Genomic DNA, 57,671 nt, shown 5'->3' on the forward strand with positions numbered 1-57,671 from the left:
GAGGTGGAAGTGCAGCAATGTACGGAGCTGACTGCTACTAATAGGTCGAGGGCTTGACCAGAATGGTCTGAAGGTTTGAGATTAGAGGTTTGGAAGAGAGCCGAACGGATGGAAAAAGATTTTTACAGTGTGTAGTTTTGAAGGTACATCATATAATATATATGAGTGACTAGAGATAGTCACTTATATTGTATATAAGTACTTTTACAAGTTGTTTGTTGACAAAACGGTTGGTATATGATATAAATATTCAGCAGGTAAATTTTGTTATAGGGGATTGGTCAAATGGTATGATAGGGGTCTCCAAAACCTTTGGTGGGGGTTCGATTCCCTCATCCCCTGGTTTGAAAAAACTTCATCGTAAGATGAAGTTTTTTTTGTTAGGCAATATTCAAAGAAATCACGTCAGTGTCCTTTTTAAGTGTGTCAGTTTATTTGGTGTCTGGAATCTTATCCATCTGGTTTTGAAATGTCTCAACAGAATCAGTCATTGCAGCTAGTTTCAGCCATCCTTTTAATGTTTTCAAATCTGTCTCTGTGCGAATGGTTATTTCTAATTTTTCTGGTACCATTCCCTGTATATTCAGTAATTCGAGAATTCCTTCTGCAATTCCCTCGGTCTTTCCAATAGCGATGCCTTCCGCGATTCCATCGGATTTACCGTCTTCATAGCGCTCCTGTCCAATATCGGCTAGGACACGCTCTTCATCATATTCTGTTAAGAGTGAATTCATCACTTCCGCCCTCCTTATCATCAGGAAATCCCGCAATACTCCGTTCGCAATGCACTCGTCGATCGCCCGCTTTACGGATTCCTCAAAGCTCATTTCTCTGCAATAGGTTTTTATCGCACCGACCAGGATCGCGTATTCCTTTAATGTGGGACATCGCTCCATCAATTGCTTATTATGCCCATAATTGATATTGAGCACCTGAACCTGCAATTCCATTTTTGACTGCTCGTTCCCATGGATAAAAGCATCGGAAAGTTTTAACCATTGTACTTCCCCGATCTCACGGTCTCCGTTGTAGAAAACGATGTATACCGGTGTTGGCAGCATAATCAGTTTGGTGCCGTAGAGATGCTTGCCTTGCAGGATTCCCCGGAACATATCGGAAAAATAAAGCAGACCACGCACCGGCAGATTTGGATTCACTGTACTCTGATGCTCATAAAGGGTGAGAATATCACGAACCAGATAGGCTACATCATTTTTCATCTTCATCCAAATGACATCTTCGAGAGTATGGATCTCCAGATCCTCCGTGTTATCGTAGGCTGTGTGGTTTAGGGCATTATACAGCTCCAGGCCATTCTTTTTGTCGGCAAACAGAAGACGGAACAGCCGGTCCTTATAGTTTCTGTTTGTACCGATGTTGTCAGTTGTGTTCATATGGTTTCCTCCTTGGAATTTTTCTCAAGGGAGAAACATGCTTCCACAGTATCGTAATTGCAAACGAAGTTTTCAAGGGATTCTATTTTTATAGATTCTATAAGAGTATTATAAGGGAAATAAAAGAATACTACAAGTAAAGATGCCCGTTTTATGATGTGGGCAGATAGCTATGCCATATGGCAGGGCTCACTGTACGATAATAAAAAATACTGATTGAAGCAGTTTCTTCCTAGGATGTTTTATTATTATGACATTCTGATTATAAATTGTCAAGATTTGAAAGTGTCCAGATCAAACGGCTGAGTCGAATAGAGTTAACGATAAAAATAACGTATGGGGACAGGCTTGGTAATCAGAGGGAGTAAAAACCGATGCTGCGAAGAGTGAAAAGGTACTCTTTCGCAGCATCGTCTTTTTAATAGGATGACGTTTTCAGCCGTGAATGGTTAGCATAAGTTCTATTTTATAATACCATATATTATTTCTTCGCAGTCAATGATACCTTTTTCATGAACCGGGCTCAAGAGGAAAGGATGGAACCGGTCTGCCGATATACATCAAGTGCGGACTATAGGGAAAATACTGGGGATTTTCACAAAGCCGGAGGGACAGGTCCAAATACAGATTCCGTACGTTTTCCGGAGCTTTTTCTAAAGCGGTTAAACGGGGACCGGCGATCCCCTCCTGGCCAAATAACGTTATTTTTTCAAATCCGAGTCTGTGGAAAAACGGAGTGATTTCCAGGTTATTGATAAAAGTGGCCTCTGTAAAAGCAGTGCCGCTCCAGGATTTGTCAATCTCCATATAATCAAACAGCTCCAGGGCAGGTTCATGTATCAGTTCATTGGGGCATACATCTAAATAATAGAGCAGTCCTGCTGCGATGGTTATAAAAGACGCAAATAGATGTCCGTCTTTTTTCAGATGTTTTCTTGCCTCTGCCACACATTTTTCCCGGTCTGTTTCCTGAAACAGATGATAGAGAGGGCCCATCAGCAAAATATTGTCATATTCTCCCAGGTTTAATCCGGAAAGATCCCTGGCGTCACAGGAATAAGCTTTTATATTTACGCCAAATTCCCGGGCTTTCTTTTTTGCCAGCTCGATATTTCCATCGCTCAGATCCAGCAGCGTGACATCATATCCAAGGGAAGCTAAATAGATGCTGTATCTGCCTGGGCCGCCGCCGATATCCAACACGCTTCCTTTTTTCAGATGCCGGAGAAGCATCTGTCTCGTAATTTCGAATTCAAAATGAAAGCCGTTAAGGCGTTCCCATTCCAATTCCGGATTTCCGTCGTAATAGTTTTTTACGATGGCGTTCTCATCGATCTTATTTCCCATCTCTGCATTTCCACCTCCACTAGAATTTTAGTAATTAGTATAGCACAGACACAGGAGAGTTTTCAATACGCTGTAACTTTCGATAAAAACCTAGATAAAAACGTTTACGATATATTCCCTCCGGAGTAAGACAAGGAAGGCGCGTTGAAAGCCGCTCTTATTGCCCGATCCCTATCCTCAGGGAAATGATCTCCCAGCCCTTAGCGGACAATTCAACCTGGTTGTCACAGATATCTAATTCCGATATGGGATCTTCTTTCAGATCGCATAGCTGCACCCTTGTAACCGGGAATCCGAACCGGACCGTCCCAACCTCTGTATCTTCACTGCAGTTATAGAACCGTACGATCAGATCATCATCGCTTAACTCCGCAAGCTTAACAGCCGACAGAAGGAAACGTTCCTGGTCAATCTGGATGAGGGAACATTCTTCACGTGCAGGCCGGCATTGAGCGGGCAGCTGGTGGAACTTAAGGGGATTCGAGTATTCCTGGGCCATCCTGGGAACATGATTTTTAAGAGCTGTTCCGGTGTGGGAGGTGAAGGCGAATTCGAATTCGTGTATGCCGGGGCACTGGGCCATCGGGGTTTCTACATTCCATCCGGCATCCCCCGTTCGGGTCGGCATCTTCGCCTTTGAGAGATATGCCACGCACCGCAGTAAAGTCAGGGCCAGTGCGCTGCCGCTGCCGGTCTGGACTAATTCATATTCCGGTAATCCTTTATTGAAGATGGATATCCCGGTATGCCCATCGTCGATACTGACGAATTCTTTTTGACAATCCGTGTAGAAAATCTCGGTTCCATGCATATCTGACAGCCTTCGTATCATATGCCGGTCGACGCTGAATGCGTTTTGTGCCCAGGAGTGATCCGTATAAAACATTGTGGGAAACAGGACTCGCAGGCGGTGGTCTTCGGCCTGATTATCAAAAGTAACATTAAAATCTATCCGTTTGGCCAATGACTGCAGCATCACTTTCATGGTAAATGCACAGGCAATGGTCTCAAGCCTTCTGTCATTCTCATCCTCCGTAAGGCCTTTCGGCAGATTCATGACTCCGGATATGGTCAGGCAGTTTTTGTGATTGGCAGGACCATCCGTACTGATTTTCACGGAGGCAGGTTCGATTCGTATTTCGTGGTCATTCTCAATGTAGGAGTAAGTATATTCATCTCCCGCATCTGCGCTGTCGACCAGACGCGCGCAGTCTTCGTAGCTTTGGCGAAGCTCCTTGTCGTAAATATTCAATTTTCCATCCTGGAATTCTACCCGATAGTACGTATTTTCGATGAACCGGCCCATATCATCGGAATCCACTTCAGGCACTGCCTGCGCAGACGGCACGTCATACCGGGGGATAACCCGATAGGCTTTGAAACCAAAGGCCGGAACCTGATCCGCGGTAAACGTGATTTCATAACAGTGGCATTTGTATTCTTTGGGCTGCTCTTCGGTACTCAGCCAAAGTCCCTGCCCTATGTAGGCGCGGTTCAGTATGGCCTCACAGCGGTTTCCATGGGAATCTTCCAGAATGACGGAGACAGGAAAGCCAGCGTTTTCCTTTTCGTAGGGGTAATACTCCCGCTGATTCATATGCTGATAATTCAGATGATTGTGAAGCTGGGGATAAAATTCCACCGTGCATGTTATAAGGGCGCTTCTGCTGTAGGCCAGTGGGTTGAATACGGCAATCCAGGCTTCATCGTTCCCATCTGTTACCTGAGAGCCGGTGACTGCGTGAAGACTCCGGCTGCACAGTTCCCTTCCGATCTGCCGTGCCTTTAGAAACCGCACTTCCATCTCCTGGTGCACTTCATCAATGCTGCATCCGCAGATACTGTCATGGGGATGGTTTTGGAGGATATATTTCCAGCCCTGGCGGATCAGATCTCTGGGATAGTTTCGGTGGCCCAGTAGCCGGTCAGCCGCTGTAAACGGTTCTACCCATCTTTCATAGAGACGTGTTACTTCTTCATTATGCTGTTTCAGATAAATTCTCGTGGACAATGTCCCGCCTAATAGCAGTGTCCGGTCGCTTGAGCGCATTTCGCCTTTGTAGTGCTGCAGCTTTTCCGGCTCCAGCTGCTCGCGGAGTTGGCGTACAAATTCAGGGAGGGTGGAGTGGATGATCTCATATTCTTCACTCTGATCCTTCAGGGCGGCGAGCATATCGGTTATGCATTCCTGAGCCTCCAGATGGTCCCTTCCATTCATAATGGGTATCACGCCGCTCCATGATTTGCCCTCATAGGCATCGGCTACTGCCCGGATACGCCGCAGGAAAGCCTCCTTTTCGTTGGGAAGGTGAGGACAATTGCCGTAACCATATGGAAGATTTATCGCCAGCAGGCTTTCCCCGTCCGGCGCTTCCCACACAAATTCATTTTTCTGGATGGAATCAGGCATTCCTCTCCAGAATACGATCTCGTTTAGTCCCAGCTTTTTCAGAATCTGGGGCATTTGGGACGGATGCCCGAAAGCATCCGGAAGGTAGCCGATATTCATGCTTCCGCTCATTTCTCGGCAGATAGAAGCTCCCATCAGAAAATTTCGGATATGAGACTCGCCGGAGATCAGAACTTCGTCCGGCAGTATGTACCATGGACCGATCAGAATCCGTTGTTCCCGGATATATTTTTTCAAAAGCTCTTTTTTATAAGGCCGGATCTCCAGATAATCCAAAACCAGAGCGGTGTGCCCGTCCAGCATGAAAGCGTGGTACGTCTGATCACGCTCCAGATAGTTAAGAAGCCGGTCTATCATATCCACTAACCGGATACGGAAGTCCTCGTAAGAAAGGTACCATTCCCGATCCCAGTGTGTGTGTGAAATCACATGCAATATTTTTTTCATTTAAACAGTCTGTTATCCTTTCACGGCTCCCGCAGTCATAGCGGAAACGATATATTTTTGCAGTATGAGAAAAATTAGTGTAGTGGGCAGAATCCCCAGTATACAGGCGGCGGCCAGGTAATGTGTGGTGATGGCCTCCGAGGAACTCTGCAGGTTAATAAGGCCCACGGATACCGGGAACTTTACGGCATCGTTCAGCAGTATAAACGGCACCACGAATTGTCCCCACAAGGATACCATAATCATCAATGAGACGGAGATGATTCCTGATATAGAGGTAGGAATGTGGATTTTCGTCAGAATCTGCCAGTGGCTGCAGCCGTCGATAATGGCCGCCTCGTCGATTTCTTTCGGTATGGTATCCAGGTAACTTTTGATATTGAGCACCGCCATGGGAATGCTGATAGCGATGTATATCAGGATCAGAACGGCGTGATTATTAACCAGATTTATCCTGCTTAAATAATTGTATAGCGGTATGGCGATGACAATAGGCGAAATCATCTGGAAGATCAGGATAAAAAATTGGAGCTGGCGGCTTAACCGGAACCGGAATCTGGAGAACAGGTAGGATGCGGGTAAGGCAAGTACCAGGGTCCCCAGCATGGTGAGGACTACGATATAAAATGAGTTCCAGATGTTTTTGACTATATAGGTGTTTTGAATTACGTATCTGTAATTGTCCAGCTGCAGAGACTGGGGTAAAAACTTCGGCGGTACGGAGAATAATTCCGGGACCGTCTTAAAGGAATAGGAGAGTACCCACAGTACGGGATATAGAAAGAAAATGCTGATGACGATATAAACCAGATATAGCCCTATTTTTGTTCCTGTCCTGCTTTTCTTTTTTATCACTGTACTTCCCCCCTTTGCTGGATTCTAAAATAGATAAATGCCATAATCATATTCAGCACAATCAGTATGACGGCGACGGCGCTTCCTTTGCCCATGTTCAGCTGCCCGAAGATCTGGTTGTAGACGCTTAGGGCCAGCACCTCGGTACTTCTGCCGGGACCGCCCCCGGTCAGGGACATCACCATATCAAAAGTATTGAAGGTCCCGATCAGGTTCAGGATGATATTGACCGCCAGTACATTGCGCATGGATGGCAGAGTAATGTGGATCAGCCGCTTCCAGGCGCTGGCTCCGTCTACCATGGCTGCCTCCAGAATATCGGCGGAGACTGTTTTGATTCCGCAGTACAGCAGGATCATACTTTGGGCAGTACCTCTCCAGACATTGGCGACCGTTGCCGATACCAGGGCCACGTTTGGACTGGTCAGGAAGGGTACCGGGCCAAAGCCCAGCTTCTGTATCATATAATTCAGAAGACCGGAATTGGATTCATCGAACATCATTTTCCATATAATACCGATGACGACACCGGGAATGACCATGGAGATTAGGGATATGGTGCGGACACAGACGGTGCCGCGCAGTCCCAGTTTTTCTCCTTTATCTACAGAAACCGCAATCGCCAGACCCAGCAGGGTCTGAAATACCACACTGAAAAACACGAAGATCACAGTGGTGCGAAGCATATAATAAAAATTCCGGTCTGTCAAAATACTTTTATAGGAAGCAATCGTATAGTTGTAATCCAGGCTTCCGATCTTTGTATTCGTAAAACTCAGCCTGATCACATCAAGCAGCGGATAGATGAAGATCAGGAGCAATACTACGGCCAGAGGCACAAGCCACAGGAGCGGCGGTTTACCCGCCCCTGCCGCTTTTGTTTTAGAGTGTTTTCTGTTCATGGACCATATTCCCCTATTCCTTTCGTGCATTTTCAAATGCGTTGTCAACAGCTTCCTCCGGGGTAGAAGTACCGGTCAGAACATCACTGAGCATGATCTGAAGGGATTCCGAGATTTTGGTGTAGGAATCGACAGACGGCCGCACCTCGGCGTATTTTAATTCTTCCCGGCAGGCCTGCATCACTTCGTCTGTGTTAAAATAGTCATCGGTATCGTATACGGATTCCCGGGTCGGAAGATAGCCTCCGGCTTTGCACCAGCCTGCCATACCCTCGTCGTCCACATACATGCTGATCAGAAAGTCCGCACACAGTTTCCTTTTTTCTTCATCCTTGGTAAATACGGCGGAAACCCATCCGCCGGACGCGGTGACACGGCTGCCCTCATCCTTCATGGGGATCTGGGCGACTCCCCACATTTTGCTGAATTCATCCTCACCGATTACGGAGCTGAGCTGCCCGGACATGTAGTTGCCTGCCACAAACATGCCGACCTGTCCGGCGGCAACATCGGGTATGTAATCAGGATCGGTGCCAAAACCCACCACTCTGGACGGTGTGATCCCATCGTCGATGCATTTTTTCTGGAAAGTCAGCTGATCGATCAGATATTGCCGATTGTCTCCCTCACCGAAGACAGGCAGACCCTGATCATTCACAAGGGTTCCGCCCTGTCCCCAGAAGTAGGGCAGTACGGAGCTCATGACGGTCGCTTCGTCTCTGGCTGCGGTATAAATAAAGGCGTCCATACCTTTGGCTTTCAGGTCATTGCCGATCTTTTCCACTTCCGCCCAGGTCTTTGGAGCTTCCGGTATCAGATCTTTTCTGTAGAACAGTACCCGCACATCGGTTGTGTACCAAAGCCCCAGCGTCTCGTCCTGGGGCTTCATGACTCCTTTGGCAAAGTCATAGAAATCATCAATCTGAATGCCCTTTTCCTGCATCACGTCATCGATCGGCTGCACATAGTCATAGAACTGGGGGAAAATAAAGGAATCGATAGCGCCCATATCAGGGGCCTGTCCGGAAGACGCCTGTACCAACGTTTTCGCCATGGATTCTGTGATCGCAGTGGTCGTATCCATAATCTTGATCTTGACATCCGGGTGAGCCTGCGCCCATTCAGTGGCCTTAGCCGTCAGATATTCGAGTTTTTTCGGATTGGAATCGGAGAGGGAGTGCGGCGGATTCGGCTGCCAAACCAGTTCTATGGAGGCGTTTTCATTTCCGATCATCTGGGGCGACACAGTTATCTTTACTTCGCTCTCTTCTTTTTTTGACCCGGTTTGTGGCGAAGAGCTGTCTTCCCCGGTCTGTTTGCCGGAACATCCGCCGGTCACCGTTAATATCATTATTAGAAAAAAAGAACACAGCATGTTAAGTCTCGTTTTCATAATTTACTCCATTTCCCCGCCTAAGCGGATTGTATGTATCATCATCTCAATCAGTTTTGGTATTATGTAATTTCAGCAGTATAAGTTTGCAGTATAAGATTGTGTGGCTAAGAGTTGTGATTATTCGAACTTTGTGCTAAAATACTGACAAGTAGAATTGAGCATTCATTTGGATCGGGCTTTCTGACTCTTTGCTGAATTGGTGAGAAAGTGATTCGCGGGAATGATTTTCTACATACGGTATCAAAGATAGTAGTGACAAGAGAAGTATAAGTTTTACAGCCAGTGGAGTGGTTTGTAAAATTTATACTTTTCTGTTTATTTGTCTTTCATTCCTTCTATAGGCCGATGCCATATGCTCCATTTATAAACTTCCTGTTAAAATTCACCGCAAGACTGCCGGATAACCAGCTTTGGTTTTAGAATAATTTTCGTGTTGCATTTACTTTTTTTGTCGCGGATTTTCTTCAGCAGCAGCTCGGCTGCGCGTTCGCCAAGCTCGTATTTCGGCTGGCCGACCGTAGTCAGCGGAACCGTCAGATAGGGGCAGAAATCATCGTTGTTGTAACCGATGAGGGCGATATCCTTTCCGATCCGGTAACCATGCTCGATCAAGGCCCGGGAAGCGCCCAGGGCCACGCTGTCCGACATTGCCATAACCGCGGTTGCCTCGTTGCTTTTCAGCATATCCATGGATTCCAACATCGCCGCATAGGAAAATTCTTTGGAATTCCTTGCTTTGCTCTTACCCATGATTGTGAAATAATGCATCTGCTCTTTTTCAAAGACCTGTACTGCGCCTCTTAGTCGGTCCGTTACAGACATGGTTTCCGCATCAGCTCCCATGCAGACGGCTATATTCCGATGTCCCAGTTGTTTCAAATAGTCCGCCGCCAGCTTACCGCCCAGCAGATTATCCGTGCCTACATAGTCATGTTCATAATCGGCAGAACAGCGGTCGATAAAGACAACGGGGATTTTGCTATTTTCCAGAATCTCGATGGCCTCTGGGGTCATGTGATTGGTAGGGGTCATGATCAATCCGTCTACCTGTCTGGCCTGGAAGGACTCAATCAGTTCCGTTTCTTTTTCCACACTACCATCTGAGCAGCCCAGAATCAGATTGTAGTTTTGACCGGACGTGTATTCCTCGATTCCCCTGAATATTTCGGAATAAAAATGTCCTGCAAACAGATTGGAAAAGATTACTCCGATCACAAAGGATTGTTTTACCCGCAGCGACTGCGCCAGGCGGTTGGGTTGATAGTTGAGTGATTTTGCCGCTTCAAGAACTCTTTTGCGGGTTTCTTCATCGATGCGCCCTTCGTTGTTCATCGCACGGCAGGCGGTAGTTCGGGATACTTTGGCAAGTTCGGCCACATCCAGCAAAGTGGGTTTCATAGTTCCTCCTTTCCGCGGAATCGATTCCGCAAGTTGTATAATATTAATAAATATATAGGTTTCAATCAACCTCCTCACATTAGTAAACTGGCTTTATTATATGATGACTATGCATAATAGTCAATACGTGTTCGGATAATTGAAAAAAATTGTGTATATGTTATGAAAATGATGAGCAAAATTTGTGGATTTATACGGTATGAGAAGTTGTGTTGGATGTAGAGTAATAATACAGTAAAATTTTTCAATCGGTGACTGGCTAGCTATTTTCGGAGTAGGGAATGGATTGGATAGCAAAAGTAAAGTATGGATAAGCGGTGTTATAGCAGCCTCGTTTTTATGGTGGAAATGATTATTATAATGTAGTTAAAAATATCTAAAACAAAGCGGATATAATCCGTGCATATTAGAAATAAAGCTCAACTTTGTGCGAGAAAAAATGTTGTCCGTAGTACATATATGCTGAAACTGTAAGGTAAAATGTATTCTGTCCAGAAAAAATTTACAATATTTTATGCTGATCTATAATAAAACCATAACCCGATACAAAACAGTGATTCAAAAAATATGGGGGGTGGTTGCTGTGAGAAGCAGTGTAGAATCTTTTTAGCGCCAGATAACAGGATTATGGAAATATCTGGAAGTTATGGATGACGTTGGATTTATGTATTCCGGAGGATTATAATGAAACGTAATAGAAAAATGATAAATGGGAAAAAGACGTCACAATATGTATTTCTTCTACCGGGGCTTCTTATGTTTTCGTTTTCCGTACTGATTCCACTTTTCAACGGAATACATATTGCCTTTACGGATTGGAATGGAATCACGACGGACTACAATTATGTAGGATTTAAAAATTTTATCAGTGTATTCCGTGACCAGAGGCTGATCGATCCGATGATCAACTCCATAAAATTTGCGGTCCTGGGGACAATCGGGAATAATGTAATCGCACTGGGGACTGCGCTTCTGGTGAATCAAAAAACAGGAAAACTTAGTAATATTGTCCGCGTGATATTTTTTATGCCGGTATGCTTTAGCTCAATCCTTACGGCGTTTATCTGGAATTTTATATATAAAGAGGTATTTTCACAGCTTTTCCAGATTAAGAGCTTACTGGGGAACCCGGAGTGGGTAATTCCGGCTATCGTAATCATGGGCCTTTGGAATACTTGCGGGATCAATATGCTGATCTATTTATCCGGGATTAAAAACATTCCGGTAGAACTGGTAGAAGCAGCCAAGATCGATGGTGCTACTGTATTCCAGCGGTTCCGGAAAGTGACGCTGCCGTTGTTAGCACCCGCCTTTTCTGTGTGTGTAACATTATCGATGACTTCCTGGCTGCGGGAGTTCGCAATGACGCTGTCGGCCACTAGAGGGGGACCGGGAGGAGCGTCCAAGACTATGTCTATCTACATATTTGAAAATCTGTATACATACAACAAAGCTGGTTACGGGCAGGCAATCGCTTTGCTGTTCGCTGTATTCTTGATTCTGATCGGAAATCTTGTTGCATCGTTCTTCAGAAGAAAGGAGGTAGAGCTTTGATACGTTACCGAAGATATTCAAAAAGGCAGCTTAGAAAATTGCCTGTCGTGATTGGCCTGTTATTGGTTACCGCAGTTTTTTTGTTTCCTATATATCTGGCTGTCATTACTTCCTTTAAGACCCCCCTTGAAATCGCGGATTCGATTATGGCTCTGCCAAAGACACTGAATATCGGGAACTATGTAGAAGGCATGAAGAAAAGTAATTTCGCCAGATCGTTACTCAACAGCGTGATTGTAACATTTCCATCGGTGGCCATGATTGTCCTTTTTTCCGCCATGGGAGGTTATACAATCGCAAGGAACGGTAAAAATAACCGATTTTTAAAATTCATGGATAAAGTGTATTTATCCTCCCTTATGATTCCGTTTCAGATCATTATGATAGCGGTGTATAAAATATTCAAAGAATTAAATCTTCTGAATTCGTTGGCAGGAATGATCATCATGCTGACCGGATATAGTATCGCCTATGCGACCTTCCTGTTTGTCGGTTTCGTCAAATCGGTTCCTGTAGATATGGAAGAAGCGGCGCTGATTGATGGATGCGGGCCTTACCGGGCGTTTTTTATCATTGTATTTCCGCTGCTGAAACCCATAGCGGCAACCGTGGCAGCCTTGCATGTCATGTGGCTTTGGAATGATTTTAATATTGCAGTTATTTTATTGCAGAAAGATGAGATCAGAACGCTGACCGTCAAACAGTATTATTTCTTTGGAGAACATGTGTCTGATTATGGTATGGCTTTTGCCGCTTCCATTATCTGCATGATACCGGTTTTAATATTTTTTGTCGCTATGCAGCGGTACCTGGTGGAAGGGATCTCTTCCGGGGCGGTGAAAACCTGATCGGATCCCTCCAAGTAATTTAGAAGCAAAACTGTAAAATAAAGGAATAAAAAAGGAGAAAAGTATGATTAGAAAAAGATTATGTGGGTTATTTGTCTTAACAGCTATGATCGTGATGGCGCTTCCATTGAGCGGTTGCCAGAGCAAAGGGGCGGACGAGCCGGCCGTCCAGGAAAATACGAAAGAGGCGGTACCGGCTGCTGATGTTAAGAGTGGGGAAGCGGCTGCCGTTGCGGGCAGTGAGAGCCAAATTACCGATAAGGAAATCTCTTTTACCTGGCTCCATCATCTGCGTGAGGAGGGAAAACAGGCCTGGGTACAATACCTTGTCGATACTTACCAGCAGGAACATCCGAATGTAAAAATTAATGTGGAGCTGCAGACGACAGATAACTATATGACCGTATTGAAAACAAAAGTGGCCTCCGGAGACGCGCCCATGATCTTTGACTTGGAACCGGTATACCTGACCGAATTCCAGATGGCCGGCCATCTGGCGGACGTAAGTGATGTGGACGGACTTCAGAATTTTGATGAGAATCTGCTGGTAGAAGGACAGCGGGAGGGCAAACAGGTAGGTGTACCTCTGGATGCAAATGGATTCTGTGCTTTCTATAATAAAGAGGTTTTCCAAAAATATGATCTAAAGGTACCGGCCACAATATCAGAATTTAAAGAAGTATGTGAAACATTAAAGGATAGCGGCGTAACACCTATCGCAGTAGGATTTTCAGAAGTATGGTGCATGAGAAGATATAGTGATATCTACACAGATGTGGCTTGTGTGGCGAAGGATAAGGACTGGTTTACCAATAAAATGAACCTAAGCAGCAAATTTGAAGATGATCAGGCGTTTAAGGATGCCATAAATATGTTTATGAGTTACCAGGACTACTGGGGCAGCGATCCCTATGGAACTAAATGGAACGACGCTATGAGTGAAGTGGCCACCGGGGAAGCGGCCATCGCTATCTGCGGTTCCTGGACTATCGATGGTGTATTGGGGATCAATCCGGAAGCACAGCTCGGCGCATTTGCGCTGCCTACGTCTGAAGAACCTTCCGGAGCAATTATGGAACTGAAGCCCGGAAACAGCTTCTGTGTCTATAACTCTCAGGATGCAGATATGCTGGCTGTGGCGAAAGACTTTTTCCAATTTATGTGCTCCCAGGAATCAGCAGAATATTATGCAGTGAATGCCCACGGCATTACCGGGTGCAATATAGATATTGAAACGCTGGACGCACTGAATGATATTACCGCATACGAGGGGGATCAGTTATATGTTATGTCGGGCGTGAACGGATTTACTTCCGAATATCAGGATATCGTGTTCGAAACGCTGCAGAGCCATGCCATAAACGGAAGCTTTGATGTGGATGCTTACTGCGCAGATCTGGATAAACAATTTGCTTCTCTAAATTAATCAAATCATCAAGAGGTGGACGCATATGGGCAGAAAGACGGCTAATTACCTGGAAACTTTAATCGCTGCCGTTGCATCGGCGCTGTTGATTATATTCATCGTACTGTGCCAGACCAAACGGTTTCATGAGACACTCTATATTTACTCGAATTTCTTGTCCACGCAGCATATTTTTCTGGTTACGATTAAACGGGTAATCATGGCTGTCTCCCTGTATGCGTTTGGATTATCATGCATATTTTTGTTTTTCATATCCTATGAGGAGGCTGATTTCTTAAGCTATTCGAAAATTTTCTGGTATGCGGCAGGTCTGGTGATCAGTATCTGGGACTACGAACTGGTATTCTATGTATCGACTGCCCATGCGGTGATCTGGAGAGTAAGCCAGGGACTGTGTCTGCTGCTGCTGTTAAATTCGCTTAATCAGGCACTGCTGAATCAGTTTTGGTTCCGCCGCTTCAAACGATTCAGGATTATCAATGAAGCGGCTGGCGCGGGTTATCTTCTGCTCCTGCTTCCGTTCAATTTTCTATATCCCGGTACACGATTAACAGGCATGCTCTGCATTCTGGAAATCGTATTTATGATCATAGCAGCCTTGCTTTATATGATAAAAAAAGAAACAAAAACTGATTTTGTAAACTATATTTTACTGAACTTTTATATAATCCCCAGTATTCTTCTCGTGGTCTGTTCCCGTTATAAATATTTGACACTTTCAGCTGGCTATGATATCTACACAGAAATACTTCCGGCTGCCGTTTTGATCTATGTGGTCTGCCAGTTCCTGTGTTTTTTCCAATATCACAGAACGGGATATCTGGCAGGAGGAGAGGTGAACCGGAAGCTGATGGAGATAACGAAGCATAAGGATAATATGACGCAGTTAATCATAAATAATTGCCTGAATCCGGTCAATAATCTGTCCTGCTATCAGCAGACGCTGGCCCAAGAAGTTTGGCCGGCTGCCTCAGAAAAGGAGAAATTTATACTGGAACGGATGTTGAGAGAGATCAATAAAATGCAGGATTATCTGTATAACCTAAGGAATTACCATTACCTTTCCGCACAAGTACCTTATGCTAATAAAATAAACGCAAACCTGATATCGGTTTTTCACGCTGCTATATCTCTGGTTCAAAAACAGTCCGGTGCCCGAAACATAAAAACGGACTGGGGAGATATTACAGAAAACGATTATGTGACCGGGGATCCGTATCTGCTGATCCAGGCAAACCAAACCTTTTTGCTGGCATTCTGCGGGATACTGGAAACAGAAAAGATCGAGGTTATATTTAGAAAGTCTAAAAAGGGTGATATCTTCATTGAACTGTCCGGCGATCTGGACCAGAGTAATAAAAAAGCGGCAAAAAAAATGAAGAGGATACTGGCCTCGCCGCGTGACACGCAGCTGCTGATGAATGACGAAGAAATCGGGCTGATTCTTGCAAAAAACCATATTCGTAGTCATACGAATTCTTTTACGGCTCATATTCGCCCAAACGGGTCGTCTGTCCGTTTTGCCATTCATTATAAACTAGAAGGCTGCGGTAATCCGATGATTGAGAGAGAAGCGGAGAATCAGACCGGGTCAGAGGACACGGATAACAGAAAGAAGATTATTCTGATCAGCACCGACGTGGAGCAGATCGAGAGGATCCGGTCATATCTGATGTTTGAAGATTATGTACTGAAATGTTTTTATACGGAGAAGGAAGCGCTGAACTGTATTAAGAATTCCGGAAATATAGGTGTTGTGATCATCGGCACCATATTCATCAGCGCCCATGTCAACCAGTTCTGTGAAGCCATCCGAGAGAAGTACTCGTTGGAACAGCTGCCAATTCTGATTATCTGCCGAGATAAATACAAATATGTGGATCAGGAATTACTGTGCAGTGTCAATGATATCATGACGGAACCGTTTGTTCAGGCGGACCTGCTGCAAAAAATACAGTCCCTGATTTTATTGCATACCTCCATACAGGAAAAGACGAGAGCAAAGCTTGATTTTCTCCAGGCACAGATGGATCCGCATTTTATTTTCAATACCTTGAGCACGATTATGCCTTTGTGCCTGCGGCAGCCGCTTCAGGCATATGAAATGCTGAGTAATTTCAGTGAATATCTGCGGGGCAGACTGTACACGGAAGACCTTCAAAACGGCATACCGCTCTACAAAGAAATCGATCTGGTCGAAGCTTATCTGGCTATTGAGAAAGTAAGATTTGCCGATATGATACAATATGCAATCGATATGGAAGCGAATGAAAACAATCTGATTCTGCCGCTTTTGATCGAACCGATTGTGGAAAATTGTGTAAAGCATGGAATCACAGGAATAAAAAAACTGAATATAGAAATCAGAATCCGGGAAACAGACAGATATCTCTCGGTCTGTATTAAGGATGACGGGAAGGGGATGGATGAGGAGCGTCTGGAAGAAATACTGCATTCCGAAAAACAGACCGGTTCGTCTATCGGGATCAGCAATGTAAAAAAGCGGCTGTCCATATATTATAATCAGCAGCTGATCATTACAAGCTCACCGAATAACGGTACAGAAGTACAATTTGCCATACCAAAAGGGGGCCATCCGATATGAATAAGCTAAAAGTGATCCTGATTGATGACGAACAGTTGATCTTGGATAATCTGACTTATATACTGAACCAATTCGAGAATATCGACATTATATATAAATCCACAGATCCAATGCGCGTACTGAATTATGTGGAAGATAATACGGACGTGGATGTCATGTTCGTCGATATCTCAATGCCTATTTTAAGCGGGCTAGAAGTCGCCGGCCGTGTATTTAATATCGATCCTAATATAAAAATCGTCTTCGTGACGGCATATGACAAATACGTAATGAATTCCTTCAGTGTCAACACGGTGGACTATATTTTGAAGCCGGTCACTCACGCAAGGGTTGCCCGTACGCTTGCCAAGCTGGAAAAACTGGTCCGGGAGGAAGAAAAATACAGAGAATCTCTTCCGGAATTAGAGATCGACGCATCGATCGCGAAGCTTACAGGAATGAAAGATAAGAAGTATTACGTCATAGATGCAGATGACGCCTATTATATTATGGCACTGGACCGGGAGGTCTTCCTGTATACGAAGGAGGAAGAGTTCAAATTAAAAAATAATCTGAATTACTGGGAAGGGAAGCTAAAGGGAGCGGGCTGGATTAGATGCCATCGCAGTTTCCTGATTAATACGAATCATATAAAAAGTATAGCGCCGATGTTTAATTCAACCTTTAATATTACGCTGATGGACCGGCAGGAAGAGATTCCGGTCAGCCGTTCTTATATCAATAAATTCAAAAAGGCGCTTAATATGTAGCTGGGAGGGATGGTATTGGAATACTATCTGGGCATCGATATGGGAACTACAAATATAAAGGCCGCTTTATTTACAGAGGATGGAAGTATGGCCGCGTTTTCGAGTGAGCCTACGCCGGTTATTCACCCGAAAGAGGGATGGAGTGAATTTGGGCCATTAGAATTGTGGAGTGTTCTGTGCCGATGTATTAAAAAAGTCGTATGGGAGACCAAAGGGGCCAAAATCGTTTCAGCGGGGATCTCATCCCTGGGGGAATCAGGCGTGTTGACAGATGCCGGTGGATATCCGCTGAATAATTTTATAGCCTGGTATGATCCCCGTGCAAAAGAAGAAATAGAAGAGCTGAAGCGGAAAATAGGGAACGACAGGATTTATTCGATTACCGGACAGACGCCATCGGATAAATATGGAATCTGTAAATTGCTATGGATCAAGAAGAATTTGTCCGAAGCATATGAGGAGGCGAGTCACTGGTTATCGGTTGAGGATTGGATACTATATAAGCTTACCGGAAATTATGCAACAGATTATTCGATCGCTTCCAGAACGATGGCATTTGATATCGTGAAACTGCAATGGTCGGAAGAAATACTGGACGCCGCAGGAATTGCAGCGGAATTGTTCCCGGAAGCATTACCAGGTGGAACTTTCGCCGGTAGAGTAACACAAAGGGCGTCAGAAGAGACTGGGCTGGCAAGGGGTACGCCGGTTTCGGTGGGCGGGCATGACCACGCCTGTGCGGCAGTCGCAGTGAATATATTCGAGTCCGGCGTTGTGTTGGATTCCATGGGGACGGCAGAGGTGTCTATGGTGGCGGTCAGGGAACCGGTATTAAATAGGGAAGCTTTAGGAAAATTCTATTCTTTTTACCCTCACTGTGGACCAAAGTTGTATCGGGTTATTACTTCGAACCAATCCTGCGGGGCGGCGGTCGAATGGTATCTGAATACTTTAGGAGAGGAGATCCGTTCCAGGGCTATACGGTCCGGAAAATCGGAATATGATTGGATGGCGGGGGAAGCCGAACAAAATGCCAGGCCGGAGGATGCGGTGTATTTTCTGCCATTTCTGCGGGGATCCGTAGAAAATAACCAGTGGAAGGGCTGCCTGTGGGGGATCGATGACGGCCATCGGCAGGGAGATCTTATCAGGGCATTAATCCATGGGATCTGTTTTGAATTAAAAAAACAGATAGAAGGGTATCAGGAGCTGTTCCATCAGAGATTCGATAAAATACGGGTGGTAGGCGGTTTGGCAAAATCAGATTTTGTCATGAAGCAGAAAAGCAGGATCCAGGGAACAGACATAGAAGTGCCGGCCTGCGTGCAGGCAGCGTGTTGTGGAGCCGCGCTGCTGGGAGCAGTGGGAGCAGGAAAGCAGAATATTAAGAAACTGGGGCAGTTCTACCGGTTCGGTCGCAGATATCCAGCTGAAAACGAGGAAGAGCTATTGAAAGAATATCAGACCTATCTGAAGCTACGGGAAGGATTTAAGGAACTTTATAACAGAATCGGGGAGGCATAATGGGAGAAGAGCGGGAAGTACAAAGTTTTTTGAAGTATAAATATCCAAAAGACAGAGAAGAAAAGGTAAGTAGTCTGTTAAATCAGCTTATAAGGGAAAATGACCGTATGCTGGCCGTAATTGACGACGATCCCACAGGCGGACAGACGGTTCATGATATCAATGTCTATACTAACTGGAACCGGAAAATCCTGTTAAAAGCTTTTCAAACCCCGCAAAACATGTTCTATATCATGACGAATTCCAGAAGTATGACGCGTGCAGAGACAGCGGCCGTACAGAAGGAAATCATGGAGAACCTGGTCTGGGCTTCTAAAGAAACGGGGCGCAGGTTCGAAGTGATAAGTAGGGGAGATTCCACTCTGCGGGGACATTACCCGCTGGAAACACAAGTGCTGGCAGCAGGGCTGCCCCAGGCTGACAGGAAGGAATTGCTGATCCCCTATTTTCATGAGGGTAAGCGCTATACGATAAATGATATCCATTATCTGCAAGATGAAGAAAGATTGATTCCGGTTGGCAGCTCAGAGTTTAGTAAGGACAAAGCTTTTGGATATGAAAGCTCAAACTTGAAAAACTGGATAGAGGAAAAGACGGAAGGGAATGTGACAGCAGATCGGGTTGGCAGCATTACCTTGGAGATGCTCCGTAACCTGGAGTTTGATCGTATAAACGCTGTGGTTTCTGACAACAGATATTCCAAAGTTATTATAAACGCAGCGACAGATATGGATCTTAAGGTGTTTGCTGTTTGTTACTATCAAATGCTGAAAAAAGGAATGAATTTTATCGTCCGCTCGGCATCGTCGTGGCCAAAGATTGTCAGTGGCATAAGTTCCGTTCCGTTGATGGAAGCCGGGAGGATCGTTGATAAATCGAACCGGAACGGCGGACTAGTAATTGTGGGGTCACACGTGATGAGAACAACAGAACAGTTAAATTCTTTGATGGAAAGCAAAGCCGGGCTTCGATTCATAGAATTTAACCAGCATACGGCGCTTGAGCCTGCCAAGCTTGCACAGGAGACACAGAAGGTGGTGGACGTGGCACAAGCTGCGATGGCATCCGGCGTGACAGCGGTTATTTATACAAGACGGGAGCGTCTGGATTGGAATAAGGGCAGCGCCGAAGAGGAACTGGCAGTCACCAACCGAATCGCAGATGCTGTGACCGGTATAGCGGCGCGAATCCGTGTGAATCCCAGGTTTGTGGTCGTAAAAGGAGGGATTACTTCCAGCGATATCGCGGTAAAAGCTTATCAGGTAACGGAAGGTAAAATTTTAGGACAGGTGGCAGAAGGGGTACCTGTCTGGAGGTTGGGGGCTGACAGCAGGTATCCGGGTATGGCATATGTGATATTTCCCGGGAATGTGGGAGATAAGGATACGCTGAGAAATGTAGTGGAAGCACTGATAGAGCATTAGAATATATGAAAGGAAAGGGTTGGACACGAAGATGTTCCCCATACCTATATGTGTGAAAAAACACACGCAAGGAGGAAAATTATGCAGAAAAAAATAGCAGTCATACATACAAGCCTGGCCGTTAGGGAAATCATTGACCGGCAGATACGAATGGAGATCCCCGATGCAGATATTCACAATATTATAGACGAACGCTTCCTTCAGGATGTGATCGACCATAATGGGATCTATGACTCCATCATAAACAGGATGCGCCTGTACGTACAGGCGGCGGAGCAAATGAAGGCGGATGTGGTGTTAAATGCCTGCTCCTCCGTCGGCGAAGCTTTCGACGAAGCGATAAAGTCAGCCGGCATACCGGCCTTAAAGATCGATGAACCGATGGCAGAGGCTGCAGCCTACAATGGTTCCAGGATAGCGGTATACGGGACGGTGGCCACCACATTGGCGCCAAGCTGCCGGCTGATCGCTCATTGCGCCGAAAAAATGGGGAAAGAAGTTTCCGTAACGCCATACCTGATCGAGGGAGCATTTCAGGTCCTCTCAGAAGAGAAAAATCCCGAGAAACATAATGAGATGGTGCTGAACTGTATTAACGAGACACATGGCGGGCATGACGTCATCGTCCTGGCCCAGGCAAGTATGTCTATTCTCATACCGAAGCTGAGCGGTGTTGGGAAACCTGTTTTATACAGTCTTGAGAGTGGAATCGCAAGACTGAAAAAAATATTGTATGGTTAAACTGGGATGCTGTACGGCAATCAACGGGCTGACTGCTGTTAAGAAAGCGGGATTTGATTTTGTGGATCTGCCGGGGGCAGAGCTGTCCCGCCTGTCGTTTTATGACGTGGAATGCCTGGCGGACCGGCTTTGGCAGATGCGGCTGCCCTGTATCGGCATACATGCCGCGGTGCCGCCGGATATCAGGCTATGCGGCAGAGGAAGCAATGAAAAAAAGGTCATGGAATACGCGCAAGCTCTGTGCGCGAAATTAAACCGGCTGAATATCCGTTTTCTGGGCATCGGCAGCCCTTTGTCAAGGAGCCTTTTTGACGAAGACAGCCGGGATATGGCAAATGCTCAGCTATGTTCTTCCATCCGTATCTTTGCGGAAGAACTGCCAAATGCCTTTGTGCTTCTGGAGAGTTTGAATAAGAAAGAGACAAATTTTATCAATACCATGTCCGAAGCATATGAAATGATCAGCCTGATAAATCTGGAAAATACAGGCTTGGTATGTGACCTTTACCATATGGCAAAAAGCGGTGAGACGACGGCTGCGTTTACTGCCCAAATTAGCAGGAGCATCCGCTATTTGCACATTGCAGATCCAAACAGACGCCGGTTTCCAGAAGAATCCAGCCCTGCCAGTCTGTTTAAGTTGCTCAAAGACGTAGAGGACAGAACCGGTTGCGGGTATTTATCAATTGAAGCGATCAGCAGTTGTATGGAAAAAGATGCCGCGACTGGTTATCGGACGATGCAGAAAATTTTTCAAAAATATGGTTGGAGGTAAATTGTTATGTTGGATTGTTTTACGAAACAGAAAAAGCTAAGGATCGGTTTTGCCCCGGTAAGACGGGCGGCATGGTCACACAAACCGTTTAATCTGGATGAGGCGATTCGTTATAAAAAATTAATTTTTGAATTTATGACGCGATATGACGTGGAATGGATTACTCTGGATGAACTAACGGATGATGGACTTTTGTTTTCCGTGGAGGATGCGGATCTGGCGGCCAAGGTGTTTATTCGTGAAGAGGTAGATGCCGTTTTTATACCTCATTGTAATTTTGGAAGCGAGGAAGCAGCGGCCAGATTATGTAAAAAGGTCGGCAGGCCGGTTCTTCTGTGGGGGCCGAAAGACTATATTAATCCGGATGATTTCTACCGATACCGGGACAGTCAGTGCGGCTTGTTTGCAACGTCAAAGAATCTGAAGATGTATGGGGTAGAATTTAGCTACATAGAAAACTGTGACATAGAGGATACGGAATTCGACAAGGGTTTCCGGAAGTTCCTGGGAGTGGTAAGCGTAGTCAAGGCATTCAGCAGCCTGCGGATTGGCCAGATCGGTACCAGGCCCGCGCCATTTGCATCAGTGAAATCCAACGAGATGGAATTGCTGGAAAAATTCGGGATTGAAGTCCTTCCAATCACTTTAACCGAATTAAAGCAAAAATTTGACAGATGTCTAAAAGAGCGGGAAAAGGATGTTTTAGACTATGCGGAGGGAATCAAAACCGGATTTCAGAATCAATGTGCGGACGAAGGACAAATCCTTAAGATTGCGGCCCTAAAGCTGACGGTAGAGCAATGGGCGCTGGAAGAAAATCTCTCGGCTGCAGTGGCAATGTGTTGGGGGCCGATGATTGAAACCATCGGCGTGGCTCCATGCTTCGTGTTAAGCGAAGTCTGTGACGACGGCTTTCCATTTATCTGTGAATCGGATATCCACGGGGCGATAAGTGCCGTGATGGCAATGGCGGCAGCCCGCTATTCCACCCAGATATTCCTGGCCGATCTGACCATGCGCCATCCTGAGAATTCGAATGCGGAGCTTCTCTGGCATTGCGGGGTGTTCGCCAAAAGTCTGGCCAAAGATCCGAATGGTTTAGTTTTGAATAATCACTATAACCGTCTTTGCCCCGCCGTGGGAGAATGGGAATTAAAAGGCGGAAATCTCAGCATTGTCCGGTTTGATGGCAGTAACGGAGAATATTCCCTGTTCCTAGGCAGCGCAAAAGGAACGCAGGGGCCGAGGACGGTCGGCTCCTATCTGTGGATCGAGGTGGACGACTGGGGAAAGTGGGAGCGGAAACTGATCTATGGCCCTTATATTCACCACTGTGTTGGAATCCATGCAGAAGTGGTTGAGATACTGAAAGAAGCATGCAGATATATTCCGGGCCTGAAGGCTGACCCGGTCTGAAATTAACCGATATGTGCGGATAAGCGTACGTGAGGAGGAGATTATGGACATATATAATGGAAATATATTACGAAAACTTTTAAAAGATGCGGATCAGGGCGGATACGCGGTACCTATGTTTAATTATACGGATTTGTGGGATCAGATGGCAGTGATCGAGGCTGCTATGGAACTGCATGCGCCGATTATGTTTGCATCTATCCCAAAGACGGTAAATGCCATAAGCCCGGAAGTATTAGGGGCGGTTGGGACAGTACAGATGAAAAAAGCGGCGTCACCCATTATACATCACCTGGATCATGCGAAATCAGTAGAACTGTGTATCGCTGCCATAGACAACGGTTACCCTTCCGTGATGATTGATGCGTCCGACAAAAATCTGGAGACCAATATAGCTATGATTAAAAATGTGGTAGAGTATGCGCATACCCGGGGGGTTTTCGTAGAGGGCGAGATTGGCAGAATCAAAGGCCGGGACTATGAAGCCACATATGATGGGGATGATTTCCTGGCCAGGGTGGACGACGCTCTCAGGCTGGTTCAGGAGACGGGAGTTGACTCCCTTGCCATCGGGATCGGTACGGCCCACGGATTTTATGACGGAAAACCAGAAATAAATTTCAAAAGACTAAAGGAAATGAAAGAAGCTATTACGGTTCCGCTGGTTCTTCACGGTGGTACGGGAATCCCGGAAGAGGATGTGAAAAAAGCGATCCGGCTGGGAATTAACAAAGTAAATATTGGAACCCAGATCCGCTATACTTATATGCAGAGCGCATGCAGATTAATACAGGAAAAGGGACCTGTGACGCATACCATTGATATCATGACCGAAGCGAAAGAGGAGATTAAAAAAGTGGCGAAAGCATGGATCAGGATCTGCATGGCGGACGGGAAGGCGGAGGCGGACTTAAAAGGGCAGGAGATTCAATATGCTGAGAGTTAAAGGAACGGATATTGTCAGAGAAAATGGTGAGAAAATAGTGCTGAAAGGGTTTAATCTCGGAAATCTGGCGCTGATTGAACCAAACATGTTCGGGACTCCCGGCACGGAACACCGTCTGCGAAGAGCCATGAGGTTATTTGCGGGCGAGAAAAAAACAGAGTTATTTTTCCGTGGCTTACATGACAAATGGGTGACCGGGGACGATATCGCCTTTCTAAAGAGGTTGGGATGTAATTCGGTACGAATTCCGTTGAATTACCGATACTTTGAATCGGATGCGGATCCATACCACTATCTGGAAGATGGATTTCGGTTGATAGACCGGATACTGGAATATTGCAGAAAATATGAGATTTACGCGGTAATCGATCTGCATGCCGTACAAGGATACCAAAGCGGTGACTGGCATTGTGACAATATTTTTGCAGAGCAGGTCAATATTTATTACGACGCGCTGTGTCAGAACAGATATTATGAGCTGTGGAAAGAGATCGCCGGGAGATACTGCGGGGAAAGCTGGGTGGCAGGGTATGATATCATGAATGAACCGGTTGCGGCAGGCCCAATCGAAGTTGGAGCATTAAACGAGATATACCGTAATGTGACAGCAAAAATACGAGCCATTGACCGCGAGCATATTATATTTATAGAAGGAAATACCTGGGCGCAGGACTTTGAATGCCTGGAAGCCCCATTTGACAGTAATACCGTATATTCGAATCATTATTACTGTGACGCGGCAGTGACTCCAACTAATTATCCAGGCTGGATCAACGGAGAATACATAGACATTCATAAAATGGAGTCCGACATGGACAAAAGGGACTGGTTTATGCAAAAGCATCACATTCCCTGCTGGGTGGGTGAATTCGGAACTAGACGGTTAGGCGACTTGGACGGAAAACGGCGGTCTTTGACGGACTATCTGACAATTTTTGAGGAACGCGGCCATTCCTGGTGCTACTGGAACTTCAAGGATCTGTCCCTTCGAGGTCCCATCTATCTCGACGAAGAATCAGCCTGGTGTAGATTCTTAAAAAAGATTCAGCCTTTAAAAGATAAGTACCATACCGACCGCTCGATGCTTTTTGACGATGCTTGGGATCTGTCAGATGTCTTCGGGGCATATGAAGAAGGGGATTTTGTTTTGGGACTTTCCGAAACAAGAGAAATATTGATTAGAAATATGAGAGAGACTCTTGGGGATCAACTCACCCTAAAATTCGCGCAATTATTTGCAGAACTCTCAGAAGAAGAAATCAATGAAATGACAGATTCCTTCCTGTTCTGTAATTGTAAGATATATGAACCATGGATTGAAATATTTTCTAAATTTATGAGTTAGCTTTTTCACACTTAGGAAGGAGAGCGGGACATGCAACCCCGTTCCCCTTCCTGTTTTTATTGCACGCGGATTATAATATAAGCTACTGCAGCGATTTGTGATCGTTACCATTACACCTGTCTGAACCGGTTTATGAATTTTTCCCAGTTAAGCGCTTCCGCCGCTATTTAGAGAAAAGTTAGAGATACGCCTGTTATTCTTTGTTTCAGATAGGAGGTTCGAAGTTTGGACAAAAAGATGAGACATATAAAACGAAAACGATACGACGGCGTGCTTTTTATTCTGCCCAGCCTGGTGGGAGTGAGCATATTTTTAACCGTCCCCTTCTTAGATGTGATCCGGCGGTCATTTACAGATGTAATCGGAGAGAATTTTGTCGGGCTTCAAAACTACCGGACCGTATTTCAGACCTCCGCCTTTCAACTGGCTTCCTCGAATACCTTAAAATTTGTGCTGGTCTGTATCCCGCTTCTGTTGGTGCTGTCCCTGATGATAGCGTTGATCCTGACGGAGAGTTTTGGCAATAAAAGCAGGCTGAAACACGCTTATCTGATCCCCATGGCGATACCGGTAGCTTCCATCGTACTGTTCTGGCGGGTGATGTTTGCCAAACAGGGACTGCTGAATGGAATACTGGCGCAGTTTGGGGTACCCGGAAAAGACTGGATGAATGACAGTACCGCATTTGTGATTCTGGTGGGCAGTTATATCTGGAAGAACCTGGGCTATCATATCGTTCTGTGGACCGCAGGGCTGACTGCCATACCCAAGTCCCTGTATGAAGCTGCTGCAGTGGACGGGGCCAGCTGGTGGAAAAAATTCCGGTATATTACTCTGCCGAATCTGCGGGCGGTTCTGTGTACGATCAGCGTGCTGGCCTTTTTGAATTCCTTCAAGGTTTTCCGGGAGGCCTATCTGGTGGCGGGTGATTATCCGGATGAGAGTATGTATCTGCTACAGCATCTGTTTAATAACTGGTTTCGGGAATTATCCCTGGATAAATTATCCGCGGCAGCGGTTGTGGTCAGCGTGATCATTTTCCTTGGGATTCAGCTGTTAGAAAAGTTCTGGGATCAGGAGGAAAAAAGCAGATGAAAAAAGTATGGTTGTGGCTTCTCCTTTGTGTCCTGGCTGCAGTGGTCTGTATCCCGATGTATTTTTTGATTGATGGTTCCCTGATGGGGAAGGGAGAGGTGACGGAATATCTGGCTCCAGTTATGCAAAATAAAAACGGGTTTGCATCTTTTCGGCTGCTGCCTATGTATCCCACCCTGCGGTCCTATGTGGAATTGCTGCTGGACTCACCTGAATTTTTTGTAATGTTCTGGAACTCGGTGAAGTTAACTCTATTGATTTTAGCCGGCCAATTGGTGACCGGGGTGCCGGCGGCTTGGGGATTTGCCAGGCTGCGGATTCCGGGTAAAAGAATGCTGTTCCAACTCTATGTGATCCTGATGCTGATGCCGTTTCAGGTAACCATGCTGTCTAATTATCTGACGCTGGACCGGCTTCGTTTGCTGGATACCCATGCGGCGATTATCCTGCCTGCCGTATTTTCCACATTTCCGGTTTTTCTGATGTACCGGTTTTTCGAGAATATACCGGAGTCGATACTTGAATCAGCCAGAGTGGACGGAGCCGGTTCGTGGACCATATTCCGGAAGATCGGCGTTCCGCTGGGTTCCTCGGGAATCGTCTCCGCCATGGTGTTAGGCTTTTTGGAATACTGGAATCTGATCGAGCAGCCTCTGGTTTTTCTGAAAGATAAAAGCCTGTGGCCCCTGTCGTTATATTTGCCCAATATCGGGCTTGAAGAGGCGGGTATGGCATTCGTAGCCTCGGTCGTCACCTTGATTCCTTCCCTTCTGGTATTTTTCGCAGGCGGGGAATATCTGGAACAGGGAATCGCGGCTTCCGCAGTAAAGGAATAGAACAAAGAGTCACGGCTTCCGCAGCAAAGGAATAGAACAAAGAATCGCGGCTTTTGCAGTAAAAGAATACAACAGAGTATCCAACGTGGAAGCTATGATTCCATAATAATAGAAAGGTTGAATGCAGATGGAAATACAATCTCTATGGCAGATCAAATGGGGTCAAAAGGGCGAGTCTTCAACACAGAAGAAGGCATTGCGGTACCTGGCGGCCTTTTTGGCGCTGATGGTACTGTGCACGCTGCTGTCCGGCGCGGCCGATGCTTTGACTCTGGCCAGGATTAAGACAGAGGCTATCCGGCCCATGTCTTTGAAACATGATACCAGTTTAAGCGGGACTCTGTCGCCAAAATATGAACAGGCGGTATTTACCCTGCCGGACCAGAAGGTGAGCAGTGTACAGGTTAAAGAGGGAGATATGGTCAAGGAAGGGGACATCCTGTTTCAAGTGGATCTGGAAGAACTGGAGGAACAGCTGGAGCGTGCGAGAGATGAACTGAAAAAGGCGGAGTACCAGCAGAAAGATACAAATAGCGCCGGCGCCCTGGAAGCGAAAGAAAAACAAAAGGCGGAGGCGAGGGCCAGAGAAGATTACGACCACACGTTAGAAGAAGCCGACCGTAAAATCCGGGAAGCGGAGGCAGCCTGGGCGGACGCCCAGGCCAGATTGGATATCATCCGTGATAAGACGGTAACGCCGGAAACGGACGCAGATGCCGGACAGGGGTATACGCAGGAGCAGAAACAACAAGATATCAACTCGTTAGAACAAGAAACAGACGCAAGAAAGCAGGACTATGACGCGGCTGTGGCGGAGAAAGAAGAAAAAATGAGGAACGCCGGGCGGCAGGTGGAGGACGCTTCCTCGCCCTCCCCCTCCAATCACAGCAATGCGATTGCCGAACTGGATCAAAAAGAGATCGAGCGCAGAATACAAAAGTTAGAACAGTTAAAGGAGGACGGCGGAGCGGTACGTTCGACCATGGATGGCGTGGTAAAAAAGCTGGAGACAGCCACAGGACAGATCACCTCCTCGACCATGGCGGCCCTGCTGACCGATACGTCTAACGGCTACCGGTTCGAAGCGGCAGCGTCAAAGAATGAGATCAAATATCTGGCCGTGGGAGACGAGGTTACCCTCGATTTTGGAGATCAATATGAACCGGTAAGCGGACTGCGTATAGAATCCATCGAGGCAGCCGGGGAGGATTCGGATCAATCGCTGATATCTCTGGATGTCCCGCCGCAGAAAGAAAAATTACCGTCAACGGCTGAGTTAAAGGCATCCCGGACCACAAAAAAATATACGGCGGTGGTTCCGGTCGAGGCTTTACGAGTCGAGAAAGGAAAGTACTTTCTCTACATGCCCTCGGAAAAAGAATCGGTATTGGGGAAAATCACCGTGGTGGAACGGGTGGATGTGGAGATATTGGATAAGAATGATCAATACGCGGCGGTCGAAGGCGCATTCCTGGAAAGTAACGAGGTGCTTGTACACTCCAATAAAACGGTAAATACAGGTGACCGCGTGCGAAAGGAGGAATCATGAAGACCTTTGGCCGGCAGATCATGGCCGGACTTCTGCTGACGGCCGTCCTGGTCTGCCTGGCATATACGCTTGGGATGGTCAGCAGTCTGAACACACTGCCGATGACGGTCGTCTATGATAGGAAGGATAAGCCGCTGACGCAGCAGGAGATTGAAAAACTGAGGGAAGCTGAGGAAAAAAGAGAGAGTCCGGTACCGTTTACCGCCTGGTGCCAGCGAAAAGGAACGCTTTCCTATCCGGAACTCAACCGGGAGACAGCGGCGGATCTGGTGTATATAAACGGGGATTCCAACCTATTGGCCGCCGGTACGCACCCGCTCACGGAGAATGGGGAAAATGGCTGCCTGCTGTCGGAGGACCTGGCAATGGAATTATTCGGAAGCATCCAGGCTGTGGGGGAGATAATAAAGGCAGGTGAGTCAGAGTACACCGTACAGGGAATTCTGACGGAGCGGGAGAGTCTGATGGAGGGCGCGAAACTGGCGATCCTGCAGGCAGAGAAGGATGTCAAAGCAGATCAGATCAGCGTAGCCATCGGTGAAGACCCGAATGGGGAGAAGGCATATGCGTTCGCCATGCGTCTGGGGGCGGAGGGAGAGATGTTCCCGATGCAAAAGTATGTGGATCTGGCCGGTTTTACCACCAGTCTGCTGCTGCTTCTGATCGGGGGAAGCATGATCCTGCCGTGGGCGGCCAGGCTGATCCGCTGCCGGAAACAGCCCTTCGCGGCCGCGTTCTGCCTTGGCTTTATTCTTATTATTTCTATGGTATTCTACAAAGTGTCAGGGATGAACCTGAAAATTCCGGAATCTATGATTCCGACCCGCTGGTCCGATTTTGAATTCTGGGGGGAGTGGTTCCGAAGAAGTGTGGAAAGTTTGACAAGTTTCTTATACGCTCAGAAGACAGGAATCCAGGCAGTCTACGCCGGAGGCGCCTTGGCGGCTGCGGGCGGCAGCCTGCTGAGCGGGTGCTGCTATCTGCTCTGGTACAGAGCATGCAGGCCGAAAACATTAAAGAGCTTTTACCTATGGCTGCTGACCGCCGTTATTCTGGAGTTTCTGGTCGTGGTACGGATGGGGAATGAGTTTATGCTGCAGCCGTCGGAGAGAAGGATCATCTGGCTTTTGCTTCCTCTTTGTCTAACCGTCTCCTTTGTCGGGAGACAGCTCTTCGAAAAACTGTCTTGCCCGGAATCACATCCGAAGCTCCAGGACAAAAGTGGCGCCTCCTCCGGGCGTGTCCAGGACGCTTAAACTTCCTTTGTGAAGCTTGGCAATTTCCGCCGCGATACAAAGTCCCAGGCCGAAGTGCTCCCTGTCCTCATGGGCAGGGTCAGCGCGGTAAAACCGTTCAAAGATGCTGGATTTTTTATCATCCGGGATTCCCGGGCCGTTATCCGCCACACGGATCAGAATCCGGTGGTCCAAGGATTGTTTAAGCGAAAGCTCGATGCGCGGTAAGTCCGCCGGTTCGTTTGGCGGGGCGATCGGTGCAGGCGCGCCGGCTGTACCGCGCACGGTATAGGAAAGGGCGTTATCGATTAAGATGGACAGGAGCTGTTCGATCCTTTGCCGGTCACAGGTACAGTTAAAAGAACCTGTCTCCGGCAGCAGGATATGAAAAGAAATACCCTTATGTCTGGCTAAAGGTTCGTATCTCTCATACAGATCCAGCAACAAAGTATCCAGCTCCACATCTTCCATTTGCACGGACCAGTTTCCGGAGTCCGCGTTGGCCAGCGCTAAAAGATCATCCACCAGGCGGGACATGCGCAGCCCTTCTGTCTCGATGGATGCGGCGAACTGTGCCGATTCCCGGGGATCCGCTTTTTGCATTGCGCTGAGGCCGGATAGAATAACAGCTAAAGGAGAGCGCAGTTCGTGGGAAGCGGCGGCGACAAATTCCCTCTGCCTGCGCTGGCTTTCCTCTACAGGGCGAATCGTCCGCTTTGTAAAAGCAAAGGCGAAAATGGAAAGGAATAAAAGCGCTATGATATCCAGCAGCAGAAACAGGAGACGCTGGGTCATGACAGAGCGTTTCAGAGTATTTAACGGATGCACGATCAGTATTCCAAGATAACTGTTCTCCTTAGGAATCATGCCCAATGCCACATAGTAATCCTGCCGGTCATTCGCCTGATAAGTAAAACTCGTCTGTGTGACGGTTCTGGATATCTCATATTCCTGGGAAAAGTCAAACTGGTAATCGTGGGAGGCGGTCTTTAAAAGCTCCCGGTACAAATCCAGCCGCTGCCTGGATTCGTTGGACGTATTGAAAAAGAGCGGAGTGCCGTTTTCCTCAATGTAGAGCCAGATGTCATTGGTCTGTTCTGCGGTTGCGGCCCAGGTGTGGGAAACCGTCGATTGGTCCCGCAGGTAGGAAAGCAGGGTGCTGACATGGTTCTGGAAGGTGACGGATTCATTTTTTCTCATACCGCTTTCCGAGATCAATAAAGCCCCGAAAGACATGGCGATCAGAATCGACGCGGTGACCGCGATACAAAAGAACGAGAGACGGGTCTGAAGTTTACGAAACATTTGTTTTCTCCAATTGATAGCCGATCCCACGGATCGTTTTTAGCTGCAGGCTGCTTCCTACTTTTTTGAACCGCCGCCTGAGAAAATGGATGTAATTATCCAGATTCCCGTCTTCTATTTCTGTCTCCGGGCCCCACACACGGGCGATGAGCAGCTGCCTGGGCAGAGTCTGGCCTGCATTTTTCATCAGCAGTTCCAGCAGGTCGGATTCCCGCCTGGAGAGAGAACAGGAGTTTAGGGGGCCGGTCAGAGTTTTTGCCTCCGGGGAAAATGCCAGGTCGCCGCATTTGAGCACCTCTGTTTCCTCCCAACGCCTGGGACGCCTGCATATACTGCGGATTCTGGCCATCAGCTCCTCAAACGCGAAGGGCTTGACGATATAGTCATCCGCGCCCGCGTCCAGGCCGTGAACCCGGTCCTGCACTTCACCCAGGGCGGTTATCATGATTACCGGCGTATCAATTTGTTCTTTGCGCAGATCCGTCAGAATGTCGGTCCCGCTCATGGAGGGAAGCATCCGGTCTAATAGGATTAAATCGTGAGCCTGCTGTTCGGCCAGCCACAGTCCGTCGGCGCCGTCATGACAGAGGTCCACGGTAAATCCTTCCTTTTCCAACTGGAAGGCCAGAGAGCCGCACAGTTTTTTATCATCTTCTACAATCAGTATTCTCATTGCCATTTCTCCAATTTTATGAAGGTATTATTTCTTTCTATAATTAAAGTTTCCATATATATTTAATGATATCATAATTGTCTTTAAAGTTTCTCTAAAATATAATATAACATACATAAAACGCAGAGGAAAGAAATGGCGGTTTTAGCCGCCGGCAGAACGTGCTATGATAAATATACCTTTCTTCCCTTTAGAGATTCCTTAGAGAAACCTGTGGTACGGTTTCACAGAAGGGAAATAATAAAATGGAATCCGTTATGAAAGCGGAAGAAAACGGAGGTAAATATGAGAACAACAAAGAGAGTACTGTCTGCGGTTCTGTGCGTATTTATGATTACAGCTTCAGGCTGCGGCGGCAGCGGGGACGGTGTGAAAAGCAACACGGACAGCGGGAAGAACCCGGTGATGGGCAGATACGTGGAAGAAGAATACTCCCTGGAGGATTCGATCGGGGAGAAACCAAATCAAATAAAAGCAATGCAGAAGCTGGCGGACGGAAATCTCCGCATGATCGTAGAGGAGAAAGGGATCTTCGAATCACAGGACCAGGGAAAAACCTGGCAGATGGTGGATATGCCCTGGTGGAATGAGCAGATCAAAGGAAAAATGCTCTGGCGGGCGGCAATCAGTCCGGATAAAAGCATGGTTCTGGAATTCATGCAGAACGACACTCAGAATGAAGAAGAGTCAGAGGCAGAATCAGCCGCAGTCACGTTTTCAGGCGCGGAGGCGGATGGAGGAAAGGTGTCAATGGACACGTCCGATTATGAATACTTATATGTGGACGCCGAAGGAAATGCGGCTGCTTTTACCCCCCAGTCGGATCCGAACGATCCACTGATCCAGTATTTGTTCAGCGATGATAACAGACTGCTGGCGGCGGGAATCAACGGAACGATCTATGAGCTGGACGTGAAAAGCGGGGCGGTTTTACAGACGTGGGAGGCCAAAGATCCGCTCATACGGATCAGCCTGGCCGGAGATAGGCTCATGGCCGTTACTTATTCCGGTATGGAAATATTTTCTCTGGAAACAGGAGCCGTCCTGCCGGTGGACGAAGCGTTGCAGAAAATGGTGGAAACAGAACAGAATATGGCGGGCAGCCAATTTTTCGTGGAGGGGGCTTCCTACCTGCTGGCCGCGGATGAGGGGAACGAAGGCGTATTTTTCGCCGGCAAACAGGGCCTGTACCGGCATATATTCGGAGGCTCAATGATGGAGCAGATCAGCGAAGGGGGCCTGACCTCCATGGGAGATCCCGCTTTTCTGTTTTTGCATCTGATTCCCATTGCAAATGATGAATTTCTGGCGGTATACAGCGGTGAGAGCGGATCGCATCTGATGCATTATTATTATTCCGCAGACACACCGGCGGTACCGGATCAAATCGTAAAGATATACAGTCTGTACGACAATCAGGGAATGCGCCAGGCGATCGCTAAGATACAGAAAGAAAATCCCAGTATGCAGATCAACTATGAGGCAGGCCTGACCGGGGAGGACGCCGTCACCGTATCGGATGCGCTGCGTACCCTGAACACAGAGATTATGGCCGGAAAAGGCCCGGATATTCTGATACTGGATGGAATGCCCATAGAAGCTTATGCGCAAAAAGGGCTGTTAATGGACCTGAAAGATCTGCTGGATTCCGAGTATCCCCAGGACACATTATTCGATAATATTGCCAGGACCTATGAGAAAGATGGAAAAATCTGCGCCGTTCCCACGAAATTTTTGATACCGGTGGTGCAGGGACCGAAAGAGATCGTCGGGCAGCTGACGGATCTGCAGGCATACGCCGACGCGTTCCATAAGATCCGGGAAGAGAATCCGGAAGGGACGGTCTTAGATAAAAATACGACAGATCCGGAGCAGTTTCTGGAATATTTTTATGATGCCGCTTCCCCGGCCTGGCTAAATGAAGATGGAACACTGAAAGAAGAGGTGTTGACCCAGTTTTACCAGCTGGTAAAACAAATGTATGAGGATCAGACGGCCGGATTAAGTGAACAAGATTTGTCCTATTCCAAAGATTATTATGTAATCGGCGGCGCCAATAAGTTTAGTTTCCGAACCCCGGAGATCTCGCCTATGAACCTTCTGACGGAAGGCTCTAAGATGGAAATGGGATATCTCGCGGATGTGGCGGATGGTTACGGGCTTGTGACTTCTATTATCAATAAAATGCCGGAGCTTGCTATGCAGACACAGCAAAGTCAGGCGCAGGATATATTTATCCCGTCTTCTATTATCGGCGTAAGTTCAAAATGTAATAATGCGGACGCTGCCAGGGAAGTGGTAAAAAGGCTGCTGTCCCAGGAAGTTCAGGAGCTGCTGACATACGACGGATTCCCGGTAAACCAAAAAGCGTTTGATGCGTCTGCACAGTTGGGCGAAGAGGATAATCAGGGCGTCTCCATATCGATGGACGGCGATGATTCGGGAGCGGTCTTCCTGGAAATCACAAAACCCGCGCCGGAGCAGGTGGAAACATTGAAACAGTTAATCAAAAAGCTGAAGACACCTACCCTGATGGACAGTGTTATCTTTGAGGCGGTAGTAGAGCAGGCGGCTCCCTGTCTGAAAGGAGATATCACACCGGAGACAGCTGCGGGTGAAGTGATGAAAAAAGTGAATCTTTACTTATCGGAATAACGTAAGAGTGACGAAAGCCGGATTCAGGAACCGAGCCTCTGAACCAGGAACACGTGATGTGTTCCCGGTTCAGAGGCTCTTGCCTGTCGGACGTGAAGTCGGCCGTGTATCCTGAATCCGGCTTTCCGATTCCACCAAGCGGATACGCAGCCGCCCTATGCGCTCCCAGAGAGATACAAAAGAACCCAGCCACCCGGCGCGTCCCGTATACCGCCCGGGGTTCCAAACCCTAAGCAGCGGGCATACGAAGCCCCGAGGAAGGACGCTAAGTTGAACCGCCCCCTGTCAAGTAGACAGGGGGCGGTTCATAGTACATAGAAGAATATTTGATCGAAATTTATGTGATGTAAAAAGTAATCTTGATATGATACAATACATGTAATATGATAGGTACTTCCAATTATGAGATGGACAACAGCCGGAAGAGCAAACAGCATGCGGAATATCAAAAACGGTTAGCGGTGAGGAGAATGAAATATGGGATTATTTTATGAGAAAGAAAGATTGATTTTTTTCTGTGAAAAGTGTGGTTTCGTGGGAAGCGCGGAGAGGTCACAACATAATCCGCCTAATTGCAATGTTTGCGGTACGAAATTGATCTGCAAAAATATATCAAGTAATGAATGGCAGGCTGAAATGAACAACAAGCAGGAAAAGAGTGCAGAACAATGTTATACCAGATAACCAACGGAACCGTATCGCTGGGCGGAGAACCGGTATTGAACCACATCGATTTTGAAATTCACGGCACGGAGAAGATCGCCGTGGTAGGGAAGAATGGCGCAGGAAAGACCACGCTGCTTAAACTGATCGCCGGGGAACTCCCCCTGGACCGGGATGACAGGCGCGAGGGCCCGGGGATCCGCTGTTCCCGCCAGCTGACCGTGGGACTGCTTTCCCAGCATAATTATCAGGATGATAACCGTACGGTAGAGGAAGAACTCCTGGATTCCTGTCCGTGCCGCGGTTCCTTTGAACGAGAACGTTTTGAATATGAGAGAGAGTACGATATCTTATTTACCGGATTTGGCTTTGAAAAGGAGCATAAAAAAAAGAGACTGAACCAGTTTTCCGGGGGAGAGCAGACGAAGATCGCGCTGATCCGGCTGCTTCTTAGCAAGCCGGATATTTTGCTGCTGGATGAACCGACGAATCATCTGGATACGGAGACGGCGGAATGGCTGGAAGATTATATGAAAAGCTATCCGAACGCGGTGGTGATGGTATCCCATGACCGTTTTTTCCTGGATCAGGTGGCCGAGGTGGTCTATGAGCTTTCGGACCGGAGTTTGACACGGTATCCGGGAAACTACACACATTACCGTCAGGAAAAACTGAAAAGAATACGGATTCAGCGAAAAGCATATGAGCGGCAGCAGGAAGAGCTGGCCCGTCTGGAAGCGCTGGTGGAGCGGTTTAAGCATAAACCGAATAAAGCTTCTTTCGCCAGATCCAAGAAGAAGAGCATGGAGCGGATGGAGCGGGTGGAAAAGCCGTCGGAAGATGACGCCCATATTTTTACCGGGGAGATCAACCCGCTGGTGCCGGGAGGTAAATGGGTCTTTGATTCGGAACATCTGAAAATCGGATATGATCATCCGCTGCTGGAGATTACCATGCGGATCCGCCGGGGACAAAAGATCGCGCTTCTGGGGCCTAACGGGGCCGGAAAAACCACATTTCTGAAGACCGTGGCAGGCTATCTGCCGTCTCTTGACGGGCAGTTCTCTCTGGGCAGTCATATCACAATAGGATATTTTGACCAGCACAGCGCTGCGGTCGAATCCACACAAACCGTTTTTGAGCATTTCAGCAGTTATTTCCCGGCATTGACGCAGAAGGAGGCCCGGAGCATACTCGGCGCCTACCTGTTTGGAGGCGGGGAGGCGCAAAAACAGGTGTGCACGCTGTCCGGTGGAGAAAAGGCCAGGCTGGTTCTGGCGGAATTGCTGCAGAGCCGACCGAATTTCCTTATACTGGATGAGCCCACAAATCATATGGACATTCAGGCGAAGGAAACGTTGGAATCTGCATTCCGGGCGTATACCGGGACGATCCTTTTTGTGTCCCATGACCGTTATTTCGTCCGGCAGGTGGCGGATGCGGTGCTGATCTTCGAAGATCAGTCGGTCCTTTATTATCCTTTTGGCTATGAGCACTATCTGGAGCGCAGAAGGAAGATGTCCGATGGCCCCGCTCTCTCTGCACAGATCAGGGCGGAGGAACAGGCGCTGATCGCAGGTATGCGTGCGGTGCCAAAAGCGGAGCGCCACAGGCTTAAGGAGATACCGGCGGAGGAAGCCTATGCGGACTGGAAAATGCGCCTGGCCGGGGAGCAGTTGGAGGCTGCCTCTATGGTGTGCGGCCGTCTGGACAGACAAATGAGGTCGATGTGGGATACATGGATCTGCTCGGAAGAATTCTGGAATGGCATGCCCTGGCAGCAGGAGGAAGCGTATGAGGTGTTAAAGAGAAACTATGAGGAGGCGTTTGCACATTGGCACTGTGCCTGCATGGAATGGATAGATACGGCGCTGGAGGTAGACAGGGGCCTTTAAAAATGGATCTGACCAAGATTTGAGTAAACCAACAAGGGCCGTTCCGGAGAAGCGGAACGGCCCGATGAGCTGCCGGTTGGATGGATTCATGTTCAATTAGAGTATAAAGTTAGAGTATTATATCAGTATTCAAGTTCATCCGGAAACAATAGTTCTGCTGTGATTCCGTATAACTGGCATATGCGGGCAAACGCTTCTATGGATGGTTCCCTGCGGCCGGCTTCCCAATTCCCCAGACACTGGCGCGATACGTGCAGCATTTTGGCGGCTTCACATTGAGTAAGTCCCTTTGCATGTCTGTAATATGCTAGTTTTTCTCCTAATTCCATTACACTTATACTTCTTTCGTTTATCATTTCTAACGGCGTCTTGGCTTTAGAGAAGGACGACGTCTTCTTATCCCTCATTATCTATAAGCAGCTGAAATTCATCCAATAGATTTCCAACTTCGGATTTCGGCAACATCGACAGAAAAAAGACCAATGTCAATGCCGACAAACCATATTTTCCGTGTTCCAGATCAAAATAAGAACGGGGAGAAATATGCAGTAATTCAGCCATTTGTTCCTGGGTGAGTTGGTTTTCAGATCTGTAGAACAGGATCTGGTTCATAAGAAAGCCCTGAAGCAGCAATTTGTATTGGCGCATCATACAACCTCCCTTATTTCGACAACTAGGTAAATTTTACCAACCGGCGATATGTGCGACCATGAGGTGCACCTCAGTCTGCGGCCGATAAAAGAGGAAGCAAAATGAAGCTTTTTGCCGATTACAGGTATCATGTAATTGAGAAGAGAAAGGTTGTAAGATATATATACCGTATACGGTAAATAGTAGAATATGCTAAAAAAGACCGCTGTGTCAGCAGTCTGATTTCAAAGATATTTTACCTATAACCTGAATGAATGGGTTTTTAACAGGGTGCACATATCAGCTTGATTCAAAGTGGTAAATATTTTACCATATAGCAGGGAATTTAACAAGAAATGTCCCTTAAATGTTTAAAAAAGTCCGTATTAAAACGTTCCATATTTCTTTATAAGAACCGAGTGCCAAAGAAAATCTGGCGGAGTGGATGCTGAAAAAGATAGATTCTCAGGGGGTAACCTGTGACATCCGGTTTGACGGAAACTGCAAAGGGCTGCCGACGACAGCTGACAATCAACAAAAATAAGAAAAAAGAGGATGTACCCAGTATTGAGGGCATCCTCTTTTTTTGAGTCAATTTTCTTCTATATTTGCGCTAGGATTTTTTTACCGCTGTTTGTAAAGCTGTGTGCTACTTCACTGGATTCAACGGTTTGCCGCCGGTGAGTACCTGTTTTACATTCTCGGCAGCCACATGCCTGCAGGATTCCAGAGATTCCTTGGTTGCGTAAGCGCTGTGTGGAGTAAAAAAGCAATTGTCCAGCGAAAATAATGGATTTACCGGTTCCCAGTTTTCCGTCTTCATAGGTTCTTCCTCGGGATCATCTAGCGCTGCCGCTACGATCCGCCGGTCTTTTAAAGCCTCATAAAGTGCTACGTTATCGATACATTTTCCCCGCGATACACCGACGAGATAACTGTCAGGCCTCATCAGCGCGATGGTATCCCGTCCTGCGATGTGATGGGTTTCCTTCGTGTAGGGACAGAGTACATTGATGACAGTGGAACTTTGGAATAACTCTTCGCAGGAAACCTTCTCCACCCCATAAGTAGCCATGAACTCTGCCGATACGTACGGATCATAGCTAACTGCCCGGAAGCCGAAGACCTGAAGCTTCCGAGCCAGATTCTGGGCGATTCGGCCAAAACCGATCAGGCCGTATACGGCCCCGCGAAATCTGGGGAGGGGAGCACGCCAGTCCTGCCAGCGGTAGCTTCCCTGATGAACCTTCCGGTCATAAAAAGGAAGGTTCCTCATGAGCATGAAGGAAAAGCTGATCGCGTGATCCGCCACTTCGTCGATACAGTAATCCGGCACATTGGTTACGATGATTCCGCGTTCTCTGCAGGCTGCTACATCCAAAATATCCACTCCAATTCCATAGCGGGCGATAATCCTGCAGTTGGTCAGCTGTTCGATAGTGGCCCGAGGAATTTTAGCGTACTGCTGTATAATCGCATCAGCGTCCGCTGCCTGTTCGGCCAGGTGTTCCCCTGTTTTACATTTCAGACCGATAACTTCTGCGCCTATAGGTTCCAGTATTTTCCTCTCGATTGAGATATCCGGATAGTCATAGTCGCTTATGTAGACCTTAAATTTTGTCAAAATACCTGCACTCCTTTCAAAATAAAATCAAATTGATAATACCAATATTAGAAGATGTGTTTTGAAAAGTCAAGATCGAACAATCCAAAAAGATAATACAAATTAAAACTAAAAATTGGCTAAAATGGCTAATTGTCAAAAAAATAACGAAATATATCAGAAAAATACACAAAAAACATCATATAAATTTTGCGATATTTACGGTTGAAAAGATAATACAAATTAAGTAAAATGCAAATAAGAGCAAAGCAAAAACGGATTATCAGATAAAAGATAATACCATTTTGCGAGAGATTGTTCAAAAGGGAAGGAGATCTACAGAATGTACAGAGTTACCATTGACACAGGTACGACGAATACGAGGGTAACTGTTTGGCAGGGCAAAAATGCCATACATACGGAAAAAAGAGAGGTAGGCGTACGGATGACTTCTATAGAAGGAAATAACCGGAAGTTAAAAGCCACAGTCCGCGAATGTCTGGAAGCGGCCCTCCATAGGTGCGGGATCAACGAACAAGAAGTAGAGATCATCATAGCCAGCGGAATGATCAGCTCCGAGCTGGGGCTGTGTGAGATCCCCAGAGCAACCGCTCCTGTCTCTGCTGAAAAGCTGGCGGGACAGTGCGTGAAAAAAGAGATTCCCGAGGTGAGTATGCTGCATCCGATTTTTTTTATTCCCGGGGTACAGAATTATACTCCTGGGGTGGAAGCTTGGAATTGCTCTTCCATGGATATTATGAGAGGAGAGGAGGTAGAGACGTTTGGGCTTCTAAGCCGGGAAAAAATAAAAGGTCCTGTGGTTTTAGTGTTGCCCGGTTCACATACGAAATATGTCTATGTGAATAAAAAGGATGAGATTCAAGGCTGTACCACTACAATGGCCGGGGAAATCCTGATGGAGCTGACCAGATCTTCCATCATATCTTCTTCGCTGCAGGCCGGATATGTGGAGGAGATTCAGGAGACCTGGCTCAGGGCAGGCGCTGCCGCTGCGGCTCGGGAAGGTCTGAACAGATGCGCATTCTCCGTACGAATACTGGATCTGTTCTCCGAGAGCACCCGCAGCCAGCGGGCCAACTATCTGCTGGGAGCCATTATAGAGACGGACCTGCAGGCGTTGTTCCACAGTCCGGTGTATGAGATGAAGCAGGACAGTATGGTTCTGATCGGAGGGGACTCTGCATACGCGAGGGGATTTGCGATACTTCTGCGGGAAAGAAAAGGATTTGAGGGGAACGTACGAATGGCAGAAAAGGTAAATCAGGAAAACGTAGCGGGATATGGAGCTATCGAAATAATGGAAAAGCGGATGAAGCAATAGCGGATGATGCGATGGAACAGGAGGGAATCAAATTTGGATGATGTATTGCGGGTGGAACACATAGTTAAGACCTACCCTGGAGTGAAGGCGGTAAGCGATGTCAGTTTCAGCCTGAAACGGGGAGAAGTCCTTGCCTTGCTGGGCGAGAATGGGGCCGGTAAATCCACCGTTACAAAGATTATATGCGGTGCGGTAAAACCGGATTCCGGCACCGTATATATAGAAGGAGAGCCCCAGGACTTCAGCTCACCCAGCGAAGCCATGGCCAAGGGAGTAGGAATGGTCTATCAGGAGCTGTCAATGGTGGGCAACATGTCGGTGGCTGAGAATATTTTTATGAACAGGCAGCCTGTCAGTAAGAGTGGGGCGATCCGATGGAAACAGCTCTACGCGGAAACGAATGAACTGCTGCGTAAATTCGAAATTGATGTGGACCCGGGTACACTGGTGAAAAACCTGTCCGTAGGCACCTGCCAGTTGCTGGAGATCCTGAAGGCCATCTCCATGAAACCAAGGGTCATTATCCTGGATGAACCCACCAGTTCTCTTACGGAGACAGAGACGGAGCTGATGTTCAAGACTGTGCGCATGTTAAAGAGAGAAGGGGTCTCCTTTATCTATATTTCTCACAAACTCTCCGAAATATTTGCGTTGGCGGACTGTGCGGTTGTTATGAGGGACGGGCAGTATATAGGCAGAAAGAATGTGGCGGAAACCACGGAAAATGAAATCGTCACCATGATGGTGGGCAGGGAAATCAAAGATGTATATGGAGAAGCCGGTAAACCTTTGGATACAAAGGAGCCCTTATACTTTGAGGTGAAAAATCTTACCTGCTCCGGTATGTATGAAAATGTATCCTTCGGTGTGCGCAAGGGTGAAATCTTAGGAATAAGTGGCCTGATCGGCGCAGGCCGTACAGAACTGGCTCTGGGGGTGATCGGAGCGCACAGAACGGACAAGGGAGAGGTGCTTTTAAACGGGAAAAAGATACAGATCCATTCCCCGAGCGACGCCATTGCAAATAAAATTGCATATCTGACAGAAGACCGAAAGGGGCTGGGACTGTATCTGAACTTGCCGATCAAGGCGAACCTGGTGGCGGCCATGTTAAGAAAGTTTGCCCCCAAAGGGCTTATGCGGGAGTCGCTGATCCAGAAAAATGCGAAACAGCAGAAGGAAAAATATTCCATTGCTACTCCGTCGGTACAGCAGACGGTTGGGAATCTTTCCGGAGGTAATCAGCAGAAGGTTCTGATCGCTATGTGGATGGGAATTGATCCGGATGTGATTATATTTGACGAACCCACTAGAGGGGTGGATGTAGGCGCCAAAGCGGAAATCTATCAAATCATCAAACAATATGCCCGGCAAGGGAAATGTGTCATCATAATATCATCGGAGATGCCGGAACTGATTGGTATGAGTGATGAGATTCTGATTATGCATAACGGCAGAGTCAACGGCCTGATCAAGAGAGCGGAGTTTAGCGAGGACAATATTATCAAATATGTAACCGGGATTCAAAAACAGGAGGAGTATAAAGAATGAAAATATTTAAAAAAATTTTTTCTCGCCGGGAACCGGCTCTGTTACTTATCATTATTGCTTTGTCACTGATCATATCTATATTTTCTCCCCACTTTTTGTCGGGAACGAATATCATATCGATGTTTGTAGCATTGACTGTAGAGGGGATCATTGTACTCGGCATGGTGCTGCTGCTGATTATCGCTGGCCTTGACCTGTCTGTGGGATCGGTAATGGCATTTACCGGCGTGGCGGTCGCTATGATGATCAATAAAGGGATACCTGTTTTCTTGTCCATTCTCGCGGCCCTGCTTTTGGCCTTGGCGATCGGGCTGCTAAATGGGTTTCTCATTTCTGAAATCGGTCTGAATTCATTTATCACAACACTGGGAATGATGATGGTAGTGAAAGGGCTGATGCTGGTCATCTCCCAGGGAAAGGCGGTGCTGAATATGCCGGCCTCTTTCAAGGCCATCGGTCAGGGGAAGATCGCGGGAATCCAGTATCCGATTCTTATCATGATCGTGCTGGTGATTGTGATGGACCTGTTAGTCCGTCATACCCGGTTCATGCGCCAGACTTATTACATTGGCAGCAGCGAGCTGGCTGCCAGGCTAAACGGGATTCATGTGAAAAAGATCAAAATGCTGATGTACTGCCTGTCCTCTTTTTTCGCCGGACTGGCCGGAGTTCTGATTACTGCCCGTTTTGGAAACGCCTCTGTTACGCTGGGAGACAACACCGCAATGAATGTAATCACGGCAGCCATTATCGGAGGGGCCAGTTTAAACGGCGGCCAGGGAACCGTATTGGGAGCATTTCTGGGAGCGGTATTCATGCAACTGATTTCAACTTCTTTGAATATGCTTAGTGTGAATATGTACTGGCAGAATTTTGTTACCGGAGCCATTTTGATCATTGCCATTCTCATCGATGCCATAAACGGCAAACGTAAGACGGGCAGAAAGGTAATTGCATAGAAGTGGCGTTTACCAAAAACTGAAATCAAGCGCAGGAGATACGCGCAATGGAGGAAATAATGAAGAAAACAATGAAAGCATATCGAGTTACCGCACCTTTGAAGATGGAACTTCAAGAAGTCCCGGTCCCGGTTTTGAACGATAATGAAGTGTTGGTACGGGTAAAGGCTATGGGAATCTGTACCACGGATATTGAACTGTACGACGGAAGCATGCCCTATTACCGGGAGGGCTTATCCCGCATGCCGCTTACCATCGGGCATGAGTGGTCGGGCTATGTGGCGGCCATGGGCAGCCAGGTGACAGGCTTCTCGGTCGGGGACCTGGTGGTCGGAGATATCAGCATCGGCTGCGGAAAATGCGAAAACTGTCTGCGGGGAATGTATCACCTGTGTTCTCAAAGAACGGAACTGGGTGTGATCCGCTATGACGGCAGCATGGCAGAATATCTGAAAACCGAAGGGAAAAATCTGTATAAAGTGCCGGAAGGGGTAACTTGGGAGGAAGCCGCGGTTACGGAACCTACAGCAACAGCGCTCTATGGAGTCAAAAAGACCGGGCTGAATCCGGGAGACAGGGTAGCTGTAATCGGTGATGGTTCCATCGGCATGCTGGCGGCCCAGATCGCCAACTGTTCGGGAGCAGGCCGGGTCTGTCTGGTGGCAAGAAAAGATATGCACCGGGAGAAAGTAAATGGCTGGGGAATAGATCTGGTAGTACATGGGCAGGAAGATCTTAAGGGGCAGGTGGAAACAGCGCTTGGTGGTCCGGCGGACGTCGTATTCGAAGCTTCCGGTAATGCCGCGGCATACGAAGATGCGATCCGTCTGGTCAGGCCCGGAGGTAAGATCTGCGCCATGAGTATCACAGGGAAGGAACAAATATCTATGGATATGGACTATATTGTTACCAGAGATATTACTGTGGTAGGCATGCTGGCCAGCCCGAACTCCTTTGCTCCGGCCCTGCGGCTGATAGCTGCAAAAAAGGTGGATGCGGCAGGCTGCATATCCCATAGATTTCTCTTTGATCAGTCCGTCGAGGCTTTGGAGTTTGTACGCATGAAAGCCGCACGCGATAAGATAAAAGTATTGATTGTTCATGATAATGAGAATGAGGGGAGAGTGGAAAAATAGGGCTAGTTCGGTATGAGCGGATTTCTATTGAATAAAAAAGTAGTCTCAAAAGGATTATAGTAAATGATACCCACAAATTTAATTGTAAAACGGAAAAGAAAAGGAGAAAAAATATGAAAAAAATAACAGCTGTCACTTTAACCGTATTTATGCTGATCACTATGCTGGCAGGCTGCTCCGGCAGCAAAGAAGCAGCCTCGGCCGCTGTGTCAGGCGACGGTACTCTCCAAAGCCAGATCGATACATCCGATGAATACATAGCAGTCTGCTGCCTGAACAACCTGGAATATTTTAACGCGCACAAATACGGTTGGGAGAAGGCTGGGGAGCTTTTCGGAGTGAAGACAAGCTGGGTCGGTCCCACGGATGACGATGTGAGCGCCATGGTCAGCGCCATGGATTCCGCTGTGGCAAAGAATCCGGCGGGAATTGCCGTGTGGGGATATGACCCTGCCCTGGAAGCCAGTATCAACAGCGCGTTAGAAAAAGGAATCAATATAGTAACCTTCTGCGGTGATGTATCCACCAGCGACAGGCTTAGTTATATCGGCTCTTCCCAGTATGACATGGGTTATGACGGCGGCCGGCTGTATGCGGAATCTGTCGGCGGGGAGGGTAAGATAGCGATTATGACGCTGCCGGGAAATACCATGTTCGAAGAACGGCAGGCAGGCTTCGAAGCGGCGTTCGCTGAATATCCCGGTATCGAGATCGTAGCCTATGGGGATACCAAAGCCGATACGGTGACTGCGGTTAGTGCCGCTACGGATATCATCAACAGCCACAGTGAGATCACCGGATTCGTCTGCACGGATTCCACAGGAGCGGCAGGGGCCTCGACCGCGGTACAAGAAGCGAATAAGGCAGGCCAGATCGACGTACTGGGGATGGACAGAAACTCAGATATTCTGAATCAGATCAAGGATGGGCTGATCACCGCATCTATCGTACAGAACGATGTGTCTATGGGATATTGGTCTATGGTATCCCTGATCACCGCCAAATACGGCGGGAACAACATCGCGCTTACCAGTGATGACGCGGCAGCAGGGGTTAAGACCGCACCTAATAATATCTATACATCTGTGAATCTTGTTACGGCTGAGACGGCTGATTACTATCTGGAAGCCAACGAGTGGTATGCCGGGAACAGTTTCTGAGAGGGGGGAGGGGCTTGAACAAAGCGGCTATGAGGACACTGGATATCCTGACTTATGTTAGCGGTTCCAGACGTCCGGTGACGCCAAAAGCCATAAGCGAGGCGCTTAATATTCCGCTTGCTGGTACCAACGACATCCTTGATACCATGGTACGGATGGAATATCTGATGCAGCCGGACAAAGGTGTCAGAGCGTTTGCCGTGGGAATCAGGGCTTTTGAAGCAGGAGCGGCCTACATACAGGGAGCGGACCTGCTGAAAGCGGCGAAACCGTATCTTAGAGAAATGTCCAGGGAAACCAAAGCTACGGCTTTCCTGGCGGTCAGAAATAAAGATAAGATTGTTTATCTGGATAAAGTGGAGGGGAGCGCAGCGGTGATCACTACCGCTCAGTTGGGCTCCAGCAAGGATATGTATAATACCGGTCTGGGAAAGGCGATTCTGGCTTCCATGCCGGTGGCGGAGGTGGAGCGCATATATGAAGGCCGGGAATTGATCCCCCAGACTTCCAATACCATTCGGGATATAGAGGGACTGAAAAAAGATCTCTTTCAGACGAGACAGAGAGGCTATGCGATTGATGACTGCGAGGGGGAAAACACAGTGTATTGTATCGCGGCCCCGATCCGGAATTATGAGGGAAATGTGATTGCCGCCGTAAGCATAGCGAACTTCAAGGAAAACGGCCGACAGGCGGAAAATGCGGAACATGTGCGGCTTCTGCTGGACAATGCCCGCCGGATATCCGGACAGATGGGGTATACGGGGAAGGATCTGTATTATAAGGAATAAAAAAATGAGCTGGTATGTTCATACGAAAATCGGATGGGCGCAGGCCGGCTTCGGCAGGCTGCGCCGTAAAAAGAAGGGATGAATGAAATGAAAAAAATAATAAATCCAAGACCTTTGATTGACGAAACGCTGATAAAGCCCTTTCGGGATATGGAGGATGTACTCTCTTTGTCCTGCGTGGTGGGGGATGCTATGGAACGGGACAATGTAATGCGCCCAGATATTAAACCCAGAAGTATCGAAAAGAAAATAATAGGACCGGCGATTACGGTAAAACTGACAGCAGGGGATATTGTAGACTGTCTGGGTGTGTTTGAGATTGCGAAGCCGGGGGATGTGGTTGTGATTGATGCGTTCGGTGAAACAGAGACATCTATCTGGGGCGGCCTTATGTCAGGTCTGGCCCGGAATGCCGGAGTGGCCGGTGCGATCATCGACGGAAGCTGCCGTGATACCGATGAGTCCAGAATGCTCGGATTTCCGATCTCTGCGAAGTCCGTAGGCCCCCGGGCTTCCCACACAGCGTATTCCGGACGGAAAGAACCGATTGAAATTAATACTCCCATTGTCTGCGGCGGCGTTATCGTCCGCCCCGGAGACCTGGTAGTGGCCGATGAGATCGGTGTGGCGGTAGTTCCCTGTGAACAACTGGCGGAAGTCTATCAAAGGGCCAGGGAACAGGCGGATAAGGAGATCGCCACAAGGGAAGAAATCTTAAGAGGGGCTTCGGTAGAAGAACTGCTGGCGAAGTTTGGCCGTATCTGATATGGAAAAGAGAGGAGACCTATGAAACACCCATTAGTTGATACTTTTAGAGAAAGTAAACTGATCGCCATTATCCGGGAAGTGGACAGAAGGGATATTGTGGAGACAGTGGCCGCACTGCTGGCTGGAGGGATATCCTGCGTGGAGGTCACCTTTGACCACACGGGAAGCGCGGGAATCAGGAATACCCTGGACTGCCTGGATGCAATCCGGGAACGTTTTGCAGAGCAGGTTATATTGGGAGCAGGGACGGTTCTGAGCCCCGGTGAAGTGGAACTGGCCGAAAAACATAACGCCAGGTTTATTATTTCGCCCAATACAGACCCAGCCGTCATACGGACAGCGAAGGAAGCAGGGATGTTATCCATGCCCGGCGCGCTGACGCCTTCGGAGATCACGTCCGCTTATGAGGCGGGAGCGGACATTGTGAAGCTTTATCCCATCGATATCCTGGGCGTCGGTTATGTGAAGGCGGTGAAAGGGCCTTTAAAACACATCCCTATGTCGGCTGTGGGAGGAATTACCCCTGGGAATGTCCGTGAATTTCTGGATAGCGGGGCGCTCTGCGTGGGCATAGGCGGGAATCTGGTCAATTGTCGTTTGACAGAAAATAAAAAATTCCTGGAAATACAGTTACAGGCAAAAGCCTTTTGTGATAAAATAAAACAAGCGTATTAGGAGGTTCCTATGAAAATATATGATTTGACGCTGCCGTTTTCGGTTAAAACCACGCAGGTATTCCCGGGGACACCGCCGATGGAGTATCGACTGTCCCACACTGTCGTGAAGGATAACTATAATTTGGGAATCGCATCCATCAACAGCCATGCAGGAACCCATACGGATGCCCCTAGACATTTTCTGGATTCCGGATGCTGTCTGGACCAGGTGGATATTGAAAAATATATAGGATATACGGTTATTGTGGACTGTACCCACCGGGGAGCCTTTGAAGAGATATCGGTGGAGGATGTCAGGCCTTACGAGGAACAGATCAGGAAACATAAGAAAGTGATCTTGAAGACGGGATGGTCCGGGTGTTTCCGAGAAGCGCGCTTTTTTACGGATTACCCGGTGATAACCGAGAAACTGGCGGAATATCTTGTAGAGTTGGGGGTTCATATGATAGGAGTGGAAGCGCCCTCCCTGAATCCCGATAAGGCGATGGAAGTTCATAAGATTTTTCTGAAATGTGGAGTAGCGGTAGTAGAAGCATTGACGAATCTGGAGCGGCTTCCGAGAGAAGTGATGTTCTTTAGCGGAGCGCCTGTTGGAATCGCGGAGGCGGACGGCTTCCCGATTCGTGCTGCAGTCATCGATTTTGAAGAGTGAGACGGACGGAAGAAATTAGGTAAAAATAGATAAGCGAGGGGTTTTCATGGCTTACACAACGAATGCAACAGAATTGGTTTATGATTTTATCTGCGATAAGATTCGTAATATGCAGTGGCAGGAGGGAGATAAGATCTGGACAGAGCAGAAGTTTTGCGAAGAGTTGGGCGTGAGCAGGGTGGCTGTGCGCCAGGCTATCGATAAGCTCGTCGCTACATCTACTCTGAAAAAGATTCAGGGTTCAGGAACTTATGTGCAGGAGAGCAATCCGATTGCTCTCATTGCCGTTCCCACCCATATCATTACAGATGAGGAACTGCTGGATATTATCCGGTTCCGGGTTTACTTTGACTCCACCAACGTGAAGCAGTTTTTAAAGTATGCAAGGGAAGAAGATTACTGGCATCTGGAGCAGGTTCATGAACGGCTTATGAATTGTGATCGTGCGTCGGACGATTTCTATAAATATGATTTTGAATTTCATCGGGCTATTGCTGACGGTACTGGTAATTTTTATGTAAAGCAGATCTATACCATGCTGATGGAAAGCCTGCTGAGCAATCAGGAGCGTCTGCACAAGATCATAGGTCCTGAGGTTGCGCTGGAATACCATCCGCAGATTATCAAATATATCCTGCGGAAAGACTGTGAGCTGGCTTCCATTATGATGCGCAGGCATCTGGAAGAGACGGTGCGCCAGGTGGAAGACTATATTGTTATGAAGAAAGAGAAAGCAAACGGTTATATATAATTCGTTTGCAGCCTATATCCTGAAGAGAGGTGAATGGATGGCAAACCTGAAATCAGAATATAAATGTGCTCTGCTTCTGACGATTGATCTCATAGGCGGTAAATGGAAGCTGCGGCTGCTTTGGCACATCATTCATGGCGACAACCGTTTTTCTCTGTTGCGGCGGGCGATTCCGGAGATCACGGAGAAGATGTTGACGACCCAGTTAAAAGAGCTGGAGAACAGCGGTATGATCGTGCGCTGGGTAGATCGCGGCCAGGTACCAGTCAAAGTGGAATACTCGGTGTCGGGGGAATACGATTCGATTATTCCCATTATAGACGACCTGTGTAATTTTACAAAAGAATTCGCTAAGAAAAATAAGATTTATATCCCATCGTGATCTCTAAAATAACGTACTTTTTTGTATGATACTTACAAAAAAGTACGTTATTTACTTTTTTCTTTGTCTCTTTTATACTAATATCACAGGATAGAACCGAAATGAAAATTCTTGCAAGAGTATTTCCGGGATACCGGGGAATTCGGAGTTAATCTGATCATAAGTATGGGTAAGGTGGAACAAGGAAAAGTTCACATATTCCTTTGTGTTGCATGGGGCGCAGGGAGTACACTATGGGTATAGGAGAGGTATGTATGAAAAAAATATGGAGTTTTATTCTAATGGGAGTTTTATGTTTGGGATTAATTGCGTGCGGATCGTCAGATAAGAGAGCAGAAAAGCCGGCTGAAACGGCGGCTGCCGGAGAAATAACGGAAGATGCAGCGGAAGTAGTAACCGGGACAGCAGTCCCTGTGGATGCAGAACAGGATGCCGAGTCCGGCGGATTTGAATACAAAAAGATTTATGAATATCCGGAACCGACTGTGTTGAATTCACAGGCTCCGGTTGATAATCTGAATTATGTGGAGGGGACTGTTCCAAAGATCGCCTTTATGCCCGCCGGACTGGAATATACTTATTATCAGGCTGTGGGCGTAGGCGTGGAGGCAGCCGCGAAGGAGCTGGGCGCAGAGGTGGTAACCCTGGCTCCCATGAGCGGCAGCGATATTAATACCCAGGTTGGCATGGTGCAGGATGCCATTACCATGGGTGTCAATGTTATTTTGCTAAATCCCCACGATGATGCCGCTCTTGCTCCTGTGATTACGGAAGCGATCAACGCGGGTGTGGCGGTATTTAACCTGAATTCGGACAGCTTGGATTTTGAAGTACCGCTAAGCGGAGTAGTGGGCTATGACCAGTACAATGGTAATCTGGAGCAGGGAAAGATGATCGCGGAGCAGTTCCAGGGAGAGGAGCTGAAGATTGGTATCATCGAAGGACTTCCTGGTTATCATACGGTACAGCGCTGCGGAGGCTTTGAGGAGGGAATCAAGGATCATCAGAATTATGAGATCGTGTCCCGGGTAAACGGCAGCTGGACGGTAGACGGCGGAAACACAGCCTGTATGGATATGGTCCAGGCGAATCCGGAGATCAATATGATCTACTGTGCCAATGACCAAGAGGCGGAGGGAGCTTATATGGCGCTTAAAATGCTGAACCGTACGGATATCATTTTAATTGCCAACGATGGGGATACCGAGTTTCTTGAGATGATCTACGACGGAAACGGATATTCTACCCTGAACACGGTTCCCTATGAAATGGGGCTGTACGCCTGCCAGGCAGCCGTGGATATCCTCTACGGAAAGTTTGAGGGAGGATGGGTGCAGACTCCGGGCTATGTCACTACCAAAGATAATGTTCTGGATTTCCTGCAGCAGCCCGAGCGGCTGAGTCCGCAGCCTTCCAAAGAGTATTAGACTAAAGTTTGCCGGCGGAACTGCCTGTATGAACCTAGGGAAGTTCCGCGGCGATGGGAGAAGCATATGAGTGAACGCGGCGAAGTGCTATGGGAAGTTAAGCATCTGACGAAAATATTCCCTGGAGTAAAAGCGCTGGATGATGTGTCCATGCAGTTTCACAGGGGAGAAATTCACGGACTGATCGGGGAGAATGGAAGTGGAAAATCCACACTGATAAAGTGTCTTTCCGGTGTATATCAACCTGAGGAGGGAGATATTTATCATCAGGGGAAATTGGTACACGTTTCGAGTCCTATCGCGGCCAGAAAGATGGGAGTGGCCACGATCTTCCAGGAATTTTCCCTGGTTCCCACCCTGAGTGTTGTGGAGAATATTTTCCTGGGCCGTTTATTATATAAGGAAAATAACCGGCTGATTGACTGGAAAAAGATGCGGAATGAAGCAGAGGAACTTTTGGACGGGCTGGATATCGATATCGATCCATCCGCGGTGGTAAAAAACCTGTCGGTGGCACAGCAGCAGCTGGTAGAGATCGCGAAGGCCCTCAGTATTCATGCCTCTTTGCTGATCATGGATGAGCCGACAGCGGCGTTGGGCCAGTCGGAAATCGAGCGCCTGCATCTGTTGACCCGCAAACTGAGAGATCAGGGGTATGCCATCATCTATATTTCTCACAGACTGGACGAGATGGAGAGCCTGGTGGATCGGGTAACCGTGCTGAAGGACGGTGTAGTGACCGGTGAATGTGGGCGGCAGGAGATCAGCGTGAGCGAGATCGTGCGTATCATGATCGGTTCTGATATCGAAAACCATTATCCCAAGGAACACAATGGAACAGAGGAAGTCATTCTGCAGGCTGAAAATCTGACCACCCGCCAGGGCGCGCGTCATGCGGGATTTGAACTTTACAAGGGTGAGGTGCTGGGCTTTGCGGGGCTCATCGGTTCCGGCCGGACGCAGATTGCCCGGGGAATATTCGGAGCAGATTCTCTTCTGGAAGGAAGTCTTAAGATTGACGGCAGGAAGGTGCGGATCAGGCGGCCGCAGGATGCCATTCGGGCCGGTGTTGCCTTTGTTACGGAGAACCGGAAATCCGACGGCCTGTTTATGAATTTTCATGCCGGGCCGAACATATCTGTCGTAAAGCTTGAAAAACTGCTGCAGGCCGGTCTGCTTAGCCTGAAAAAGGAGGAAAGCAGTAGCAGGGAATATGTACATAGGCTGAAAATTACTCCCACGGCACTGGAAAAATCAGTTCGGTTTCTGTCTGGTGGTAATCAGCAGAAGGTAGTAATCGCCCGATGGCTCTTTTCGCAGGCAGAGATATTTATTATGGATGAACCGACCCAGGGGATTGATGTGCAGGCCAAGGTGGAGGTATACCAGCTTATGAACCGGCTGACTGCCGCCGGGAAGGCGGTGATTCTCATCAGTTCGGACTTCCCGGAGCTGATCGCTATGAGTGACCGGCTGGCGATCGTGAGGGATGGAACAATCACGGAAACAGTTCCTGTGGGGAACATCACCCGAAAAGAACTGATGGAGATTACCATGGGGCGGCAAAATAGTCAAAAGAGCGGGAGAGTGAGATCCTAATATGAAAAAAATATTAAAATCGGAGATAATCGGGCCGTTTATCGCATTTTTGGTTGTTTTCCTGCTGGCATGTATCAGTACGGAACGCTTCCTCGTGCTGAGTAATCTGAGAAATCTGGTATTGCAGATCTGCGTCACTGCATTCCTGGCGGTAGGAGCCACATTTGTGATCCTGACGGGAGGAATCGATATCTCCTGCGGCAGTGCGGTGGCATTGCAGACAATGCTGTTTGCCACCATGATAAAGTCGTGGGGATTATCTGTATGGGCAGGAGTGGTACTGCTGGTGTTCGTGGGGGTAATCATGGGCGCATTCAATGGCTTTTTGGTATCTTACCTGAAGATTCCAGCCTTTATTGCCACTCTGTCATCCCAGAGCATGTTCCGGGGCCTATCCTACATGATCAACAACGGATCTGCCCTGCAGTCCTTATCAACAGATACGGAAAAGATCTTTTACACAACCGTTTTCGGGCTTCCGATAACCCTAATTTACATAGTTGTATTTTTTGCGCTGGCCCATATATTTCTGACTTACACCCGTAGCGGACGTAAAATTTATGCCGTCGGTGGAAATATGGAAGCGGCACAGCTGTCCGGCATTCATGTGAAGCATACACTGATGCTGACTTATTCTTTGGCGGGAATGTGCACAGGGATCGCGGCAGTGTTGTATGCCTGCAGACTGAATTCCGGGTCCCAGAATTTTGGCCCGGGTATGGAGATGAGCGCCATTGCGGCGGCGGTGATCGGTGGAACCAGCATGACCGGGGGAAAGGGAAAAGTAGTGGCTACCCTGATTGGTGCTGGAACGGTATTGATAGTTCAAAACGTACTGAATCTGAATTCGATCTCCACGGCGATACAGCAGGTGGTAAATGGAATGATGATCCTGCTTGCGGTATTGCTGGATGTGTGGAGGGCGCCCATCGGACGGATATTCGGACGGGGGATAGCGAAAGCCGGTATTAACCGGGCGAAGGAAGTCAGTAACTGAACACCTATTGTGGTATTACCGTATTCGAAGTGTGGAACTTAAACTGTTCCGCAGACAGGAAACAAACGGCAATCGCCGTTTAAAAAAATAATAAAGGAGAGATAATTATGTACCCAAAGGCTTTTTCACACATTGGTTTGTCTGTACCGGACCTGGACGCAGCGGTTAAATTCTATACGGAGGTTATGGGGTTGTATGTGATCATGCCGCCGTCGGTGATCGAGAGGGATGACTCGGATATCGGGGTCATGTGCGACGATGTGTTCGGAGAGGGGTGGGATAAGTTCCGCATTGCTCACCTGTCCACCTCGGATGGCATAGGATTTGAAATGTTCGAGTTTCCGCAGAATGAACCCCATGAGAAGGAGTTTAAATACTGGAGAACCTCCCTGTTCCATTTTGCCGTACAGGACCCGGACCTGGAGGGTTTTGTGGAAAATATCGTCAAGCACGGCGGAAAGCAGAGGATGCCTATTCGTTACTATTACAAGGACTCCAAGCCTTACCGGATGTGTTATGTGGAAGACCCGTTCGGGATCATCTTCGAGGTATACAGCCACAGCTATGAGCTGACCTATTCTTCAGGAGCATATGAGAATCCGGAATAGGAGTATCGTACAGTTATTCAAGGATATTTGAGTGTAGTGATGCGATCATTTTCTTGAATTTACCAAGCTGGTAAAAATTGCACGAACTCAGCTACCGGGTTAAACTTATAAACCGTTATTCCAAGCAGCGCCGAAAGGTGCTGCTTTTTTCTGTAGTTTTCCTTTGCTAATTTTTGGGCTCCCGGGAGCATTAGTCCTGGGACAGATCAAAGCTGCTTAAGGCGTCCAAGAATTCCAGAATAGTATTGGAAGGCTTTTTCGGGTACAGCAATCCATAAGGTATCGTATAGTTCCAGTCCACAGAAATGGAGACTAAAGAAGGATGGATATCTCTCCAGCATTCCAGATTTAATAAAAGCTGGTTTGTCTCTTCGCAGCGGTTAAACACATTGATATCATAAAAATGCGGCGTGTCCTCAATGTGTATCTGCGGATGATTCTTTTCCAGATCATCCCGGAGAAGATCATTGATTTCAGAATCTCCCCGCTTAACCATCATCAGGGTTTCGCCGTACAGATCCGTTATTTTCAGACGTTTCTTCTTTGCCAGACGGTGCGAGTGCGGCACCGCGATCATTTTCCTGAATTCTCCAAGCCGGTAGAAATTGCATAAATAAAGCCATTGGCTGGAATCACAGACGCCCACGATAAAATCAAAGGTTTGGCCGATCTGGCTGATTACGGATAAGATACCGTCATGATCGTCCTCAAATGGAATGACCTGTATTTTGAATTGAGAGAACTGATCACTGACCTGATACCACAGATCCATAAATACTTTACAGGGATTCAGCATGGAAGTTCCGACCCGCAGCGTTTTGCGTTCTGTCTGCGCAAGCTTCCCTGCTTTTTTTATGGCCTGTTCTGAATAGGCGATCATATATTTTGCGTCTTTATATATGGATTCTCCGGCTTTGGTCAGAGTGATCCCCTTCGCCGTACGGTTTAGCAAAATGAGATCCAGCTGTTTTTCCAGCGCATTGATCTGTTTCATAACGGCTGTAGGAGAGATAAAAAGCTGTTCGGCCGCTTTGTTAAAACTGCCGCAGTCAGCCACGCAGATGAAAGTGTCCAGATAACTGTTGTACATGGAAAATCCTCCGTTTTAACTTTTGGTTAATACGATATTAACACACCGGATATTCCTGGTCAATTCTCTTGTGGTTATAATGAATACACAAAGATAAAAGCTATAGGAATACACCATTGAGGAATGGAAGGAGGAATTTTTATGTCATCTATAATTCTCTATTTTTCACGTGCGGGGGAAAATTATGTCAGCGGCGCGATACGGAATCTTGCAAAAGGAAATACGGAAATCGCGGCGGAAATGATACAGAAGTTAACTGGGGCGGATCTGTTTAAAATAGAACCGTCAGTGGAGTATTCTTATCATTATAACGAATGTATTGAAGAAGCGCGGCAGGATCAGAAGCGGGATGCCAGGCCGGAGCTGGCGGCATACCCGCAACAGCTTGAGGGGTACGATGAGATTTACCTGGGATATCCGAATTATTGGGGAACTATGCCGATGCCGGTGTTTACCCTGCTGGACAAAATGGATTTTACCGGCAAAACGGTCCGGCCGTTTTGTACCCACGAGGGCAGCGGTATGGGGCGCAGTCTGCAGGATATCAAAAGGCTTTGTAAAGGCGCCGTCGTGGAGGAGGGCCTTGCCATCTGCGGCGCGAAGGTACAGACGGCGGAAACGGATATCAGGAAATGGCTGAATAAAAAATAGTAGCGCTCGAAAAAGCCTCGCTGACTATTTTTCATGTATCGCACATAAGCGGCTTAAAAACAGCCGCAAGTGCTCATAACTATAAAAAATAGCAATTGGAAAATGAGATGGAACAATAGAATTGGAGGAGTCGAAATGGAATATGTAACTTTAAATAACGGAGTGAAGATGCCAATCCTCGGATATGGTGTCTATCAGGTCGATCCGGCGGAATGTGAACGCTGCGTTCTGGATGCCATAAAGACCGGTTACCGTTCGATCGATACGGCACAGGCATACTACAATGAGGAAGGAGTAGGTCAAGCAATCAGTAAATGCGGTTTGCCCAGAGAGGAATTGTTTGTCACAACAAAGGTATGGATCTCTAACGCAGGCTATGAGAAAGCCAAGGTTTCCATTGAGGAATCCCTGCGTAAACTTAAGACAGATTATATAGATCTGCTGTTGATTCACCAGCCCTTCAATGACTATTACGGCACTTACCGCGCGATGGAAGAAGCGTACCGGGAAGGAAAAATACGTGCAATCGGGGTATCGAATTTTTATCCGGACCGGCTGATCGACCTGTGCCATTTTGTCGAAGTGGCTCCGGCGGTTAACCAGGTGGAAACCCATGTGTTTAACCAGCAGGCCGGAGCCCGCGAAACAATGGAAAAATACAAGGTACAGCATGAATCCTGGGGCCCCTTTGCAGAAGGCAGGAAAGATTTCTTTACCAATCAGACCTTGAATGAGATCGGCGCAAAATATGGTAAGACGGCGGCGCAGACAGCGCTGCGTTATATGATACAAAAGAATATTGTTGTAATACCGAAGTCCGTCCATATAGAGAGGATGGCCCAGAATTTCGATGTGTTTGATTTTGCCCTGGATCACTTTGATATGCAGAGGATCGCTGCACTGGATGAGCGGGAAAGCGCGTTCTTTTCCCATTATGATCCGGAGACCGTGGAGTTTTTAACAGGACTCGTGAAATAACAGAAACAAAGGAGGTTATGCATGATGGACTTGGAACAGATGAAAAAGGATTTGGGAGGAGGAGCGATATTCCCGATCGGAGAAGAAAACAGAGCGTATGCACAATATTTCACAGGCGAGTGTTATCTCAATATGCTGACTACCACCGGCGTTGGAATCGGCGTCGTCACATTCGCCCCGAAGACGATTAACGCATATCACATACACCATAAGGGAGGCCAGATCTTACTGGTGACCGGCGGCCGCGGCTGGTATCAGGAGGAAGGTCAGCCGGCCCGAGAACTGCGTGCCGGCGATGTGGTTAATATTCCGCCTGAGGTGAGACATTGGCATGGCGCGGCAAAGGACAGCTGGTTCCAGCATCTGGCCGTGGAGGTGCCGGCCAAGGGAGCCTCCAATGAATGGCTTTCATTCCTGAGCCGGGAAGAGTATGATAAGCTGGATTAAAATATTGTATCGTTCAGGCAGGAAACCCGTATATGTATTACATACAGGTATCCTGCCTGTTCTT

The 57,671-nt window shown here is 47.5% G+C and carries 49 protein-coding genes and 1 tRNA gene; 37 read left to right on the plus strand and 13 right to left on the minus strand.

What is annotated here, in order from left to right; genetic code table 11:
• Nucleotides 1-271 precede the first annotated feature (271 nt).
• Nucleotides 272-342, plus strand: a tRNA-Trp gene (locus KTH89_RS12980).
• Between the two features lie 89 nt (nt 343-431).
• Here KTH89_RS12980 and KTH89_RS12985 read toward each other — a convergent pair.
• From KTH89_RS12985 to KTH89_RS13015, 7 genes are all read right to left on the minus strand, one after another.
• Entirely contained in the window at nt 432-1,394 is a 963-nt protein-coding gene (locus KTH89_RS12985; protein WP_238721987.1) for a hypothetical protein, read from the minus strand.
• Between the two features lie 510 nt (nt 1,395-1,904).
• Nucleotides 1,905-2,741, minus strand: a complete 837-nt coding sequence (locus tag KTH89_RS12990; RefSeq protein ID WP_238721988.1) for a class I SAM-dependent methyltransferase — start codon at nt 2,739-2,741, stop codon at nt 1,905-1,907.
• 157 nt (nt 2,742-2,898) lie between these two features.
• Nucleotides 2,899-5,598: an alpha-mannosidase gene (locus KTH89_RS12995; protein ID WP_238721989.1), complete on the minus strand. Its 2,700-nt coding sequence runs from the start codon at nt 5,596-5,598 to the stop codon at nt 2,899-2,901.
• A 12-nt stretch (nt 5,599-5,610) separates the two neighbouring features.
• On the minus strand, nt 5,611-6,453 hold the full coding sequence (locus tag KTH89_RS13000; protein ID WP_238721990.1) for a carbohydrate ABC transporter permease: 843 nt from the start codon (nt 6,451-6,453) through the stop codon (nt 5,611-5,613).
• Entirely contained in the window at nt 6,450-7,355 is a 906-nt protein-coding gene (locus KTH89_RS13005) for a carbohydrate ABC transporter permease (protein WP_238721991.1), read from the minus strand. The genes KTH89_RS13000 and KTH89_RS13005 overlap by 4 nt, the downstream gene beginning before the upstream one ends.
• Before the next feature lie 13 nt (nt 7,356-7,368).
• The gene (locus tag KTH89_RS13010; protein WP_238721992.1) at nt 7,369-8,748 is read right to left on the minus strand and encodes an extracellular solute-binding protein; all 1,380 of its coding nucleotides are present in this window, start codon (nt 8,746-8,748) and stop codon (nt 7,369-7,371) included.
• 378 nt (nt 8,749-9,126) lie between these two features.
• Nucleotides 9,127-10,149, minus strand: coding sequence for a LacI family DNA-binding transcriptional regulator (locus tag KTH89_RS13015; protein ID WP_238721993.1), 1,023 nt, complete (start codon nt 10,147-10,149; stop codon nt 9,127-9,129).
• A 684-nt stretch (nt 10,150-10,833) separates the two neighbouring features.
• Here KTH89_RS13015 and KTH89_RS13020 point away from each other — a divergent pair.
• The 16 genes from KTH89_RS13020 to KTH89_RS13095 all read left to right on the plus strand — a co-directional run bounded on the left by KTH89_RS13020 (nt 10,834) and on the right by KTH89_RS13095 (nt 30,238).
• A complete protein-coding gene (locus KTH89_RS13020; RefSeq protein WP_238721994.1) occupies nt 10,834-11,703 on the plus strand; it encodes a carbohydrate ABC transporter permease in 870 nt (289 codons plus the stop codon).
• Nucleotides 11,700-12,551: a carbohydrate ABC transporter permease gene (locus KTH89_RS13025; protein WP_238721995.1), complete on the plus strand. Its 852-nt coding sequence runs from the start codon at nt 11,700-11,702 to the stop codon at nt 12,549-12,551. The genes KTH89_RS13020 and KTH89_RS13025 overlap by 4 nt, the downstream gene beginning before the upstream one ends.
• A 64-nt stretch (nt 12,552-12,615) precedes the next feature.
• Nucleotides 12,616-13,977 carry an ABC transporter substrate-binding protein gene (locus KTH89_RS13030; RefSeq protein ID WP_238721996.1) on the plus strand — a complete coding sequence of 454 codons (1,362 nt, stop codon included), beginning with the start codon at nt 12,616-12,618 and terminating at the stop codon, nt 13,975-13,977.
• A gap of 25 nt (nt 13,978-14,002) precedes the next feature.
• A complete protein-coding gene (locus KTH89_RS13035) occupies nt 14,003-16,582 on the plus strand; it encodes a histidine kinase (RefSeq protein WP_238721997.1) in 2,580 nt (859 codons plus the stop codon).
• Entirely contained in the window at nt 16,579-17,331 is a 753-nt protein-coding gene (locus tag KTH89_RS13040) for a LytR/AlgR family response regulator transcription factor (protein ID WP_238721998.1), read from the plus strand. The genes KTH89_RS13035 and KTH89_RS13040 overlap by 4 nt, the downstream gene beginning before the upstream one ends.
• A 15-nt stretch (nt 17,332-17,346) precedes the next feature.
• A complete protein-coding gene (locus KTH89_RS13045; protein ID WP_238721999.1) occupies nt 17,347-18,855 on the plus strand; it encodes an FGGY-family carbohydrate kinase in 1,509 nt (502 codons plus the stop codon).
• Nucleotides 18,855-20,279: a four-carbon acid sugar kinase family protein gene (locus tag KTH89_RS13050; RefSeq protein WP_238722000.1), complete on the plus strand. Its 1,425-nt coding sequence runs from the start codon at nt 18,855-18,857 to the stop codon at nt 20,277-20,279. The genes KTH89_RS13045 and KTH89_RS13050 overlap by 1 nt, the downstream gene beginning before the upstream one ends.
• Before the next feature lie 81 nt (nt 20,280-20,360).
• Entirely contained in the window at nt 20,361-21,020 is a 660-nt protein-coding gene (locus KTH89_RS13055) for an aspartate/glutamate racemase family protein (RefSeq protein WP_238722001.1), read from the plus strand.
• Nucleotides 21,013-21,795 (plus strand): sugar phosphate isomerase/epimerase family protein, encoded by a 783-nt coding sequence (locus KTH89_RS13060; RefSeq protein ID WP_238722002.1) that lies wholly within the window; start codon nt 21,013-21,015, stop codon nt 21,793-21,795. Before KTH89_RS13055 ends, KTH89_RS13060 begins: the two co-directional genes overlap by 8 nt.
• A 6-nt stretch (nt 21,796-21,801) precedes the next feature.
• A complete protein-coding gene (locus KTH89_RS13065) occupies nt 21,802-23,211 on the plus strand; it encodes an L-fucose/L-arabinose isomerase family protein (protein WP_238722003.1) in 1,410 nt (469 codons plus the stop codon).
• 43 nt (nt 23,212-23,254) lie between these two features.
• A complete protein-coding gene (locus KTH89_RS13070; protein WP_238722004.1) occupies nt 23,255-24,157 on the plus strand; it encodes a class II fructose-bisphosphate aldolase in 903 nt (300 codons plus the stop codon).
• The gene (locus tag KTH89_RS13075; RefSeq protein ID WP_238722005.1) at nt 24,144-25,502 is read left to right on the plus strand and encodes a glycoside hydrolase family 5 protein; all 1,359 of its coding nucleotides are present in this window, start codon (nt 24,144-24,146) and stop codon (nt 25,500-25,502) included. The genes KTH89_RS13070 and KTH89_RS13075 overlap by 14 nt, the downstream gene beginning before the upstream one ends.
• A gap of 225 nt (nt 25,503-25,727) precedes the next feature.
• Nucleotides 25,728-26,597, plus strand: coding sequence for a carbohydrate ABC transporter permease (locus KTH89_RS13080; RefSeq protein WP_330656689.1), 870 nt, complete (start codon nt 25,728-25,730; stop codon nt 26,595-26,597).
• Entirely contained in the window at nt 26,594-27,433 is an 840-nt protein-coding gene (locus tag KTH89_RS13085) for a carbohydrate ABC transporter permease (protein WP_238722006.1), read from the plus strand. Before KTH89_RS13080 ends, KTH89_RS13085 begins: the two co-directional genes overlap by 4 nt.
• A 127-nt stretch (nt 27,434-27,560) precedes the next feature.
• The gene (locus tag KTH89_RS13090) at nt 27,561-28,982 is read left to right on the plus strand and encodes an efflux RND transporter periplasmic adaptor subunit (RefSeq protein ID WP_238722007.1); all 1,422 of its coding nucleotides are present in this window, start codon (nt 27,561-27,563) and stop codon (nt 28,980-28,982) included.
• Entirely contained in the window at nt 28,979-30,238 is a 1,260-nt protein-coding gene (locus KTH89_RS13095) for an ABC transporter permease (RefSeq protein ID WP_238722008.1), read from the plus strand. Before KTH89_RS13090 ends, KTH89_RS13095 begins: the two co-directional genes overlap by 4 nt.
• On the opposite strand, the gene KTH89_RS13100 is transcribed toward KTH89_RS13095, so the two are convergent.
• Complete coding sequence (locus tag KTH89_RS13100) at nt 30,179-31,522, minus strand: sensor histidine kinase (protein WP_238722009.1); 1,344 nt, start codon at nt 31,520-31,522, stop codon at nt 30,179-30,181. The genes KTH89_RS13095 and KTH89_RS13100 overlap by 60 nt on opposite strands.
• On the minus strand, nt 31,512-32,195 hold the full coding sequence (locus KTH89_RS13105; RefSeq protein ID WP_238722010.1) for a response regulator transcription factor: 684 nt from the start codon (nt 32,193-32,195) through the stop codon (nt 31,512-31,514). Before KTH89_RS13105 ends, KTH89_RS13100 begins: the two co-directional genes overlap by 11 nt.
• Before the next feature lie 285 nt (nt 32,196-32,480).
• Here KTH89_RS13105 and KTH89_RS13110 point away from each other — a divergent pair, with 285 nt between their 5' ends.
• A complete protein-coding gene (locus tag KTH89_RS13110; protein ID WP_238722011.1) occupies nt 32,481-34,850 on the plus strand; it encodes an extracellular solute-binding protein in 2,370 nt (789 codons plus the stop codon).
• 668 nt (nt 34,851-35,518) lie between these two features.
• Nucleotides 35,519-37,408 carry an ABC-F family ATP-binding cassette domain-containing protein gene (locus tag KTH89_RS13115; RefSeq protein ID WP_238722012.1) on the plus strand — a complete coding sequence of 630 codons (1,890 nt, stop codon included), beginning with the start codon at nt 35,519-35,521 and terminating at the stop codon, nt 37,406-37,408.
• 122 nt (nt 37,409-37,530) lie between these two features.
• Here KTH89_RS13115 and KTH89_RS25225 read toward each other — a convergent pair whose 3' ends face one another.
• From KTH89_RS25225 to KTH89_RS13125, 3 genes are all read right to left on the minus strand, one after another.
• On the minus strand, nt 37,531-37,815 hold the full coding sequence (locus KTH89_RS25225; protein ID WP_408639965.1) for a helix-turn-helix transcriptional regulator: 285 nt from the start codon (nt 37,813-37,815) through the stop codon (nt 37,531-37,533).
• Complete coding sequence (locus KTH89_RS13120; RefSeq protein WP_238722013.1) at nt 37,805-38,059, minus strand: helix-turn-helix transcriptional regulator; 255 nt, start codon at nt 38,057-38,059, stop codon at nt 37,805-37,807. Before KTH89_RS13120 ends, KTH89_RS25225 begins: the two co-directional genes overlap by 11 nt.
• A gap of 628 nt (nt 38,060-38,687) precedes the next feature.
• Nucleotides 38,688-39,662 carry a C-terminal binding protein gene (locus KTH89_RS13125; RefSeq protein WP_238722014.1) on the minus strand — a complete coding sequence of 325 codons (975 nt, stop codon included), beginning with the start codon at nt 39,660-39,662 and terminating at the stop codon, nt 38,688-38,690.
• 322 nt (nt 39,663-39,984) lie between these two features.
• Here KTH89_RS13125 and KTH89_RS13130 point away from each other — a divergent pair, with 322 nt between their 5' ends.
• The 15 genes from KTH89_RS13130 to KTH89_RS13200 all read left to right on the plus strand — a co-directional run bounded on the left by KTH89_RS13130 (nt 39,985) and on the right by KTH89_RS13200 (nt 54,441).
• Nucleotides 39,985-40,983 carry a 2-dehydro-3-deoxygalactonokinase gene (locus KTH89_RS13130; protein WP_158345507.1) on the plus strand — a complete coding sequence of 333 codons (999 nt, stop codon included), beginning with the start codon at nt 39,985-39,987 and terminating at the stop codon, nt 40,981-40,983.
• Between the two features lie 33 nt (nt 40,984-41,016).
• On the plus strand, nt 41,017-42,534 hold the full coding sequence (locus KTH89_RS13135; RefSeq protein ID WP_238722015.1) for a sugar ABC transporter ATP-binding protein: 1,518 nt from the start codon (nt 41,017-41,019) through the stop codon (nt 42,532-42,534).
• Entirely contained in the window at nt 42,531-43,493 is a 963-nt protein-coding gene (locus tag KTH89_RS13140; RefSeq protein ID WP_158345509.1) for an ABC transporter permease, read from the plus strand. Before KTH89_RS13135 ends, KTH89_RS13140 begins: the two co-directional genes overlap by 4 nt.
• A 59-nt stretch (nt 43,494-43,552) precedes the next feature.
• A complete protein-coding gene (locus KTH89_RS13145; protein WP_238722016.1) occupies nt 43,553-44,629 on the plus strand; it encodes a zinc-dependent alcohol dehydrogenase in 1,077 nt (358 codons plus the stop codon).
• Nucleotides 44,630-44,742: 113 nt separating this feature from the next.
• On the plus strand, nt 44,743-45,789 hold the full coding sequence (locus KTH89_RS13150; RefSeq protein ID WP_238722017.1) for a substrate-binding domain-containing protein: 1,047 nt from the start codon (nt 44,743-44,745) through the stop codon (nt 45,787-45,789).
• 14 nt (nt 45,790-45,803) lie between these two features.
• On the plus strand, nt 45,804-46,580 hold the full coding sequence (locus tag KTH89_RS13155) for an IclR family transcriptional regulator (protein WP_158345512.1): 777 nt from the start codon (nt 45,804-45,806) through the stop codon (nt 46,578-46,580).
• An 87-nt stretch (nt 46,581-46,667) separates the two neighbouring features.
• A complete protein-coding gene (locus KTH89_RS13160) occupies nt 46,668-47,345 on the plus strand; it encodes an RraA family protein (protein WP_238722018.1) in 678 nt (225 codons plus the stop codon).
• Between the two features lie 21 nt (nt 47,346-47,366).
• Nucleotides 47,367-48,023, plus strand: coding sequence for a bifunctional 4-hydroxy-2-oxoglutarate aldolase/2-dehydro-3-deoxy-phosphogluconate aldolase (locus KTH89_RS13165; protein ID WP_238722019.1), 657 nt, complete (start codon nt 47,367-47,369; stop codon nt 48,021-48,023).
• A gap of 9 nt (nt 48,024-48,032) precedes the next feature.
• Complete coding sequence (locus KTH89_RS13170; protein ID WP_158345515.1) at nt 48,033-48,677, plus strand: cyclase family protein; 645 nt, start codon at nt 48,033-48,035, stop codon at nt 48,675-48,677.
• Between the two features lie 46 nt (nt 48,678-48,723).
• Entirely contained in the window at nt 48,724-49,428 is a 705-nt protein-coding gene (locus KTH89_RS13175) for a FadR/GntR family transcriptional regulator (protein WP_158345516.1), read from the plus strand.
• Nucleotides 49,429-49,465: 37 nt separating this feature from the next.
• Complete coding sequence (locus KTH89_RS13180) at nt 49,466-49,810, plus strand: winged helix-turn-helix transcriptional regulator (RefSeq protein ID WP_158345517.1); 345 nt, start codon at nt 49,466-49,468, stop codon at nt 49,808-49,810.
• Between the two features lie 254 nt (nt 49,811-50,064).
• Entirely contained in the window at nt 50,065-51,237 is a 1,173-nt protein-coding gene (locus KTH89_RS13185) for a sugar ABC transporter substrate-binding protein (RefSeq protein ID WP_238722020.1), read from the plus strand.
• Nucleotides 51,238-51,303: 66 nt separating this feature from the next.
• Complete coding sequence (locus KTH89_RS13190) at nt 51,304-52,836, plus strand: sugar ABC transporter ATP-binding protein (RefSeq protein WP_158345519.1); 1,533 nt, start codon at nt 51,304-51,306, stop codon at nt 52,834-52,836.
• Between the two features lies 1 nt (nt 52,837).
• Nucleotides 52,838-53,833 (plus strand): ABC transporter permease, encoded by a 996-nt coding sequence (locus KTH89_RS13195; RefSeq protein WP_158345520.1) that lies wholly within the window; start codon nt 52,838-52,840, stop codon nt 53,831-53,833.
• Nucleotides 53,834-53,940: 107 nt separating this feature from the next.
• Nucleotides 53,941-54,441, plus strand: coding sequence for a lactoylglutathione lyase family protein (locus KTH89_RS13200; protein ID WP_238722021.1), 501 nt, complete (start codon nt 53,941-53,943; stop codon nt 54,439-54,441).
• 190 nt (nt 54,442-54,631) lie between these two features.
• Here the strand turns inward: KTH89_RS13200 and KTH89_RS13205 are convergent, their stop codons facing one another.
• Nucleotides 54,632-55,531, minus strand: a complete 900-nt coding sequence (locus tag KTH89_RS13205) for a LysR family transcriptional regulator (RefSeq protein WP_238722022.1) — start codon at nt 55,529-55,531, stop codon at nt 54,632-54,634.
• Nucleotides 55,532-55,672: 141 nt separating this feature from the next.
• Here KTH89_RS13205 and KTH89_RS13210 point away from each other — a divergent pair, with 141 nt between their 5' ends.
• The 3 genes from KTH89_RS13210 (at nt 55,673) to KTH89_RS13220 (ending at nt 57,607) form a co-directional block, all read left to right on the plus strand.
• Nucleotides 55,673-56,182 (plus strand): flavodoxin, encoded by a 510-nt coding sequence (locus tag KTH89_RS13210; RefSeq protein WP_238722023.1) that lies wholly within the window; start codon nt 55,673-55,675, stop codon nt 56,180-56,182.
• A 135-nt stretch (nt 56,183-56,317) separates the two neighbouring features.
• Complete coding sequence (locus KTH89_RS13215) at nt 56,318-57,160, plus strand: aldo/keto reductase (RefSeq protein ID WP_238722024.1); 843 nt, start codon at nt 56,318-56,320, stop codon at nt 57,158-57,160.
• A 24-nt stretch (nt 57,161-57,184) separates the two neighbouring features.
• On the plus strand, nt 57,185-57,607 hold the full coding sequence (locus tag KTH89_RS13220; RefSeq protein ID WP_158345556.1) for a cupin domain-containing protein: 423 nt from the start codon (nt 57,185-57,187) through the stop codon (nt 57,605-57,607).
• Nucleotides 57,608-57,671 lie beyond the last annotated feature (64 nt).

This window comes from Diplocloster agilis (genome assembly GCF_019042275.1).
Taxonomy (GTDB): Bacteria; Bacillota; Clostridia; order Lachnospirales; family Lachnospiraceae; genus Diplocloster; species Diplocloster agilis.

What these genes read in the sequence shown, in the direction of transcription:
- KTH89_RS12985 (WP_238721987.1), bottom strand. Translation starts at nt 1,394, where the DNA reads ATGAACACAACTGACAACATCGGTACAAACAGAAACTATAAGGACCGG.
- KTH89_RS12990 (WP_238721988.1), bottom strand. Translation starts at nt 2,741, where the DNA reads ATGGGAAATAAGATCGATGAGAACGCCATCGTAAAAAACTATTACGAC.
- KTH89_RS12995 (WP_238721989.1), bottom strand. Translation starts at nt 5,598, where the DNA reads ATGAAAAAAATATTGCATGTGATTTCACACACACACTGGGATCGGGAA.
- KTH89_RS13005 (WP_238721991.1), bottom strand. Translation starts at nt 7,355, where the DNA reads ATGAACAGAAAACACTCTAAAACAAAAGCGGCAGGGGCGGGTAAACCG.
- KTH89_RS13010 (WP_238721992.1), bottom strand. Translation starts at nt 8,748, where the DNA reads ATGAAAACGAGACTTAACATGCTGTGTTCTTTTTTTCTAATAATGATA.
- KTH89_RS13015 (WP_238721993.1), bottom strand. Translation starts at nt 10,149, where the DNA reads ATGAAACCCACTTTGCTGGATGTGGCCGAACTTGCCAAAGTATCCCGA.
- KTH89_RS13020 (WP_238721994.1), top strand. Translation starts at nt 10,834, where the DNA reads ATGAAACGTAATAGAAAAATGATAAATGGGAAAAAGACGTCACAATAT.
- KTH89_RS13030 (WP_238721996.1), top strand. Translation starts at nt 12,616, where the DNA reads ATGATTAGAAAAAGATTATGTGGGTTATTTGTCTTAACAGCTATGATC.
- KTH89_RS13035 (WP_238721997.1), top strand. Translation starts at nt 14,003, where the DNA reads ATGGGCAGAAAGACGGCTAATTACCTGGAAACTTTAATCGCTGCCGTT.
- KTH89_RS13040 (WP_238721998.1), top strand. Translation starts at nt 16,579, where the DNA reads ATGAATAAGCTAAAAGTGATCCTGATTGATGACGAACAGTTGATCTTG.
- KTH89_RS13050 (WP_238722000.1), top strand. Translation starts at nt 18,855, where the DNA reads ATGGGAGAAGAGCGGGAAGTACAAAGTTTTTTGAAGTATAAATATCCA.
- KTH89_RS13055 (WP_238722001.1), top strand. Translation starts at nt 20,361, where the DNA reads ATGCAGAAAAAAATAGCAGTCATACATACAAGCCTGGCCGTTAGGGAA.
- KTH89_RS13060 (WP_238722002.1), top strand. Translation starts at nt 21,013, where the DNA reads ATGGTTAAACTGGGATGCTGTACGGCAATCAACGGGCTGACTGCTGTT.
- KTH89_RS13065 (WP_238722003.1), top strand. Translation starts at nt 21,802, where the DNA reads ATGTTGGATTGTTTTACGAAACAGAAAAAGCTAAGGATCGGTTTTGCC.
- KTH89_RS13070 (WP_238722004.1), top strand. Translation starts at nt 23,255, where the DNA reads ATGGACATATATAATGGAAATATATTACGAAAACTTTTAAAAGATGCG.
- KTH89_RS13075 (WP_238722005.1), top strand. Translation starts at nt 24,144, where the DNA reads ATGCTGAGAGTTAAAGGAACGGATATTGTCAGAGAAAATGGTGAGAAA.
- KTH89_RS13085 (WP_238722006.1), top strand. Translation starts at nt 26,594, where the DNA reads ATGAAAAAAGTATGGTTGTGGCTTCTCCTTTGTGTCCTGGCTGCAGTG.
- KTH89_RS13090 (WP_238722007.1), top strand. Translation starts at nt 27,561, where the DNA reads ATGGAAATACAATCTCTATGGCAGATCAAATGGGGTCAAAAGGGCGAG.
- KTH89_RS13095 (WP_238722008.1), top strand. Translation starts at nt 28,979, where the DNA reads ATGAAGACCTTTGGCCGGCAGATCATGGCCGGACTTCTGCTGACGGCC.
- KTH89_RS13100 (WP_238722009.1), bottom strand. Translation starts at nt 31,522, where the DNA reads ATGTTTCGTAAACTTCAGACCCGTCTCTCGTTCTTTTGTATCGCGGTC.
- KTH89_RS13105 (WP_238722010.1), bottom strand. Translation starts at nt 32,195, where the DNA reads ATGAGAATACTGATTGTAGAAGATGATAAAAAACTGTGCGGCTCTCTG.
- KTH89_RS13110 (WP_238722011.1), top strand. Translation starts at nt 32,481, where the DNA reads ATGAGAACAACAAAGAGAGTACTGTCTGCGGTTCTGTGCGTATTTATG.
- KTH89_RS13115 (WP_238722012.1), top strand. Translation starts at nt 35,519, where the DNA reads ATGTTATACCAGATAACCAACGGAACCGTATCGCTGGGCGGAGAACCG.
- KTH89_RS25225 (WP_408639965.1), bottom strand. Translation starts at nt 37,815, where the DNA reads ATGAGGGATAAGAAGACGTCGTCCTTCTCTAAAGCCAAGACGCCGTTA.
- KTH89_RS13120 (WP_238722013.1), bottom strand. Translation starts at nt 38,059, where the DNA reads ATGATGCGCCAATACAAATTGCTGCTTCAGGGCTTTCTTATGAACCAG.
- KTH89_RS13130 (WP_158345507.1), top strand. Translation starts at nt 39,985, where the DNA reads ATGTACAGAGTTACCATTGACACAGGTACGACGAATACGAGGGTAACT.
- KTH89_RS13140 (WP_158345509.1), top strand. Translation starts at nt 42,531, where the DNA reads ATGAAAATATTTAAAAAAATTTTTTCTCGCCGGGAACCGGCTCTGTTA.
- KTH89_RS13145 (WP_238722016.1), top strand. Translation starts at nt 43,553, where the DNA reads ATGAAGAAAACAATGAAAGCATATCGAGTTACCGCACCTTTGAAGATG.
- KTH89_RS13150 (WP_238722017.1), top strand. Translation starts at nt 44,743, where the DNA reads ATGAAAAAAATAACAGCTGTCACTTTAACCGTATTTATGCTGATCACT.
- KTH89_RS13160 (WP_238722018.1), top strand. Translation starts at nt 46,668, where the DNA reads ATGAAAAAAATAATAAATCCAAGACCTTTGATTGACGAAACGCTGATA.
- KTH89_RS13165 (WP_238722019.1), top strand. Translation starts at nt 47,367, where the DNA reads ATGAAACACCCATTAGTTGATACTTTTAGAGAAAGTAAACTGATCGCC.
- KTH89_RS13170 (WP_158345515.1), top strand. Translation starts at nt 48,033, where the DNA reads ATGAAAATATATGATTTGACGCTGCCGTTTTCGGTTAAAACCACGCAG.
- KTH89_RS13175 (WP_158345516.1), top strand. Translation starts at nt 48,724, where the DNA reads ATGGCTTACACAACGAATGCAACAGAATTGGTTTATGATTTTATCTGC.
- KTH89_RS13180 (WP_158345517.1), top strand. Translation starts at nt 49,466, where the DNA reads ATGGCAAACCTGAAATCAGAATATAAATGTGCTCTGCTTCTGACGATT.
- KTH89_RS13185 (WP_238722020.1), top strand. Translation starts at nt 50,065, where the DNA reads ATGAAAAAAATATGGAGTTTTATTCTAATGGGAGTTTTATGTTTGGGA.
- KTH89_RS13190 (WP_158345519.1), top strand. Translation starts at nt 51,304, where the DNA reads ATGAGTGAACGCGGCGAAGTGCTATGGGAAGTTAAGCATCTGACGAAA.
- KTH89_RS13195 (WP_158345520.1), top strand. Translation starts at nt 52,838, where the DNA reads ATGAAAAAAATATTAAAATCGGAGATAATCGGGCCGTTTATCGCATTT.
- KTH89_RS13200 (WP_238722021.1), top strand. Translation starts at nt 53,941, where the DNA reads ATGTACCCAAAGGCTTTTTCACACATTGGTTTGTCTGTACCGGACCTG.
- KTH89_RS13205 (WP_238722022.1), bottom strand. Translation starts at nt 55,531, where the DNA reads ATGTACAACAGTTATCTGGACACTTTCATCTGCGTGGCTGACTGCGGC.
- KTH89_RS13210 (WP_238722023.1), top strand. Translation starts at nt 55,673, where the DNA reads ATGTCATCTATAATTCTCTATTTTTCACGTGCGGGGGAAAATTATGTC.
- KTH89_RS13215 (WP_238722024.1), top strand. Translation starts at nt 56,318, where the DNA reads ATGGAATATGTAACTTTAAATAACGGAGTGAAGATGCCAATCCTCGGA.
- KTH89_RS13220 (WP_158345556.1), top strand. Translation starts at nt 57,185, where the DNA reads ATGGACTTGGAACAGATGAAAAAGGATTTGGGAGGAGGAGCGATATTC.